Here is a 55,644-nt window from a genome sequence, read left to right on the forward strand (position 1 = left end):
TGGAAGCCCCCATCGAGGAGCTGCTGGGCCAGCTTACCCACCCCGGCCAAGACGTGGTGATTTACTGCGCCTGCCCCAAGGAGCTGTCGGCCGCTATCCTTGCCGAAAAGCTTAAGGCCCATGGAGTCGAACATTGCTGGGCGCTGCAAGGCGGTTTGGAGGCCTGGCAGGCCCACAGCGCCATCGAGGAGCCTGAGCCGCAGCTGCAAAGCTAACGCCTTGGGAAATGCCCCAAGGTCAGGCAGGATAGAGCAACACCACTGACCTTGGGGATACGGATGTTCCAGCTGCAAGCCGCCTTTTTTCGCACCCTGATGTTCGGCCAAAAACTGGCCGGCTACCTTATCCCCACCACACCGCCATTGCTGTTTTGCGGCCCCGGCAGCAGCCAGCAGCTCGCCACCACCCTCGCCCAGCAAGGGGTGAAAAAACTGCTGCTGGTAACAGACCAAGCCCTTTTCAGGCTGGGGCTGGCAGAAAAGATACTGGCAACCCTCGCAGAGCTTGGGGTAGAGACGGCGGTATTTTACGAGCTGACCCCAGACCCCACCGACCAGCAGATCCAAGCCGGCATCGAGGCGGCCAGGCACCATGGCGCCGAGGCGGTGCTGGGGTTTGGCGGCGGCTCGGCCATTGATACCGCCAAGCTGATTGCCGCCCTGGCGCCCCGCAACCTGCCCCTTGATAAAGCGCCGGGGCTGCTTCGCCTTCGCCGCCGTGGCCTGGCCCTTTATGCCGTGCCCACCACCGCCGGCACCGGCTCGGAGGTGACCTTTGCCGCCGTTATCACCCACAGCCAAAGCCACCAGAAAAAGCCGGTGATAGACCCTTGCCTGCTGCCGAGCGCCGTGGCCCTGGACCCAACCTTGATGACCGGCCTACCGCCGGCCGTGACCGCCGCTACCGGCATTGATGCCCTGACCCACGCCATCGAGGCGCTGCTGTCCAATAACGCCAACCGCGAGACCGACCGCCTGGCCCGGGCCGCCATGGGCCTGATTTTCACCCAGCTCCCGGCGGCCTATCGCGATGGCAACAACCTTGAGGCCAGAAGCGCCATGGCCATCGCCGCCTGCTACGCCGGCCTTGCCTTTACCAAGGCGGGAGTGGGCTATGTGCATGCCATTGCCCACCAGTTGGGGGCCTACTATCACCTGCCCCATGGCCTTGCCAACGCCAAGGTGCTGCCCAAGGTACTGGCCCTTTATAGCGAGCGTATTCCCGGGCGCTTGGCCGCCCTTGCCCGCCAACTGGCGCTGCCCGGCGACAACGACCAAGCCCTGGCCGACGCCTTTTGCCAGCAGGTAACGGCGCTTATAACCGGCCTTGGCATCCACCTTGGGGTAGCGGAACTTCAAGCCCGCGACATCGAGGCCATCAGCCGCCAGGCCCAGCACGAGGCTCACTGGCTGTACGCGGTGCCGCTCTATTTAAAAGATGATGAGCTAAAAGCCCTGGTAGCCAGCCTTGCCACCAAGCCTTAGCGGCGGGCAATAAAATCCGCCATGCGGGCCAGGGCCAGCTCAATGCGCTCAAGACCGGTGGTGTACGAAAAGCGAATAAAGCGGCTGGCCTGATGACGGCCAAAATCAAGGCCAGGGGTGGCGGCAATATGCAGCTCTTCGAGAAGCTGCCAGCAAAAGCTGAAGCTGTCGTCGGTAAGATGAGAAGCGTCGGCGTACACATAAAAGGCGCCTTCCGGCAGCAGCGGCACATCAAAGCCAAGCTCCCGAAGCCCCGCCACCAGGCGGTCCCGGCGCGCCGCAAAGGCTTGCCGCCGCTCCTCGAAGATAGCCAGGCTCTCTGGCTCAAAGGCCGCCAGCGCCGCGTGCTGAGACAAGGTAGCTGGCGAGATGTAGAGATTCTGGGCCATCCGCTCCAGCTCAGGCACCGCCGCCTCGGGCGCCACCAGCCAGCCAAGGCGCCAACCTGTCATGCCAAAGTATTTAGAAAAGCTGTTGATGACAAAGGCGCTGTCGTCCACTTCCAGCACCGATGGAGCATCAAAGCCGTAGGTCAGGCCGTGATAGAGCTCGTCCACCACCAGATGGCCCCCCAGCTCTTTCACCGCGCCGCTCAGGGCCAGCAGCTCGTCTTTATGGAGCACCGAGCCGGTGGGGTTGGCAGGGGATGCCACCAGCACCCCGGCGGTATTGGCTTGCCAGTGGCGGCGCACCAGTTCGCTATTGAGCTGGTAGCGCTCGCCAGCACCGGTTGGCACCAATTGGGAATGGGCTTCGATAAAGCGCAGGAACTGGCGGTTACAGGGATAACCCGGATCGGCCATCATAAAGCCCTGGCCAGGCTCGGCCAGCAGGGCGAAGGTCATCATCAAGGCCGCCGAGGCGCCGCTGGTCACCACCACCCGCTCAGGAGCGATATCCAGCCCATAACGCTCTTGATAAAACCTGGCGATGCGCGCCCGAAGCTCAGGAATGCCGGCCGCCGGGGTATATTGGGTAAAGCCCGCGTCAAGGGCGGCGTGGGCGGCGCGGCGCACCGGCAAGGCCACCGGGAAATCCGGCTCCCCCGCTTCCATGTGCACCACGTCATGGCCTTCGCTATCCAGGGCCTTGGCCCTTTTCAGCAGATCCATCACCTTGAAGGATTCAATCTCCCTCGCCCTTGCCGACCAACTTGTCATACCCACCTCTGCTTATTGGCAAAGGCAGTAGTAACACCGCCGCCGGTACAAAAAAAGCCCCGCTGCTGCGGGGCTTTTCTCAGGAGGCCTTGGCCTTGTCCTGCTCGCTGGTCTTTTCCGCTTTTTTCTTGGCGGTTTTTTTGGTGGCGGCTTTTTTCTTGTGATGGGCCTTTTTCACCTTTTTGACCTTGGGCTTGGTGTGGTTGGTTTTGTTCTCGGTTTTGCTGGCCGCCTTGTCGCTGGCCGCTTTTTGCATCTGGGCAGCTTCGGTTTTCACCGGAGCGTCGGCAGGGGCAGCCATAACAGCGGCGGTGTTGAAGGCAAAGGCTGCGGCAATGGCCAGGGGAAGCAGTTTTTTCATGAGTGACCTCGTTATCAACCAGGAGCCGTTTTGCTCCAACGCCGCCATTGTAAGTGTGACCGTTACGGCAACTCTGTAGCGCCCTGGTGACGCTTTGTTACCGAATGTACAGGCAGTAACAAGGTAAAACTGGCGCCGGGGCCGGGGCCTTCGAGGCGCACGTCACCGCCATGCAAATGGGCAATGCTGCGCACTATGGCAAGGCCAAGGCCGATACCGCCGGTGCGCCGGTTGCGGCTTTCATCGAGGCGCACAAAGGGCTCGAAGATACGCGCTGCCGCCTCGGCAGCCACGCCGGGGCCGTCGTCAGTGACTTTCAGCGCTGCCTGGCCGTCTTCCTCCCTAAGCGCAATCTGCACCTGCTGGCGGCAGTGGCGAAGGGCGTTGCCCACCAGGTTATCCATGGCCCTTTCCAAAAGGCGCCCGTCTCCTTGCCAATAAAGGGGCGCAGGCGGGCCGGTGAGTTCCAGGGTGCGCCCGGCGCCCTGGGCCTGCCAGTCGGCCAGGTGCTCGGCGGCCCACTGGCCCAGCTCAAGGGTGCCGATATTAAGGGCCGGTTCGGGCTCGTTAAGGCGGCTGTAGACCAGCATTTCGTCAATCAGGTACTCAAAGGCATTGAGATCCCGCTCCAACTCGGCCAGGGCCTTAGGGGCCAAGGGCGGCTCCTGCATGGCCAAGCGGTAGCGCAGCCGCACCAGCGGCGTGCGCAGCTCATGGGCGATGGCGTCGGTAAGTTGCTTGCGCCCGGCTATCAGGCTTTGCAGCTGGCTGGCCATCTGGTCGAAGGTGGCCCCCAGGGTGGCCAGGCTGCTTTTGCTGGGCAGCGCCGCCCGGGCATCCAGTTCGCCTCGGCCAAGGCGCTTGGCGGCAGCTTCTAATCGCTGCAAGCCGCGCCAGTGTGGGCGCATCCACAAGAGGATGGGAAAGGCCAGGGACAGGCCCAGCAAAATCAGCAGCCCCAGCACCAACCAGTGCAATTCATGCTGAAAATGCAGATAGGGTACCGGGCCGATAATGAGCACTTGGTCGGTGCCGGGAATGCGTTGGCGAAAGGTGGCGTCGTCCTCGACGATAAGGATGTTGCCCTGGCTCAGAAAGTTTAAATCCGCCGGGGCCAGGGGCTGCTCGCTAAGGGCGCCGATGCGCAGCGTAAGATGCAGGCGGCGGCCAAAATCCTCAACCTGCCCCGGCCACTGGCTGGCGGGCACATCGGCCATCTGCTGGGTAAAGCGGTCCAAAAAGTCCTGCACCAGCCCTTCGAGATAGCGGTTGCTGGCCCGCTCGGCGGTGAACTGATACACCCCGCCAATCAGCAGCGCCGCCGCCAAAAAGCAGGCAAACACCAACAGGTAGAACTGGGTAAAGAGGCGGCGCACCGGTCAGCTCCACTCGTCCGGCACCAGGAGGTAGCCCTTTTGGCGCACGGTTTTGATACGGGTGGGGGCTTCGGCGCTGTCGCCAAGCTTTTGGCGAAGCCTGGAGATGGCCACGTCCATGGAACGGTCAAGGCCGTCGTAGTCGCGGCCCTTAACCTGCTGAAACAAGGCCTCGCGGCTCAAGATCTGCCCGGCATGGCTGGCCAGTTGCCATAACAAGTCAAAATCGGTGGTGGTCAGTACCACCGTCTGGCCGCCAAGGCGCACGGTGCGGGTGGCCTGGTCGATAAACAGCGTGCCAAGCTGCAGGCGGCTGCCCTGGCTGATGATGGGCGCTGGCGCGGCTTTAACCTGGCGCAGCTGCACCCGCAATCTTGCCAGCAGCACATTGGGCGGCGCCGTCTTTAGGATGTAGTCGTTGGCGCCCAGTTCCAAGGCCAGCACCTGGTTCATGTCGCTGTCCAGGGAGGTGAGCATGACAATGGGGCCGGCAAAGCGGCCGCGAAGCGCCCGGCACAGCGACAGGCCGTCAAGCCCCGGCAGCATGATGTCCAGCAGCACCAGATCTGGCTGCTCCGCTGCCACCCGCGCCAGGGCCATATCGCCCCTCGGCTCGACCAGCACGTCCATGTCATGTTTACCCAGCCAGCCACCAATAAGCTGGCCGATATCCGGGTCGTCTTCTACAAGCACAATGCGGTGCATAACACCTCCGCCACCTTCAGGCCACCGAGCTTACTCCTGCGCCAAAAATTGAAAATCCCCCTGGCGCGGATTTTTGCTTTTTGTCAGCAAAAACAAAGGTGCCTTAGGCGATGTCAGCGCTGTAACGCCGTTATTGAAACGCGCTGCCAGCGGCAGCCACAAAGGCCATTTCCAGAAGGTAGTGAGGGTCGGCCAGTTCGGCTTTGACGCAGGCGCGGCTCGGCGCGGTACCGGGCTCAAACCAGGCGTCCCAGGCGGCGTTCATGGCCGGGGCCAGGGAAAAATCGGTGAGATAGATGGTGACCGACAGCAGCCGGGTTTTGTCGCTGCCAATCTTGGCAAGGCTGGCTTCAGCCTGGGCAAACAGGGCGGCCATTTGGCTGTCGATGTCAGCTTGGGCGCACTCGGGCACCTCCACAAAATGGGCAATGCCGTTAAAGACGGTAATGTCGGACCAACGTTGGCCGGGGTTGATGCGGTGGATGGTCATCAGATAAACACTTTGGCAATAAAATCAAAGTGCCAAGGTAGCAGCAAAGATGGCGGGTGTCTTTTGTCACCCGCCAATCGAGGCCGGTTACTGCCTCGACTGAAGCAGGGCTTCCACTTCTTTTGATTCTTCAGGGCCGCCGCGCTGTACGATTTGCGAGACTTGCGGATCGGTGCAAAGGCTAACATCACGCGTCCACGCCGTGTAGGTCATGCGGTTTATCAGCAGGGTGAGTGGCGGGCAAGGCGAGTATCCCTTGGCCTTGGCGGTGGCCTCCCAGCGGTGAGAAAGCCAAATCTGGCCCAGCAGAGTCAGCATCAGCGCTGCCACCACCACCACCGCGGCCACCTTTTGCACCAATACCCCTTTGGTTTTACGTACTTCTTCGCCAAAGGGCACCAGGGCCAAGGCCACCAGCAAATAAAGGCCGACGGCAAAAATACCCAAGGCAGCACCGGGCAGAAAACCGTAGCTGCTGCTGTGCACAATCAGCTGCCTGCCGCTGGCAAAGGCCTCCTGATTACTGGCTTGTGCGTCCAAATAGAGCCAGCCCGCCCCGGCAGCCATTGCCCAGAACACCAGACCGGCACAGAAGATCAGAAAGAAAACCGAAGCTTTGTTTGTCATCAGTAAATCGAAAATCCGCCAAGGCGCCGCAACAAACCACTGATTTGATCGTTGATCCAGTGGCGGGCGGAGCGTCGCAACAAGTTGCCTGTTTCGTGCACCAAGTAATAGACCCCATCGAGCATGCCTCTTTTGGCCTGCGCGATGTTGTTATCGATGCTGTTTTGAATGCGCCGCTGCGCCGTATCCAGGGCGTTAATCAGCGATTGGGTGATCTGGAATTTCTCATCAACGGCGTTAAGGGCCACGCCCACCAGCACCCCCACCAGAATACCGGCCGCCAATGGCAACACCGCGATGGTGGCCCCGGTCAACGCCACGCTGGCCGCCACTGTCGCGGCCGAAGCCAGGTAACCGGCGGTACTGGCAATGGCGGCTTTGGTTATATCTGTGGACAAGGTTCCCAGCCAGTTTGACCAGTGGTAATCGTCCTTGAAGATCCAGTCGATGGTATTGAGGGTGACCGAGAACACCAGGGTGATCAGTACCCCTGATTTAACGCCGTTTTTCACCCCGGCCACCACACCGCTCTCGGTAATGCCCAGCTGCATCAATTTGGCGTTATCAGACAAATAACGGGTACCGGTGATTAACCGACGCAGCCCCGAGTAGCCTTTGAACACGATATAGCGTTTACCGTTGGCGACCTTGAATTGGTATTTACCCAAGATGCTGCCACCGCGTTTCATGTCGGTGGCTAGGGCCGCCAGCACTTTGCCATCGGCGACGCTGGAGCCGTAGTTAACGCCAAAAGCCAGTATGGCATCGGCCAATTTGAGAGAAGTCAGGGCGTTGAAGTCGCTTTCAATCTGCTGCCGGTTTTTGCCTTTGGCTTGCCCAATGGCCATCCAAAGTTGCAGTAACTCGGCGTCGTTCAGCGCGTAAACATCCACGTTATTGCTATCAAAGGCCTGTTTTATGGCCTGGCGGTTTTGCTGCGCGTTTTGCAGCGTTGCGGTAGCGGGCATCCTTGCAACCTCCCTGTTGAACTGGCGTGAGAGTACCTGAGCAAGCCTTTGCAATTAAAGGCATCTTTAAAATACGCCATTGAAAATTTGCGTTTTACTACAACAGAAAACACCAAAAATTAATGCTGTAGGGCTTAAGCTGCTCCTGGCGCGCGAGGCTGGGGAAGTCTTTGAGTTTTACCTTGCCGCCCTGGAATTTGGGCTTGACGCCATTGATGCGCACTTTAGCGTCGGTGAGCTTGTCGGCGGTAAGTTCAAAGCGTTTTTTCTGCATGCCAAAGCCCCGGCACTCTACCGCCTTGGCGGTGGCCGCCATATTGATCAGCAGCAAGGTGCATTTGCCGCCTTTGCGGGCACTGTGGCAGTAGGCCAGCACGCTCTCGTCGCTGCTTTGCACCTCAAACACTTCCCGGCCCATCAGCTTTTGCCACAGCCAACTCACCCAAAAATCGGGGTTGGGTTTAAGGGTTTGGCGGTTGATAAGGCCGTAGTCGCCCCCCACCAGGCTTTGGCGCACCATCACCGCCTGCCCTGCCCTGGCGCCTCGGCCCAGTTGGTCGGCCCACCAGAACGACGATGCAAAACGGTCAGACAGCCGCGCCTCGCCGCCGCACTGGGCCGAGCCGGTTTCTCCTGTCCAAAGGACGGCGTTTGGCTGATGCAGGTTGCGCCAGCCCTTGAGCTGCCCCAGGTATTTATCAAAATCCTTCAACGCCTGGGGCGACATCACGTTGCTTAAGGTGGCCGAACGGGTGCGCACCGGCGAGCGGCGGCTTTGGAAGGGGTAATAGTGCCAGTCAACGATATCCAGGGGCTCCTTGAGCACCGACAGGAAGGTTGGGGTGATGTTGGTGATGGGTTTGATGGCCTCGCCAATGCGCGGCCAAAAGGCGCTGCCCGGCCCCGCCACTTTGCTGTGAGGGCTCAAGTGACGAACGGTGCGAATAAAGGTGTCGTAGTCGGCGGCCAGCTTCGAGGCCATGGGCTGGGAGCCCAGGCCATAAAAGGCCCAGTAGGCATTGAGCTCGTTGCCAAGCTCGCACACCGCAATGGGCTGGCCGCGCTCGCTGCTGTAGGCCAGTAGCTTGCTGACTTCATCGGCCTGCCAGCGGCCATGAAGGCGGCGCTTGAAAAGCCCGTATTTAAAGGTAAAGGCCAGCGCCAGATCGTTACGGGCGCAAAAGCGGTGCAGGTCGTCCCACATGCCCTGGGTGAGCACCAGGGCGCCGCTCTCGCCTTGGGGGGCGGCAAAGTAATGGATGTTGTCCGCTTCCGAGCCCCCCACCCGCAGGTAGGCCGGGGCCAGGGCGCGGGTGAATTTATCGAGCTTGCCCTTTTTCAGGCTAAGGGGCGTGGTTTTCTCGGTGCCCAGGCCCTTTTGGCTGCCGGCGCTGCCGTCCCACCACTGGCCACCGGCCAGCACCGAAATATCAATGGAGAACGACAAGTAGCGCTCGTCTACCCGGGCTATGGGCTTGGCTTTGTTGAGGCTTATCACCACCTTGGCGCGGCTACCTTGCGGGTGGCGGCGAAACCGCCCTTTGAGCAACAGGAACATAAGGCCTCTTTATAACCAGGGCCCACCCAGTGTGGCGCCGCTCTGTGACAGCGATATTGCGCAGCCTGCTGAGCCGTTTTTAGGCTCTGAAAAAAAGCCCCAGCACTGAAAGAAAATAACGGGGTGGGCGGTCTTTTGCGCCACGCCATAACAAGGAGCATTTTGATGAAATTCACTCTGCCGGGCCTGTTGATGCTGGCCTTGTCTGCCGGTGCCCTGGCCAACCCGCTGAGCGTGCATGTCCTTAATACCCAAACCGGGTTACCGTCTGCGGGTGTCAACATCGTATTGGAAAAGCAAACCGACCAAGGCTGGCAAGTACTGAGCCGCGCTACCACCAACCAACAGGGGCGAGTACCGGCCCTTTACCCAAAGGGCCAGACCATGGCCCCCGGCACCTACAAGGTGATTTTTGAAACCGGCGACTGGTTTAAGGCTCACCATCAACCGAGTTTCTTCCCGCAGATCCCGGTTATCTTCGCCGTAGATGGCTCACTCGAGCACTACCATATTCCACTGCTACTGAGCGCCTACGGCTACAGTACCTACCGGGGTAATTAAGCCCCAAAATGCGGCCCTTACTGCCAAAGCACTCGGGGCCGCATTTATCGCCAAGTTGTTAATGGCCTTTTCTTGCCGCTCGCTGGGGTAGCGCGGCGATAAGCAGCAACACCGCCGCCGCTAGGCAGGCACTGGCGCTAAAACGGCTCAGCTCCAGGCCGCCCTGAGCCAGGGGTTTATCAAGAAAATCCCCCACCACGGCGCCAAGGGGCCGGGTCAGCACAAAGGCCAGCCAAAAGAGCCCGGTGCGAGACAGCGCCGTGCCGTAATAAAGCGTGGCCAAGAGCAGTAAAGCGCCGCCAAATATCGCCGCCCCGCCCATATACCCCAGGCCTTGGGTGTCGGCTGTCCAATCCCCCAATGCGGTGCCGAGGGTTTGGGAAAAGGTGATGGTCAGCCAGTAAAAACCCTCGGCCCCCGGGCTTTGTACTGAACCCACATCAATGCGCCCCAAGAGGCGCTGCCAGCAAAAGAGGGTCAGCAGCAGCAAGCTCAGCAGCAGCGCCGAGCCGCCGCTGTAACCTATGCCCAAAGAGCGGGTGGCAAAATCGGCAAGGGTGGTGCCAAGGGTGGTAGAGGCAATGATGGTGGCCCAATACAAAAAGGGCCGAAACCCCGCCGCCTTGATTTGCAGCGCCACCAGCGCCACAAAAACGGTGATAAAAATGCCGGTGCTGGCCAAATACCCCAGCCCCAGCGACATAGACACCGCATCGCCCCCGGTTTCGCCAAGGGTGGTCACCAGCACTTTAATCAGCCAAAAGCCCAAGGTGATGGCCGGTACCTTGGCCAGGGTTTCTTTACCGGAAACAGTCATAGTGGCTCCTCCTTAGTGGTTACAAGGTTGTAACCAAAGAAGCTGAAGGGGGGATTACGTTATTCGCCAAGGCTAGGGCTTGCCGTAAGATATGAAAAATCAAAGCAATAACAGCAGCGATGATTCGGATGAAGCCAAGATACAGCGGGTTCGCATTAGCCCTCTTCTGCCTTGGTGTGTTTGGCCAGGCAGAGGCGACAACGGAGTCTTATAAACCGCTGTCATTCTATGAGTTGCCCCGTTTCCTGGACTCGCCAGCCAAGGCAGAAAAGATCAGGCTCTATGGCTGGCTGGGCACCTACGGCAATAAAGGCGAAAGAAGGGTTTATCTGTTCCCCAGCAAGGAGAGCATGAGATACTACCAAGTCTTGGACACCCTCTGCATTGAAGTATCCGAAAGCCAATTTCAAGACCTTAAAGCCGAATACAACGGCGAATTTGTCTCGGTGACTGGCGCCGTCGCCAAACCGCAGTCAGAAGCGCAATGCAGCGGCATTGCAGTAATGGCTAAGGCAGATTACTTCTGGCAGCCGCCATCAAGAAAGTGATGCCACATATCAGCGCAGTTTTGGCAGCAATGACGTACGGGCTTAACGCGATACGATCAACGGCTGATAACTCATGCTGACACTGCTGCTTTCTTTGGTGAAAACACAGCTGCCGTGGTCAGCAGTTGGCCAGCAACCGCCGTTCATCCATGCGTGTTGCACTTATTGTCCGAGTTCCCGGTTCACCAAAACCACATTGAGCAATATCACGCTCAAAAAAAGCTACCCACACCAAAAATGAGCACCATGTTGCTCAAAATATCGCAACGGCATTTAAGCAGTTGATTTTGTTAATAACAAAAAGTGGGTGTCCCACAGAGCACTCCTGCACCCGCTGGCGCGATCTCCCCGGAGATGGGAATACCCTGCGAGCGCATGCCTATTTGTTTGCAGGGGGGCGCCCCTGCATGCGCCCTACTTTTGAGGTCAAAAGTAGGCAAAAACCTCGCCCATGTTTCGCTTCATCTTCACCTCTGGTCGTTCCCGGTGCACCGGTTCATACGCGCTCCCGGCACATATTCACCTGCCTCTACATCCCTCTCTCGGCTGCCCCTTCACTCCCGGCGGCTCAGCGCTTCACTTAACGGGCGAAAGAGCATCCACTAGCCAGCGTGTTTGTTCTCGAGCAAACAGCAGATCCGCTCATAAGCGGTCTAAGCACCTGATATCCTTGCAAACTATAAGTGGGTATCCCATGGAGCTTCTGTGTTCATTGACATCAAAGTCAAAAAGGGTAAGTTAGCCACATGATATAAGACATGCTTCATCTAAAGATTTATCAGGATTAATTTTCCAGCATTACATTAAGGGAATAAGATGATAGAAGAATTAATAAAAGTATCTAAACAGCTATCGCTAGCGGACGTTAATGAAGCCACGACACGCCTCAAAGTTATAGATAAGATTTTATTTGATATTCTCGAATGGACTCACGAAGATGTAACTGTAGAAGAACGGGTATCTGAAGACAAAAATACAACATTCGCAGATTATGTAATTAGAACTGCTAACGCAGCCCTAATTATAGAAGCAAAAAAAATAGGTTTGCCATTTAGAACGATAGAAAAGGGAAGGCGATTAAAACTTAGTAAAAGTAATCTTGAGGGAGCTTTTGGTGATGCAATAATTCAAGCAAGAGATTATTGCAGGAAGTTAAGCATACAATTTGCTGTCGTTACAAATGGTGAGCAGTGGATTATTTTCCCAGCAAATAGAATAGATCAAGTTGCATTCCATCAGTCTTCAGCCATTGTATTTAATAGCCTACAATCAGCTCTAGTGGATGATTATGCTGATTTCCATGGTCTTTTATCAAGAAAATCTGTCATCAACTCAAGTCTAGAAAATAGACTACTAGGTTATACAGAGGATCAAGTAGAAGAAAGAAGACTTAAAAACTTTTTCAAGACGGCTGGATACCAAACAACAGATAACCCGATGTATCCATTAATAGATGAAGCGATTACAACAGCTTTTTCGGATACTATAACAGAAATGGATGCGAGTTTATTTGAAAAATGCTACGTAAATAGTTCGGATAGGATGAAGTTTGACAGAAAAATAAACATGCATATATCAAAAAGCCAGAGCATGTTTAATAAATCTCCAATCAGACCATTAAACAGAAGTTCTAATAGCTCCTTTAAAGAAATACTTTCCAACGCACACAAAAAAGCAAAGCCTCTAGCTATCGTGATCCTTGGAAGTGTAGGTTCAGGGAAAACGACATTCCAGCATTACACGAGAAATGTATCTTCGGCTGCCATTTTTGAAAAAGAAATAAACGGCTATTATCCTCAATGGTTTCAGATTGATTTCCTTGGTTACACGGAAGATCAAACTCCAATAGATTACGTGTATGAAACCTTGATGAACTATATAATTCAAGACGAAGTACTATCTGATTACGAAAAATGCATTAAGCATGCTTATGAGAGCGAGATAAAAGCTATAAAAAAGGGGCCCTCTTTTCTTTTAAGTAAAAATCAAGATGAGATAGATAAGAAAATATCTGAAAAGCTCCAACGTGACTATGATGATAAAAAGCCTTATATCAATAAAATACTTTCATTTCTGTCAAGTAAAACTCCACTATATCTTGCAGTTGATAATGTTGATCAACTTGATGAATCAATACAGTCAAAAGTATTCAAAGAAACACTAGCCTTTTCTCAAAAAGTTAAATTAAACCTTATAATATCACTTCGAAACTCAACATATGTTGAGCACAGAAACTCTCCAACATTTAATGCGTTCGATTTTGATCCCATACTCATTGAGCCTCCAAAAGTAGAGTCTGTCTTGTCAAAACGATTTTTCTTAGCTAGGGGTATAATTGGTGGTTCATCTGGTGATTTTATTTCTGAGAATGGTTTCACCGTCCATGTCAAAAACCTATCGACTATAATCGAATTAGTCCAAAGCTCCGTTTTAGGAACAGAGGTGGGTAAGCTTTTAGAAATCCTTGCCGGGGGAGATATCCGCAATGCATTAAGGATGACGAGGCACTTTCTTGAACATGGATATAGTAGCCCTGGAAAAGCAATAAATACCTATAACTCTAAAGGTTACTATACACTTCCTCGACATGAAGCCCTTCGAGCTATCCTTGTCGGAAATAACGCTGTCTACTCTGAAGAATCATCCCTTATTGGCAATCCTTTTGATTCCAGACTGGGCAGAACCAATCTCCAAATGACTAGGTTATTTATTCTTAGTGCTCTAGTACAGTATAGTACAGACTCATCTTTTCAATATCTAGATGGCATTGAAATAAGGAAAAACATGAGAGACATTGGAATCTCCGATGAATACACTCTGAAATCCTTAGATGATCTATGCAAGTTACGATTTATACATACAGCTACACATGAAAAAGCAAATTTCAGCTCGAACTTTTATCCAAGTAGATTAGGTGGTCATATAGTAAGAGATTTAATCTCCAACTTCACATTTGTTGAAAATACAATGATGGATACATTCATATCGGATGAAAAAACCTGGATAAAACTATCTGAGCTAGGAAAAGATATAGGTAACGCCTCTGGTAATGTAGTAAAAAGACTAGAATACAGAATTAATAAGGTCGGCATATTTTTCGACTATATGAACGACCTTTACAATCAGATACTCATGGAAGGAAAAAAAAGGAATTTACCTAAAGAGTGGAAGACAAATCCATTTGATGATGCCAAGAGGCAACTTCATGGAAACATGAAGAAAGCTATGGAATCAGCGGTTAGAAACTATGGGACTTAAAGCTAAAAATCATTCCTTGTTAGAGTACTCAACAGCGACGCTGACTTAAGGCATTGTTTTTCAATCAAGGAACGAAGGTACAAACCCGTCGATTGTTCTGGAGCTTTCGGGGTTAGGCCACGGAGCCCGTTAAGTGAAGCGCTGAGCTGACGGGAGTGGAAGGACAGCCGAGACAGGATGGCAGGGGGCCGCCCAGGTGCAGGTGAGTACGTGCCGGGAGCGCGTATGAACCGGTGGCCTGGGAACGACCAGAAGCGAAGATCAAGCGGAACATGGGCGGTGCCTTTGGGCACTTTGTGCGAAAACAAAGTGCCTCGCCTGCCGGTGCGACAAATCTGTCAGGAGCAGATTTGAACATCGGAGCCTGCGACGATGGCCCGTAAGGGCGAGGGCCTGGACGGCCCGAGTATTACCGGCGATAAAGGAATCATCCATTTGAAAGCGGCCTCGAAAAGAACAGCTGCCCTCCCCCACTCCCCCAATAAAAAACCCCGCTTTCGCGGGGTTTTTTATTGCTCAAAAGCCAAGCCGCAGGCTTAACCAATCGCCTTCCTAGCATTCTGGAACATCCGCATCCAAGGACCATTCTCGCCCCACTCCTCGGGGTGCCAGGAATGGGCGATGGTGCGGTGTACCCGCTCGGGGTGCGGCATCATGATGGTGACGCGGCCGTCTGTGGTGGTGAGCGCGGCAATACCTTCCGGCGAACCGTTGGGGTTCAGGGGGTACTGGGCGGTGACCTGGCCATGGTTGTCCACGTAGCGGGCAGCTACCTTGCCGGAACCATTGAGGGCAGCGAAGTGAGCGTCATCTACGAACTCGGCGCGGCCTTCACCGTGGGATACGGCGATGGGCAGGCGGGCCCCTTCCATGTCGGTAAACAGCAGTGACGGGGTCTTCTCCAGCAGCAAGGTGGCCACCCGGGCTTCGAAGCGCTCGGAGCGGTTGGTCACAAAGCGGGACCAGTGCTCGGCACCGGGGATGATGTCTTTGAGGTTGGACATCATCTGGCAGCCGTTACAGACCCCAAGGGCCAGAGTGTCGCCACGGGCAAAGAAGGCCTCAAAGGCGGCGCGGGCACGCTCGTTAAAGAGGATAGACTTGGCCCAGCCTTCGCCGGCGCCCAGCACGTCGCCGTAGCTAAAGCCGCCACAAGCCGCCAGGCCCTGCATCTTGGTGAGATCTTCACGGCCAGACAGGATGTCGGACATGTGCACGTCGATGGCGCGAAAACCCGCGCGGGTAAAGGCGGCGGCCATTTCCTGCTGGGAGTTGACCCCCTGCTCACGCAAGATGGCGATGGTGGGGCGCACGCCTTTGATGATGTAAGGGGCGGCCACATCTTCTTTGATGTCGAAGGTGAGCACCGGGCTGATGCCAGGGTCGCTGTCGTCGGTCTTGAGCGCAAACTCTTCGTCGGCGCAGACCGGGTTGTCGCGGCGCTTTTGCATCTGGTGGGTGGTTTCGGCCCAGATACCGCGAAGCACGCCGCGCTTGGCCGCCAGCACTTCGCTGCCGTCTTTGCTAAAGCGCACCGTGTCGTCGCCATTGAGGGTACCGATGTCGTGTACCAGGTGCTTGATACCGTGGCCGGCCAGCACCTTGTTGATAGCGTCGAGGTCTTCTTCGCGCACCTGGATAACGGCGCCCAGCTCTTCGTTATACAGGGCGCTCATGGCGTCGCCGCCCAGGGCGCTGATATCGGCGTCGATACCCACGTGGCCGGCAAAGGCCATCTCAGCCAGGGTCACGAACAGGCCGCCGTCGGAGCGGTCGTGGTAGGCCAGCAGCTTGCCGTCCAGCAGCAGCTCTTGCACGGCGTGGAAGAAGCCTTTAAAGGCGGCTACGTCGTCCAAATCTGGGGTCTCAACCCCGAGCTGACGGGTCACCTGGGCCAGGCAGCTGCCGCCCAGGCGCTGTTTGCCGGCGCCAAGGTCAATCAGCAGCAGGCGGGTAGCGCCTTTGTCGGTTTTGAGCTGCGGGGTGGCGGTTTTGCGCACGTCTTCAACACGGCCAAAGGCGGTGATGATAAGGCTAAGGGGCGCGGTAACGGCTTTGTCGTCCCACTGGGTCTTCATGGACATGGAGTCCTTGCCCACCGGGATGGTGATGCCAAGGGCCGGGGCCAGCTCTTCGCCCACCGCTTTCACCGCTTCATAAAGGCCGGCGTCTTCGCCGGGGTGGCCGGCAGCGGCCATCCAGTTGGCAGAGAGCTTGATGCGTTTCAAATCACCAATGGCGCTAGCAGCGATGTTGGTGATGGATTCAGCCACCGCCAAGCGGGCAGAGGCGGCGTGGTTGAGCAGCGCCACCGGGGTGCGCTCGCCCATGGCCATGGCTTCGCCGTAGTAGGTGTCAAAGCTGGCGGCGGTAACGGCCACGTCTGCCACCGGAATTTGCCAGGGGCCAACCATCTGGTCGCGGGCGGTAAGGCCGCCCACGGAGCGGTCGCCGATGGTAATAAGGAAGGTCTTCTCGGCGATGGTGGGCAGGCGCAGCAGGCGCTCGGCCGCCTCTTGCACGCTGATGTCGAACTTGAGTTCGTTACCTTCGGCGCTGCGGCTTTGTACATCGCGGTGCATCTTGGGCGGCTTGCCCAAAAGCACGGAGAGCGGCAGGTCGATGGGGTTGTCGCCAAAGTGCTTGTCGCTGAGCTTAAGGGTTTTCTCTTCGGTGGCTTCGCCCACCACAGAGTAAGGGGCGCGCTCGCGCTCACAAATGGCGTCAAACAGGGCCAGTTTGTCGGCCGGCACCGCCAGCACGTAGCGCTCTTGGGATTCGTTACACCAAATCTCCAGCGGGCTCATGCCCGGCTCGTCGTTGGGCACATTGCGCAGCTCAAAGCTGCCGCCACGCTCGCCGTCGTTGACCAGCTCGGGGAAGGCGTTAGAGAGGCCACCAGCGCCCACGTCGTGGATAAAGCAGATGGGGTTGGCGTTGCCGAGCTGCCAGCAGCGGTCAATCACCTCTTGGCAGCGGCGCTCGATTTCGGCGTTATCGCGCTGCACTGAGGCAAAGTCTAAGTCTTCGTCAGACTGGCCGGAGGCCATGGAGGATGCCGCGCCGCCACCCAGGCCGATGTTCATGGCCGGGCCGCCCAGCACGATAAGCTTGGCGCCAACCGGGATCTCGCCCTTTTGCACGTGCTCTTCGCGGATGTTGCCAAGGCCACCGGCGATCATGATGGGTTTGTGGTAGCCGCGCACTTCCCGGCCGTTGAAGGAGTTCACTTCTTCTTCATAGGTACGGAAGTAACCCAAGAGCGCCGGGCGGCCAAATTCGTTATTAAAGGCGGCGCCGCCCAGGGGGCCGTCAGTCATGATCTCAAGAGCGGTGACAATGCGTGACGGCTTGCCAAAATCCTGCTCCCAGGGCTGCTCCGCGCCTGGAATACGCAGGTTGGACACGGTAAAGCCAGACAGACCCGCCTTGGGCCGCGCGCCAACGCCGGTGGCGCCTTCGTCACGAATTTCCCCGCCGGAGCCGGTGGCGGCGCCCGGGAAGGGGGAAATGGCGGTGGGGTGGTTGTGGGTTTCCACCTTCATCAGGATGTGGATAGGCTCCACATGGTATGAAAACTCGCGGCTGTCGCTGTCGGGGAAGAAGCGGCCGGCGGTGGAGCCGGTCATGACCGCGGCGTTGTCCTTGTAGGCGGAGAGCACGTAGTCCGGGGTTTGTTCGAAGGTGTTTTTAATCATCTTGAACAAGGACTTGGGCTGCGTCTGGCCGTCGATGGTCCAATCGGCATTGAAAATCTTGTGGCGACAGTGCTCGGAGTTGGCCTGGGCGAACATATAGAGTTCGATGTCGTTGGGGTTACGGCCCAGGGCTTTGAAGTTCTCGACCAGGTAGTCGATTTCGTCGTCGGCAAGGGCCAGGCCCATGCGCTGGTTGGCCGATTCCAGGGCGGCTTTGCCTTCACCCAGAATATCGACGCTGGCATAACGGCCAGGCTCGGCCTTTTTAAAGAGCAGCTCAGCGTCGGCTTCGCTTTCAAGCACCGCTTCTACCATGCGGTCGTGCACCAGGGCTTTGAAGAGCTTGGCGTCAGCCTCTGACAGGGCCACGTCCAACTGGTAACGAATACCGCGCTCCAGGCGTTTGACCTTACCCAAGTCGCAGTTATGGGCGATGTCGGTGGCTTTGGAAGACCAGGGCGAGATGGTACCCAGGCGGGGCACCACGATAAATTCCTGCCCTGCCAGTTCGGCAGCGGCCAAGCGGGGGCCGTAGGTCAGCAGTTTTTCCAGGCGGACCTGTTCATCGCTGGTCAGCGCCTCGGACAGTTCGGCAAAGTGCACGAAGCTGGTGGAAATCTGGGTTACCGGAAGCTGTGCGGCCTGGCATGAAGCCAGCAGTTTTTCCAGTCGAAACTCGGACAGGGCGGGAGCGCCTCGCAGGACTTGAATCGGCATTGGTCACCTGGGCAGACTGAGGGAGTTCTCGGGCGCCGCATTATAGAGGAAAAACGTTTGCTTTCCCATCCAGACGAACGGTTAGATTTCGCGGTTTTGCCGGTTTCTGATATAAACGCCACCAGATGAGCAAAATCACCCCAAAGTGGCGAGGGTTTTGGCCTGCGTTGGTGCTGCTACTGGCAGCCTGCCAGGACGGCGGCAACCCGCCTGCCCCCGAGCACAGCAGCCAGCTGGAAAGCATCCTCGAACGGGGAGAGCTACGCGTTGGCACGCGCTACTCGGACACCACCTATTTTGAGGCGGCCGACGGCCCGGCAGGCCTGGACTACGAACTGGCCGCCATGTTTGCCGACTACCTCGGCGTCAAACTCAAGATTGAGCCCAGCTATTCTCTGAGCGACCTGTTCCCCAAGCTCGAAAAGGGCCAATACGATCTGCTGGCAGCCGGCCTTAGCGTCACCCCCGAGCGGCGCGCGCATTTTCGCTTCGCCCCTGCCTACCAGGCGGTAAGCCAAAAACTGGTATACAAACGCGGCCACCGCCGCCCCCGTGATTTTGACGATCTGGCCGACGGTTCTTTGATGGTAATGGCCTACTCGGCCCACGCCGAGCGCCTGGCCCAGGTGGCCAAGACCCACCCGGACCTCAAGTGGACCGAGACTTCGGACATGGACGCCGACGAACTGTTGCAGCAGGTGCTGGCCGGGCACCTCGATTACACCGTGGCCGACTCCAACAACCTCGCCCTTAACCGGCGCTTCTACCCGGATTTGATGGTGGGTTTTACCGTCTCTGACGAGCAGCCCGTGGCCTGGGCCTTCCAAAAGAACAACGACGACAGCCTCTACGCCGCCCTGATTGAGTTCTTTGGCGAGATGAGCCAGACCGGCGTTATCGCCCGCCTGGAAGAAAAGTACTACGGCCACGTGCGCACCTTCGACTACGTGGACACCCGCTCCTTTATGCGCGCCGTTGACCGCAAACTGCCGCGCTACCAGGCCAATTTTGAAAAATACGCCGGGGATTTTGACTGGCGCTTGCTGGCCGCCATGAGCTACCAGGAATCGCACTGGAACCCCTCGGCTACCTCGGTTACCGGGGTGCGGGGCCTGATGATGCTGACCCTGGACACCGCCGACTTGCTGGGCATCAACAACCGCCTGGACCCGGCCCAGTCTATCCGTGGCGGCGCCAACTATTTGCATCAGCTGTTTGACCGCATGCCAGAGTCCATTCCGCCGGACGAGCGGGTGTGGTTTGCCCTGGCCGCTTATAACGTCGGCGAAGGCCACGTGCTGGACGCCCGGCGCATCACCGAGAAACGGGGCGGCGACCCCAACTCCTGGGTGGATGTAAAAGAGAACCTGCCACTGCTGCGTAAAAAAGCCTGGTACAGCCAGACCCGCCACGGTTATGCCCGCGGCGACGAGCCGGTTAAATACGTGGATAACATCCGCCGCTACTACGAAACCCTGGTGTGGCTGCAAGGCCAGCAGGTGGCCAATACCGACAACGACGAGGCCAAAGCGGACGACGCCGACGACGACAGCGACCAAGACCCGAATGACAGCGTTAACGAAAACGTCACGCCCAAGGATTGAAAAAGGCGCGTAAAGGCCGTATCTATGATGTCACAGACGAGACCGCCACAGGCGGCACTGACAACGGCTTTGTACCCAAGGAGGAGCCTATGCTGAAACGCCGTTCATCCCTGACCAAAAAACGGACCCTACGCGGCCACGACTGGCGCCGCCATTTGAAGATGAAACGCCTGCACAAGCGCAACCTGCACCGCAACCGCATTCACTCCCTGCTGCAATTGCAGCGCTCGGCAGACGCTGCCGCCTGAGCCGCTTTCTCGGCCTTCTTCTGCGCCCGGCGCATCTTGAAAAACCCGCTTAACTGCTCTGCACACTCCGCTTCCAGCACCCCGGCCGTCACTTCCAACTGGTGATTGAGGGCCTGGTGGCGGCAGATGTCCATCACCGAGCCGGCAGCGCCGGTTTTTAAGTCGCTGGCCCCAAACACCAAACGCTTGATGCGGGCATGAACCATGGCCCCGGCGCACATGGCGCAAGGTTCGAGGGTGACATAAAGGGTGCAGTCCAGTAGCCGGTAGTTGGCAAGCGCCGGGCCGGCCTGGCGAATGGCCTGCAGCTCGGCATGGGCACTGGGATCGCTCAAGGATATGGAGAGGTTATAGCCCTGCCCCAGCACCTGGCCGTCTTTGACCAGTACCGCCCCCACCGGCACTTCCCCGGCGGCGGCGGCTTTGTCGGCCAGGGCCATCGCCTGGCGCATCCAGTGGATGTCGTCTTCTAGCAAGTTCTCGTTCATGGGCCGCGATTATACTGCCGAGCCCGGCAGGGCGGCCACCAATTGACGACAACAGGTGGCTGCTCCATGCTGATATCGCGGATAACCAATTGAAGGGACTGAAAATGCTTCATATCGAAGATGCGAATAAATATGTCGACCAGGGCATCGAGCTGGTGATGCAGTATGCGCCCAAGCTGCTGCTGGCCATTATCGTCCTGCTGGTGGGCCTGTGGCTGATCAACAGCTTTGCCAAGGTGGTGGATAAGGGCATGGAGGCGCGCAAGGTCGAGCCTACCCTGCGCCACTTCTTGAAAAGCCTGGTCAGCATTATCTTCAAGATACTGCTGATGATCTCGGTGGCCTCCTTGATCGGTATCGCCACCACCTCCTTTGTGGCGGTGATTGGTGCGGCGGGCCTGGCCATTGGCCTGGCGCTGCAGGGGAGCCTTGCCAACTTTGCCGGTGGGGTGCTTATCCTGTTCTTCCGCCCCTTCAAGGTGGGCGATTTTATCCAGACCAACAGTTACTCAGGTACCGTCAAGGAGATCCAGATCTTCAATACCATCATGACCACCCCCGACAACAAACGGGTGATCATCCCCAACGGTAAAGTCTCCAACGACAGCTTGATTAACTTCAGCAGCGAACCTACCCGCCGGGTGGATTTCGTGTTTGGGGTGAGCTACGGCGCCAATATCGACCTGGTTAAAGAAACCCTCAAAGGCATCCTCGACGCCGACGAGCGCATCCATAAAGAGCCGGCGCCGATGGTCGTGCTCTCGGAGCTGGCCGACAGCTCGGTGAACTTCACGGTGCGGGCCTGGGTGGACGCCGGTAACTACTGGCCGGTGTTCTTCGAGACCATGGAAACGGTTAAAAAGACCTTCGACACCAAAGGTATCGAGATCCCTTTCCCGCAGCGGGACGTACACATCCACCAGGCCAAGTAAGGCCATCAAAAACCCCGGCCTGGCGCCGGGGTTTTTCTTTGCCCAAGCTGGCGCCGAGAACGATTAACATTTTCCGCGCCAAAGTTTTGACGTTATTGATTTAGCTAAAAAAATTTTAGAGGTCATACCAGTTTATTTATCAGCATTTACTGATTAAAAAAACAACAATCAAAACAAACTACTAGCGAACAAAAAACCAGCACCTGTCTGTTAACATTCCTCACCACTATGGACAATCTCTTACACAGTCCATGCACAATGTATTGCACAAAAAATATCCACTTCGTAAAATCCGCCCCGTCGATTCCCTTGTGTTTAACCACCTCGTCGTAGACGTCTGGAGGCGGAGATGTTCCTTGCGCGTTCACTGCCCTGTGCAGTGCTGGCTTCTTGCACCCTGCTGTCCGGTTATGCCCAGGCTTCTGCCCCGGCGCCGCGGCAAATCACCCTGACCCAACCGAGCGGCGCCACCATTGAAGTGCAGCTCAAAGGCAATGCCTTTCACAACTGGTATGAAAACGCCCAAGGCCAAGCCATCGTCAAAAATGGCGACAGCTGGGTCTATGCCCGTGAGCTGCTCGGCGCTTTGCAGCCCTCGGATGTTGCCGCCACCGAGAAGGCCCCGGCCTTTGCGGTAAGCCACTACCGCCCGGTAGCGACCCACTTGGTGCAAGAGCAAAGCAGCGAAGCGGCCTTCAGCGCCGCTGCAACGACTCAAAGCGCCTTGGCGCAAGCGGCCAGCCTTACCGGCAAACACCCGGTGCTGACCATCGTTGTCTCCTTTAACGATGTGCAAAGCCAATTTGATGTTACCGATACCCTGTGGGGCAGCGGTAAGAGCCTTGCCAATTACTACCTCGAGCAAAGCCAGCAACAGCTGACCTTGGTGCCGGCAACCGAGAGCGAAGGGGCTAACGACGGCGTGGTCCACGTCAGCCTTAACCGCAACCACCCGGCCTGCGGCAACGATTGTGATTACGGCATCGACGGCACCTTGGCCGCCGCCCTGGCCGCCGCCGACCCTTATGTGGATTTTGCTTCCTTCGACAGCAACGGTGACGGCACCTTAAGCCCCAGCGAGTTGGCGGTGCAGTTTGTCTATGCCGGCGAAGAAGCCAGCTATGGCGCCAGCGGCCCGGCCATCTGGGCTCACCGCTGGGTGATGCCTACCCAAAGCCTGGACGGCGTTAACCTGCGCGATTATTTGGCGGTAGGTGAAGTACAAGGTGACCACGGCGCCACCATGGGCATTTTCGCCCATGAACTGGGCCACTTGCTGCTGGGCCTGCCGGACTTGTATGTAGACGGCGCCCCTTCCGGCATTGGCCGTTGGGGCCTGATGGGTACCGGCAACTGGAACAAAGCCAGCACCGACACCTACCTTGGCCAGACGCCGGCCGATTTAACCGCCTGGTCCAAAACCACCGCCGGCCTGAGTGATGCCGAAGTGCAAAACGCCGACGGCAATATCCAACTGGCCGATAACCAGGTGCAAACCCTCTATATCGACCCTTATCTTCGCGGCCAGCAACTGGGTGAAGTGCTGTATCTGGAATACCGGGGCGGCGGTTATGACGCCGGCCTGCCCGGCACTGGCCTTTTGATAGAGCAAGCCGACCCCAGGGTCAGCGACAACACCGACGTCAGCCGCCCGGTACTGGCCATAGTGCAGGCCGATGGCCGCGGCGACCTTGACGCCGGCAGCAACCAAGGCGACAGCGGCGATCTGTTCCCCGGCTACGCCAAGGTGCGCCAATACCGCCCCGTTACCCGTGACGGCCAGCAAAGCCCGGTGCAGATAAGCGCCATCAGCGACCCGGCTCTGCCCATGTCCTACAGCCTTGCCATCAGCCAGGATGACCGCAGCGCCCTGTTGCAGCACCATTACCGCCAAAGCCCGGTAGCCGTGGCCGGCAACCTTTATTGGGGATTTGATAAAACCTCCAGCACCCTCGATGGCGTGGACTTCTACCTGCCTGCCAGCGGCACCGTCAGCCTGGCGCTCTATAGCTGGACCGGCGGCAACAAACCTGGCAGCCTTATCAGCGAACTGGGTAGCTTTGATGGCAACGCCGGCTGGCACCGCTGGATGCTCGAAAGCAGCCAAACCCTGACCGGCCCGGCCATGCTGGTGGTCACCTCCAACGCCGGCTTTGCTACCGAAACCGGCAGCAGCGCCAGCAACCAGTACCGCCCCAACGGCCAGAGCCTCACCAGCGCGGCCCTGGTCACCCTGCTGCTGAGCCAAAGCACCAGCCAGGGCGAACCACAGACCTTCAGCACCAGCGAAGACCAACCGCTGACCATTTCGCTGTCGGCCCTGGGTCTTGCCGGCCAGACCTTGTCGCTGTCCAGTAACAGTAGCGGCACCCTGACCCAAAACGGCGATACCCTGGTCTACACCCCGGCTGCCAACTTCAACGGCGAGGCGACCTTTAACCTGTCGGTAGTGGGTATCACCAGCACCGCCAGCCACAGCCTAGTGATAGACGTGGCGGCGGTAAACGACGCCCCGACCCTGACCTTGAGCGGCAGCACCAGCTTGAGCGGCGCCGCCACCCTCAGCCTGACCGCCATTGGTAAGGACGTGGACGGCGATACCCTGCGCTACAGCTGGCAGCAAACCAGCGGCACTAGCCTGAGCTTTGATGGCAGCAGTGCCACCTTGAGCGCGGCGCTGCCAGCCAGCAGCACCACTCAGCGCTACGTCTTTGCGGTAACGGTAACCGACCCCAGCGGCGCCAGCGCCAGCCAGAGCGTCACCGTGACCCAAAGCCCGGTAACCAGTACCGTTACCCCCTCGACCAGTGACACCGGTGGTGGTGGCGGTGGTGGTGGCAGCCTGAGCTGGCTGAGCCTGGCAGCACTGCTGCTGCTTCGCCGCCAACGCAGCTAAGTCAGCGCACCAATAAAAAAGGCAGCTTTACGCTGCCTTTTTTTGTTGCCTGGGGTTCAGGCCAGGGTGTCGACCACCCCACCGTCTACCCGCAATGCAGCGCCTGTGGTGGCGGACGCCTGCTTGGAGCAGGCATAGACAATCATGTTGGCCACTTCTTCCACCCTGGCCGGGCGGCCAATGATGGACGAGGGCCGAGCCGCTTTAACAAAATCGCGGCCAACCTCATCCAGCGTTTTGCCGGTTTTGGCCACGTCTTCTGCCAGCATTTCGGCCACCCCTTCGCTTAAGGTCGGCCCCGGCAGCACCGCGTTGACAGTAACGCCGGTTTCGCGCATCAGCTTGGCAAGGCCACGGGAGATGCTCAGCAGCGCGGTTTTGGTCATGCCGTAGTGGATCATGTCCTCGGGGATATTAAGGGCCGACTCGGAGCTGAGAAAGATAACCCTACCCCAGCCTTTGTCGGCCATGGCCGGCAGGTAGGCGCGGGAGAGGCGCACCGCCGACATGATGTTGACATCAAAATAGCGCTGCCAGGTGGCGTCGTCGGTTTCAAAGAAATCCTGGGGGCCAAAGATACCGGCGTTGTTGACCAGGATGTCGCAAAAGGGAAAGGCCTTAACCAAGGTATCGCAGCCTTCGGCGCTTTGCAGATCCGCCACCACCCCGGTTATCTCGGCGTTTGGCACCAAGTCTCTGAGGGCGCCAACCGCTTTATCGACCTTGGCCTGGCTGCGCCCGTTCAGCACCACCTTGGCACCGGCCTCGGCCAGCCCTTTGGCAGTGGCAAAACCAATACCCAGGGTGGAACCGGTAATAATGGCAACTTTGTCTCTTAGCTCGATGTTCATCATTAATCCTCATCGCTACGAAAATTCAGCGGCTGGCCATATCCAGCAGGGCTAGCTCGTGGCCCCCAGCTTTAGCTCGGCGGCTTTGGTAAAACGCAGTATCTGCTCACCCCAAAACGGCCAACTGGCCTTTCTTGCTTCCTCTTGTAGGGAAAGCTCGGCAAGGAAACCACCGAAGTCTTAACCGTCGTAGAGGTTCTGTTCAGGGTATTGCAGGAGCACCTCTGGCATCAAAATCAAGCAGGTAGCTGCGTTATCAATAGCACTGAACAAGGCCTTGCTGAGGCATTAGAAGCAGTAAAACTCTTTTTCTCGTCTGAGTTTTGGCTGCATCGGCAAGGGTAGCGGCGATAGCCAAAGAGGGCTTTGCCCCACCCTGTATTGGGTTCAGGCAAAGCCCTTTAACTTAACCAAACGCAGTACATAGAAGATAATCTGCCGCTTTAACCGGCCGCCAGGCGGGCACTGCGGCGTACCTTCAAACCGTAATGGCAGGCGCACAGCACCAGCAGCACCATGGCGCCAATTTCCAGCTCCAGCGCCAGGCTAAGGGCCGCCGGGTAGCTGCCAGCACTGAGGCGCCAGGCAAAAACGCCGCCAAAGAGCGCAGGCCCCAGGCCAAGGGCCGATTGCTGCATGGTAGAGAGCATGGCGCTGCCGGCGCCGGCGTCGCTGTGGGGCACGTCGGCAAGGCTGATGCGGTAAAAGCAGCCGACGATCAACGCCTGCCCTGCCCCCACCAGCGCCGTGGCCGGTACCAGGCTCCACACCGAAATCGCCGGCCATTGGCTTTGAAAGGTGGCAATAAGGAGCGCCAGCCCCGGAATTTGAATGCCGTGGCCCAGCACCAGGGTGCGCACCGGCCCCAGGCGACGGTTGACCCTTGCGCTGTTGAGTGCCACCAAAAAGAACACCAGCCCAAGGGCAATAAAAGACTCCCCAGAGAGCGCCGGGCTCATGCCAAGGCCGGCTTGCAAGGTAAGCGCCAGCACAAACATAAAGCCGCCCCAGCTCCCGAAGAACAACAGCGCCAGCAGCAGGCCAAAGCGCATCGACACCAGGGCAAAAAGGCGAGGCGGCAACAGAGGAAAGGGCTGGCGCTTTTCTACCTGCCACAATGCCCAGCCAAGTAACACGGCAACCAGCGGCAATACCTTGGCCCACAGCGGCCAACCCAGCACCGGCCCCAGCGACATGGCCAGCAGCAGGCAACTGAGAATAAGGGCCAGCAGCCCGGCACCTTTAAGGTCGAGCCCTGGGGCGTGGTCGCTGCGGGTTTGTGGCACCCAGCGCGGCGCGGCCCACAAGATGGCCAGACAAATGGGCAGGTTAATCAAAAACACGCTGCGCCAGCCAAGGCCGGCGATGTTCCAGCTCACCAGCAGGCCGCCCAGCACCTGGCCGATGATAAAAGCCACGCCCCCCACCGAGCCGTAGGCACCAATGACCTTGGAGTGGGTCTCGCCCTTTAAGCTGACATGCAAGGTGGCGAGGATCTGCGGCACCGCCAGCGCCGCCCCCATGCCTTGCAGCACCCTTGCCGCCAGCAACATGGGCACGTTAACGGCCAGGCCGCACAACAAGGACGCCAGGCCAAAAAGCGCCGCCCCCCAGATAAAAAGGCGCCGGCGCCCCAGCCTGTCACCCAGGCGCCCGCCAAGGGCGAGGCTAACGGCAAAGGCGATGCCGTATACCGCCACCACCAGCTCCAGCTCGGTATGGCTGGCACCGAGATCGCGACTGATGGCGCTCAAGGCGACGTTGATGATGGAAAAATCCACCAAAGGCAGCAGTTGCCCGGCCAGCAGCACCAGGATGCCGGGCCAGGCCAGAACGGGTTGAGTGAGAGTTTTGGCCATATTTTCACCTTGTCAGCAGCAGCAATGAGTGGCAGTCTGCCGGGGACATTAACCTGGTACCAGTGCTTGGTTATCCTGGTATAAAAACCACCTTGTTGAGGCAACCATGGCCACCGACACCGAACTTGCCCTGCCCCGCGCCAAAGACCTGGCCGCCTTCCTGCGCTCTCGCCGGGAAAGCCTTGATCCCAAACGCCTGGGCCTGCCCCAGGTGGGCAGGCGCCGCACGCCGGGGCTGCGCCGTGAAGAGGTGGCGCAGCTGGCCGAGGTCAGCGCCACCTGGTACACCTGGCTGGAGCAGGGCCGCAATGTCAAAGCCTCCAGCAAGGCGCTGGAGGCCATCACCACCGCTTTGCAATGCACGGCGGCCGAAAAACGCCATGTGTTTCGCCTGGCAGGGCAACCCGAACCCAGCTCACCCAAGGCCCCTTGCGAAAAACTCTGCACCGCCAACCAACTGATGCTCGACAAGCTCGACCCGCTGCCGGCCATGGTGCAGAACGCCCGCTTTGACATCCTCGGCTTTAACCAGGCTTATTGCGATCTCACCCGGGTGAACCTTGGCGAGGTGCCGGTGGAGGAGCGCAACTGTATCTACCTTGCCCTGACCAACCGCACCTGGCGCCAGAGCATTGTTGACGAACAAGACGTGTTGCCTCGGCTGGTGGCGTTCTTCCGTGCCAACATGGCCAGCCATTTTGACGACCCCCTTTGGCAGCAGCAGTTGGCCAAATTTATGGCCGCCTCCGACGAATTTGGCGCGCTGTGGCAGCGCCAGGATGTGGAATGCGTCAGCAATCTGCAAAAGCGCTACTTTCACCCCCAGGCAGGGGAGATTGTCCTGCAACAGAGCAACTGGTGGTCAGCCCCTCGGGACGGCGAAAGGCTGCTGGTGTATGTGCCAGTGGACGACGCCAGCCGCGAGGCCCTGGCGGCCATTACCCCAAGGGGATAAAAAACGGCGCCTTGGGCGCCGTTTTTCGATATTTTTGGGTTAGTCGCCCCACACCTCACGGGCAATATCCACCACCAATTCGAGCTTGGCGCGCTGCTCGTCAAAGGCGATATCGTTGCCATGCACTGTGCTGGCAAAGCCGCACTGGGGGCTTAGCGCCAGCTGCTCTAAAGGCGCGTATGTTGCGGCTTCATCGATGCGGCGCTTGATGTCGTCTTTACTTTCCATCTGGCCGAACTTGGAGCTAATGAGCCCCAGCACCACGGTTTTGTCCTTGCCAAGGAAACGCAGCGGCCGAAAATCGCCGGAGCGGTGGTCGTCGTATTCCAGGAAGTAGGCGTCGATGTGCATTTGGCTCAGCAGCGCTTCGGCCACCGGCTCGTAGTTACCCTCGGCGGCGTAGGTGCTTTTGAAGTTGCCCCGGCACAGGTGCATGCCAAGGGTCATGCCTTGGGGTTTGCGGGCCACGACTTTGTTGATGAAATCGGCGTAGCGGCCGGGCAGCTCGTTCGGATCGTCGCCGCGCTGGCGCGCCGCTTCGCGCATTTTCTCGTCGCAAAGGTAGGCCAGGTTGGTGTCGTCCATCTGTACGTAGCGGCAACCGGCGTCATAGAGCGATTGCAGCTCCTCACCGTAGGCCTTGGCCACGTCGTCATAAAAATCCGGGTCAAGCTCGGGATAGGCGGTGGCGTCGATGCCGCCGCGGCCGCCGCGAAAATGCAGCATGGTGGGGCTGGGGATGGTGACCTTGGGAGCCAAGCCGGGCTCGCCGGTGAGGCTGTTCAGATATTGAAAATCCGCCAGTTGGATGTCTTTAACGTGGCGCACCTTCTCGATGACCTTAATCAGCGGCGGGGTCAGCTCTTCGCTGCCGTCGGCGCGCTTGTGGGTGCGGGGCTCGTCGGTAAAGACGCCGCCCAGTTGGCGCAGGAAATCCACATGAAAATAGGTGCGGCGAAACTCGCCGTCGGTAATGGCCTTAAGGCCCACGTCTTTTTGCAGCTGCACCACATCGCTGATGGCTTTGTCTTCCACTTCCCGCAGTTGCTGGGCGTTGATCTCACCCTTGAGATAGCGGTCGCGGGCTTCAATAAGGTAGGGCGGGCGCAGAAAACTGCCGACATGGTCGGCGCGAGAAGGCAGGTTAAAAACAGACATGGGCATTCCTTTTTTAAGGCAGCGGGCGCGAAAAAAGCGCGCCAAAACGGGGCGTTAGTGAAGGCATTCTACATTTAGACGGCTAAACATCCAAACGTCCAATCCCGTAACACTGCTTTTCACCGCACGATGGATGCCAAAGACATTGCCCCGCCCCTTGTCTATAATGGCGCCGTTTTTTAGCCGCCCGGACCGAGACCATGACCGATCGCCTGACCCTTATCCGCCCTGACGACTGGCACCTTCACCTGCGTGACGGTGACGTGCTGGCCCATACCGTTCCTGCCACCGCTCGTCAGATGGGTCGCGCCATCATCATGCCCAACCTCAAGCCACCGGTAATGGATGCCGCCCAGGCCCTGGCGTATCGCGACCGCATCCTGGCCCAGCGCCCGGCGGGCTCGAATTTCGAGCCGTTGATGGTGCTGTATCTCACCGACAACACCACCCCGGCCATCATTCGTGAAGCCAAAGCCAGCGGCAAAGTGGTGGCGGTAAAGCTCTACCCCGCTGGCGCCACCACCAACTCCGACTCTGGGGTGACCGATCTGGGTAAGCTGGACGACGTCTGCGCGGCCCTTGCCGAGAACGACATGCCGCTGTTGGTACACGGCGAAGTGACCCATAACCACGTGGACATTTTCGACCGCGAAAAGGCCTTTTTGGACGACATCCTGGCGCCGCTGGTGGCCCGCCACCCGACCCTCAAAGTGGTGGTGGAACACATCACCACCAAAGATGCCGCCGAGTTCGTGCAAAGCCAGGGCCCCAATGTGGGCGCCACCATCACAGTGCAGCACCTGGCCTATAACCGTAACCACATGCTGGTGGGCGGCATTCGCCCGCATCTTTTCTGCCTGCCCATTTTGAAGCGCAACATCCACCAGCAGGCCCTGCAAGACGCGGTGGTAAGCGGCAACAACAAGTTCTTCCTGGGTACCGACTCGGCTCCTCACGCCAAGGGCGCCAAGGAAAACGCCTGCGGCTGCGCCGGTTGCTACACCGCTTACGCCGCCATCGAGCTTTATGCCGAGATTTTCGAAGACTTAGGGGTGCTGGACAAACTGGAAGCCTTTGCCAGCTTCAACGGCGCCGATTTCTACGGTCTGCCCCGTAACACCGACACCGTCACCCTGGTTAAAGAACAATGGGTGGCCCCCACCGAGCTGCCCTTTGCCGGCGACGTGATAGTGCCGCTTCGCGCCGGCGAGAGCCTGCGCTGGAAGTACCTGGGCTAAGGTCGGGATTAATAAAAAACGCGGGCTTTGGCCCGCGTTTTTTATTTCAGCAACAGCGCCGTCAGCGCCTTGGCGCTGGTGCGAAGCTGCTCCGGGTCGTCATAGAGCCGCTCCATCACCACTATGCCCCGGGTGTGGGTAAGCAGCAGCAAGGCGGCGTCGGCCACCGGCAGGGCCAGCTCCTGTGGCGATTGCATAAGGCGCTCTGTGATGCAGGCCTTGAGGTTGTCCATCTGGGCGCGCAGAGCCTCGTGGATAGCCGGGGTGGCGCTCTCGCTGGTGGCGGTCTTGGTGGTCAGGCAGCCGCGCCGGTCAGTACGAATAAGGTTGATGCTGAAATCGAACAAAGCCTCTAGCGCGTCTTTTAGCTGCGGCTGGGCCAGGGCTTTTTTGATGCCCTGCATGTATTTGGCGAGATAGCAGCGATACGCGGCGATAAAGAGCGCTTCTTTACCCCCATAGGCGTTATAAAGCGAGCCGCGCTGCACGCCGGTGGCCGTCGCCAGCTCCTGCATGGAGGTACCCACAAAGCCCTTTTGCCAGAACAGGGTCAAGGCATCGGCCAGGACCTGCTCTTCATCAAATTGCCGAACGCCCGCCATGGCCGCTCCTTATCGAAAATCCGCATGATGCTTATCGTTGGCGCTTATGATCGCCATCATTGACAGCCATGTCAATCATGACAACAATGTCAAAAATGACACCACTGTCAAAGATAACTACGAGGCTTCTTCATGACTCCCCACAACAGCGCCAGGCAACCCGAGCATATTCCCTGGGCCGCCATTCTGGCCGGTTTTTGCGCCAGCCTGATCGGCATTGGCTTGGCCCGTTTTGCCTACACGCCGCTGATCCCGCCGCTGATCGCCGCCGGTTGGTTCAGCGCCGACAAGGTAATTTACCTGGGCGCCGCCAACCTGGCCGGTTACCTGATTGGCGCCCTCTTGGCCCGGCCTTTGGGGCGGCGCCTTGGCAATGTGCCGGTGCTAAAGACGATGATGCTGCTGACCGCCATCGCCTTTTTCGCGTGCGGCTTTCCGCTGTCGGTGGGCTGGTTTTTCGGCTGGCGGCTGCTGTCGGGGATCACCGGTGGGGTGATCATGGTGCTGGTGGCTGCCACCTTGCTGCCCCATATCCCAGCCAGCCGCCGGGGCCTTGCCAGTGGCGCCATATTCCTCGGCCTTGGCATTGGTATCGCCGGCTCCGGCACCCTGGTGCCTTTGTTGCTGGGCTGGGGCTTACAAGCGACCTGGCTTGGTCTTGGCGCCATTGGCCTTGTGCTGACCGCCCTTAGCTGGCGCGGTTGGCCGCGCCATCATCATGCCCAGGCAGCCGTTGCCAGCAGTGGCGCCGAACACCCCGGTTTTGCCCTTAAGGTGTTTTATGTGCAATACGGGCTGATGGCCGCCGCCCTAGTGCCCGCCATGGTGTTTATGGTGGATTACGTAGCGAGGGGGCTTGGCCGGGGCGCCCATGTCGGCGCCCTGTTCTGGGTGCTGTACGGCCTTGGCGCCATTGTAGGGCCCGTTCTTTATGGCCAGCTTGGCGACAAACTGGGGGCGTCAAAGGCGCTGCGGTTGGTGGTAGTGGCACAGGCTTTGGTACTGGCGGCCTTGTTGGCCAGCAATAGCCTTGTCAGTACGGCCGTCGCCACGGTAATGATTGGCACCTTCCCGCCCGGCATTGTGCCCCTGGCCCTTCACAAGGTGCATCAGTTGCTGCCCGGAGATCACCAGGCACAGGCCGCTACCTGGAGCCGGGCAACCGTGGTCTTTGCCAGCTTCCAGGCCCTGGCTGGCTACGGCTACTCCTACCTCTTTACCCGTTCTGGTGGCAGTTACCACCTGCTGTTTGCCCTGGCGGTGGTGGCACTGGCGCTGATCTTACTGGGCGATGGACTTTTGGTGTTAAAAACCGGCCGCAAGACAACAACGGCCGAGCAGGCATGAAAAACGCGGGCTTTGGCCCGCGTTTTTATTGGTTTGGCTGGTCCAGCCGCTGCCAGAGGTAGCGCTTTCCCAAAGAAAGCGCCAGGGTCCATGCCAGCGAGCCAAGGCCACCCAACTGCCGAGGCTTACCGCCCCTTGGGCCGCGCCAGACAAAGCCCAGGGCAAAAGCGCCCAGTTGCGCCTCGGGGCTGGCGAGCTTTTTCATAACCTGCGCTTTGGCCAGTTGCCGCTGGGCCGAAAGCTGCTTGGTGCGAAGCGCCAATTGCTGCTCTTGCAGGGCCAACTGCTTGTTAAGGCGGGCTTTTTCATTCAGTGCCAACATGGGCTTTCTCCTTAGCAAGCCCCAGGGCTTTGAGGCTGCGGTCGAAGCGCAATTGCCGGGCTTGATGGCAAAGGCCGCGCCACAGCAACCAGCCGGAGGCCACGCAGGCAAAGGCGCTCAGCAGCAGCACCCAGGGCAACGGCATGCCCAGTTGCCAGATGGCCAGAGCAAAGGCGGCCAGCAGCAGCAACCAGGCGCTGGCCGCCAGCAGCGCCAGGGCTATGGCCAGGGCCAACATCCGCACTGCGCTGGCAATCACCAACTGGCCTTCGGTCTGGGCCAGGTTCAGCCAGTCGCCAAGCCAGTGCCAGTGTTCGCTGGCCAGGGCTTTTAAGCGTTCAATATCACCCGGCTCATCGGTACCGGGCGTTGGCTCGCTCATTTGCGGCGAACCAAAGACGCCACCAGGGCGCCGGCCAAAAAGGCGATGCCGAGGGTTTTAACGGGGTGCTCGCGGGTATATTCGCACACCGCGTCGGTCAGCTCTTTGGAGCGCGCCTTGGCGGTGTCGGCGATGTGCTCGGCCTGGGCACGCATCTCGTCGGCCATGTGATGCAGCTTTTCTTCGCCGCTGCCGGCGGCGCCGGCGGCTTTATCGATGGCGGCATGGGCCTTGGCGGCTGCCTGCTCGACGGCACTATGGGCGCTGTCCTGCGGATCGGTGCTTTGGGGGGCTTTAGCCATGACAAACTCCTTTGCATTACGAGGGGCAAGCCTTAGTTATAGTCCAGCACCCTCCTGGCACTCAACAACAAGCTTTTGTTTTTAAAGATTAATAAGGTTGAGTTAATGCACCTGCCTGGCTGGCCTGTGCTTTTTGGCAGTTGTGGCACAAGGCGCGGGCAGGCAGTCTGCTCCCAAACAATGTCAGGGTGTCTGCCCACCCCACAACACGGTGCAACCAAACGATGCCGGTGGCCTGCAAGGGCCTGACTTCCCTCCAAAGGAGAGCATCATGTACAGGTTTTTTACCCCCAAGGGCTGGCTGACACTGGCCTGGACCCTGCTGGCGCTGGCAAGCCCGGCGGCGTTGGCCGACAACTGCAACCAGATGCCGGTATCGGGCCAGCTCTATAGCGTTATCAACCGTGGCTCCGGCCTGGCGCTGGACGTTAACACCTCAGATACCAGCGGCGCCCCCAACGTCATTACCTACGAGTATTGGGGCGGCACCAACCAACAGTTTTATTTCAATGACTTGGGCAACGGTTACTGGAGTATCCAGTCAGCCTATAACGGCCAGGTCTTGGATGTGCTCAATTCCTCCAGCTCGGACGGCGCCAACATCATCGTCTTCGACAACTGGAGCGGCAACAACCAGCAATGGCAGCTCAAAGCCTCCAGCAGCGGCGGCTTTAATATTGTCTCCAAGCTGACCGGCAAGTCGGTGACGGTGGCCGGGGCCACCAATGCGTCCAACGTTTACCAAAACAGTGACGCCGGTATCAGCTCTCAGCGCTGGTATATCAACCCGGTGAGCGGCAGCTGTGGCGGGAGCGGCAGTGGCAGCGCCAGCTCCCCGGTGGGCTTTGCCGCCATTTCCGGCAGCGACGGCCTGGCCACCACCACCGGCGGCGGCAACGCCAGCGCCATTACCGTAACCAGTTGCAGCGCCCTGGCCTCGGCCCTTGGCTCAAGCTCGGCGGCGGTCATTCAAATCCCAGACAACACCACCATCAACTGCCACTCGGCCAACCGCACTGTGGCGGCCTGCCCTCTGGATTGCGCGCAGTGGAACGACCCGGATAAAACCTGGTACCGGGTGCCGGTGGGCAGCCAAAGTTGCAGCGAGCTGGGTAGCCCCAATAACAACACCGTAAACGTGGTGCGCAACGAAACCACCCTCACCGTGCGCTCCAACAAGACCCTGGTGGGCCTTGGCAGCGGCGCCCGGGTGATTGGCGGCAGCTTTAACCTGGGCGGCGCCCGCAATGTCATCATCCGCAACCTCACCATCGAAGACATCAACCCGGCGCTGGTAGAAGCGGGCGACGGCATCAGCCTTGATGGCAGCAGCCATATCTGGATTGACCATGTGGCCTTCAACAAGATCAGCGACGGCTTTGTCGATATGGTCAACAGCCGCAACGTCACCCTGAGCTGGAACCGCTTCTACGGCTACAACCCCCAGGTGTGCGCCAACCAGCACTGGTACACCAACCTGGTGGACGACTCTCAAGTGACCTTCCACCACAACTTTTGGGACCGCGCCGCTGGCCGCAACCCCAAAATTGACGGCGCCTCCAGCCAGGTGCACCTCTTTAACAACTACTGGAAGAACATTACCTACTTTGCTGTCGGCGCCGACCACGGCGCCCAGGTTTTACTGCAAAACAACTACTTCGAAAACAGTGCCAAGCCGCACTGGAACCAGGGCTCGGGCTACTTCAGCGCGGCGGGCAACACCTACACCGGGGTATCTGCCACCGACCAATACCGCGACAGCGGCGCCACGGTGTTTACCCCGCCCTACCTCTACAGCCCAGAGCCTGCCTCGGGCCTGGGTAGCGAGGTAGACGGCGGCACCGGGCCGCAATAAAAAAAGGCGCCTTGCGGCGCCTTTTTCAATGCAAACACCAACTGAGTAGCGGCGCTGCCAACACGTTCAGCAGCCCCACCAACACCATCACCAAACCGGCAAAGGAGCCCTCCTCCCGGCCAAGCTCCTGGGCCTTGGCGGTGCCCACCCCGTGGGCGCCCATGCCCATGGCAGCGCCCTTGGCAAGGGACGAGCGCACCCTAAGGCGCAGCAGCAATACCTCGCCGAGAATGCCGCCGGTAACCCCGGTTATCACCACAAATACCGCGGTAAGGTCAGGGATACCGCCAATGTCGCCGGACATGGTCATGGCAAAGGGAGTACTGATGGAACGGGGCAACAGGCTAAGGCGCAGCTGGCCATCAAGGCCCAGGGCGCTGGCCAGGGCATAGCTTGAGGCAATGGCGGTCAGGCTACCGGCCAGCGCCCCTACCGCCAGCACCGGCCAGTGTTTGCGGATAACGGCCCGCTGCTCATAAATCGGCACCGCAAAGGCCACCGTGGTAGGGCCCAGCAGCGCCAGCAGCCAACCGGTGCCGCGAATGTAATCTTGGTAGCTTTCGTGCAGCAGCAAGACTGGCAACAGCAGCAGCACCGGAGTCAGCAGTACCGGCGTTAGCCAGCCGTGGCGCCAGCGGCCATGAATGCGTTTGGCCAGCAGGTAAAAGCAGATGGTAACGGCAGACCAGAACAGGCTCTGCACTATGGGGTTACTGAGCATCGTGGCCTCGAAGGCGCAGGCAAAGGTCCATCACCAGGGCGGTAACGCCTACCACCGCCAGGGTGCTGCCGAGGATAACCACCACCACCTTGAGACCCAGCACCCCCAGCAGTTCGTGATGATCGGTAATGGCCAGCACCGCCGGTACAAAGAACAGCAGCATCTGAGCCAGGTACCAGTCGGCGCCACGGCGCATGGAGGCCAGACTCATCAGCCGGCTACCCAGCAGCAGCAATACCAGCACCATGCCGGCAATGCCGCCGGTCACCGGCAGCCCGGTCAGGCTCACCAGGGCCTGGCCCAACAGGTAAAACCCGAAAATAAGCCCTACCTGCAACAGGCGGCTTTGATGAAAACCGTAACGAAAACGGCGGCGCAGGTATTGAGCGGTCATGGCGTTTCTCCTTGACAGCAAGCTTACTGCGGGCCAAAACATGTTAAAAATGAATTGATAGAATCCACCGGATTCCAAATTGGAATAGTCATGGAATTCAAAAACCTGCGAGCGTTCCTGGAAGTGGTGCGCCAAGGCGGTTTTTCTCAGGCCGCCAAAAAGCTCTATGCCACCCAGCCCACCATCAGCAAAGCGGTAAAACAACTGGAAGACGAAGTGGGCATGGTGCTGCTGGATAGAAGCGGCCCCAAAAGCCGCCTGACCAGCGCCGGTGAAGTGGTGTACCAGCGAGCGCTGAGAATGCTGGCCGAGCGCGAAGACTTACAAGCCGAGCTTGACGAGCTGCGCGGCCTTAAACGCGGCAGCCTGCAACTGGGGCTGCCCCCCATCGGCAGCAGCACCTTGTATGCGCCGGTGTTTGCCCGCTACAAAAAGCGCTACCCGGGGGTGGATGTGCGGCTGGTGGAGCAAGGCAGCGACCGGCTGCAAGAGATGCTGCAAAACGGCGACATCGAGCTTGGCGCCATCTTGCTACCGGCCCCGGAGCCCTTTGAAACCCAGATGGTATGCAGTGAGCCGCTGGTGGCGATGCTGCCGGTTGATCACCCGAGGGCCGACCAGGACTCGGTGTCGCTGGACGAGCTTAAAGACACGCCCTTTATCCTGTTTGAGGCGAGCTTTTCGTTAAACCGCATCTTGATGAGCGCTGCCAGGCGGCGCGGTTTTGCGCCGCTGGTCACCGCCCGCAGCAGCCAAATCGACTTTATTACCGAGTTGGTGGCCGCCGGCATGGGAGTGAGCTTTTTGCCCCGGCGCATGGCCGAGCAGCGCCCTCACCCACGGGTGGCAAGGGTGCTGCTGGACGAGCCGCAAACCCAGTGGGACATGGCGATGATCTGGCGCCGCGACGCCTTTTTATCGCCAGCCGCCCGGGCTTGGCTGGCCATCGTCAAAGAAATTCACCCGCTCAGCTAAGGCCCGCCCGGCGCGCGGCAACGGTGGCCAGGGCCGCCCAGTCCAGCTCGCCATCGCCATGGGCCATGGCGTCGAGGAAGTTGTCCTTCATGGTGCTGGCAAAGGGCATGGGCACCTTACCGGCCTCACCGGCTTCCAGCGCCAGGCGCACATCTTTAAGGCCCAGGCTGAGCTTAAAGCCCGCAGGCTGGTACTGCTCATGGGCAATGAGGTTGCCGTAGGTTTTGTAGGCAGGGGCCGCAAAGACGGTATTGGTGAGCATATCCAAAAATGCCTGGCCGCTGCCGCCGTGGCCGCGCACCAGCGCTGAGGCTTCGCCCATGGTTTCAATGGCGCTGGCCAAGCAAAAGTTGGCGGCCAGTTTCACCACGTTGGCCTGGGCAGGCGACTCACCAAAGACCCAGGTTTTGGCCCCCAGCACCGCAAACAACGGCTCGGCCTTTTCCAAAAGCGCCGCCTTGCCCGCCGCCAGGATATTGAGCTTGCCCGCTTCGGCCACGTCCACCCGGCCCAATACCGGCGCACCGATGTAGCCAAGGCCCTGCTGCTGATGCTGGGCATCAAGGCTTTGTGCCAATTTGAGCGACACCGTGGCCATGTTGATGTGCAAAGCGCCGGTTTTTAGGCTGGCAATGGCGCCGTCGTCCACCAGCACCTGCTGCACTGTGGCGTCGTCGGCCAGCATCGAGACAAGCACCTCGACATCGCCAAAGTCGGCCGGGCTCTGGGCGCTTTTGGCGCCTAGCGCTACCAGGGCCTCTACCGGCGCCTGGGAACGGTTCCACACCTTGACGCTAAAACCGGCTTTTACCAGGTTACTGGCCATGGCCTTACCCATGGTGCCAAGACCGATAAATCCAATGTTCATCATTCCTCCTGTTTTTGTGGCCACAGCATGCGCGCCGTGGGGTATAGCCACAAGGTAACAGTCTGTTCTGAACCTTGCCCTTGCAGCTTGGCGTTCACATCAGCGGCTGAGTTCGATATAACAAAAAGGATGACAACAATATTTCAACCCCTTGCGGAGCCGAGCCGTTATGCCCCTTGTTAGACGCACCCTCCTGGCGAGCCCTTTGCTGGCCCTTAGCCTGACCCTGCCCTTAACCAGCTTTGCCGCCTCCTTGCCGCCGGTAGAAGCCAAAAACGGCATGGTGGTGTCGTCCCAGCGCTTTGCCTCCGAGGCCGGTATCGAGATCCTCAAAATGGGCGGCAACGCGGTAGACGCAGCGGTGGCCGTGGGTTACGCCCAGGCGGTGGTAAACCCCTGCTGCGGCAATATCGGTGGCGGCGGCTTTATGACCTTGCACCTTAAAGACGGCACCGACACCTTTATCGACTTTCGCGAGATGGCGCCGGCGGCGGCCAGCGCCACCATGTATCAGGACAAAAACGGTAACCTTATCCCCCACGCCAGCACCCTGGGCTGGGGCTCGGCCGGGGTGCCCGGTACAGTGCGGGGCATGGAAATGGCCCTCACCAAATACGGCTCCGGCAAGCTGACCCGTGCCCAGATCATGGCGCCGGCCATTCGCCTGGCCCGTGACGGTTTTATCCTCACCCGCGGCGACACCGACGTTATCGACACCAGCCTTGGCAAGATGCGCGGCGATAAACAGGCCAAGGGCATCTTCCTGCGCCCCGACGGCAGCCCGCTGCAACCGGGCGACCGGCTGGTGCAAAAGGCCCTGGCTGACACCCTGGAAGCCATTGCCCAAAAGGGCCCTGACGCCTTTTATAAAGGCAAGATCCCCGAGGCCATCGAAAAGGCCGCCAAGGCCGGCGGCGGCTACCTGACCGCCAAAGACTTTGCCAACTACCAGGCCAAAGAGCGTACCCCGGTGCGCTGCAGCTACCGCGGTTACGACTTTATCTCGGCGCCACCGCCCAGCTCCGGCGGCACCACCATGTGTGAAATTCTCAACATCCTCGAAGGCTACGACCTCAAAGCCATGGGCTATGGCTCGGCAGACGCCGTGCATTACACGGTAGAAGCCATGCGCCACGCCTATGTGGACCGCAACAGCCTGCTGGGGGACCCGGATTTTGTGAGCATTCCCATGGATAAGCTCCTGAGCAAAGACTACGCCGCCCAGATCCGCGCCAAAATCGACCCGGTTAAAGCCACTCCCTCCTCCGAACTGGCCGCCGGGGTGCCGCCCCATGAAAAGCCCCAGACCACCCATTACTCGGTGATAGACAAGGCCGGTAACGCCGTGTCCACCACCTACACCATCAATGGCCGCTTTGGCGGCGGGGTGATGGCGCCGGGCGCCGGGTTCTGGATGAACGACGAGATGGACGATTTCACCTCCAAGGTGGGCGCCACCAACATGTTCGGCCTGGTGCAGGGCAAGGCCAATGCCATCGCCCCCGGCAAGCGGCCGCTGTCCTCCATGGCCCCCAGCATCATCACCAAAGACGGCAAAACCTTTATGGTGGTGGGCTCCCCCGGCGGCTCGCGGATCATCACCATCACCCTCAATACGGTGATGAACGTGATTGATTACGGCATGAATATCCAAGAAGCGGTGAACGCGCCGCGCATTCACCAGCAATGGCTGCCCGATGCGGTGTTCTACGAAACCCGAGGCCTGTCGCCCGACACCCTGAAAATCCTTGAAGACCGCGGTTACAAGATGATTGCCCAGCCCCCCTGGGGCGCCGCCGAGGCCATTATGGTGGGCCTGCCTGGGGTGAAAAACGCCAAGGACTCAAGCGTTAGCGACGCCGCCGTTTCCGGCAAGGTGCGCGAAGGCTTCTACTACGGCGCCAACGATGCCCGCCGCCCCCAGGGCGCGGCCGTCGGCTACTAAGCCTTCTAGTAAAAAGGCCCGCCGGATGGCGGGCTTTTTTGTGCCTTCAAGGATGAATGTTGGCGTTTACCCGCATTTTACTGCTCGTTCGCCGACAGCGTGTTAAGGTGCCAGCCCTTTTTTGACAGCTAAGGAATGGCCATGCAGATGTCAGGCCCAGGATGCCTTTTTAAAGTCTTTACCCTTATCGGAATCGCGCTGCTGCTGGGGGCCGGTGCCGCCCTCTACAGCACGGTGCAATTTCTCGATAGCGCAGCCACGGCCCAAGGCCAGGTGGTGGAGCTTGAAGCCCACCGCGACAGCGACGGCACTACCTATTTCCCGCAAGTGGTGTTTCGCAGCCTAGACGGCCAAAGCCACCGCTTTACCTCCAGCTCCGGCGCCAACCCGCCCTCCTACCACACCGGCGAGCAGGTTGAGGTGTTATACAGGCCAGAGAACCCAGGCAAAGCTCGTATCAACGGCTTTTTCTCGCTGTGGGGCGCCAGCCTTATCCTTGCCATCATGGGCCTGTGCTTTAGCGCCATCGGCCTTGGCCGCACGCTTTATACGCTGATTAAAAAGCGCCGCCAGGCATGGCTTAAAGCCAGCGGCCAGCCGGTTGAGGCCACTATCACCTCGGTAGAAAGAGCCGCCTTTAGCTACAACGACGTGCAGCCCTTTGTAATAAGCGCCCAGTGGCAAGACCCGGCCAGCAAACAGGTGTTCGTGTTTCAAAGCGAATACATCTGGTTTGACCCCCTCGAATATCTGGACCGCGACAGCGTGACCGTGCGTATCGCCCCCGGCAACCCGCGCCAATACTGGATGGACATTAGCTTCCTGCCAGAGCTGGCTAACTGAGGCGCGGCAATTACGGTAAACTGGCCGGGCTTTTGATTGAAGGACCTGCCATGACTCAACCCCTAAAACTGGTGGTCGGCTCCACCAACCCGGTCAAGGTTGCCGCCGCCAAAGCCGCCCTGGCGCCATTTTTCCCCGGCCAGGCCATTGATTGCGTGGGCCTTAGCGCTCCGTCCGGGGTGCCGGACCAGCCCATGACAGAGGCCGACACCCGCCTTGGCGCCATCAACCGGGTGGCCTGGTGCCAGCAGCAAACCGAGGCCGATTACTACTTGGCTATGGAAGGGGGCGTGGATGAGTTTGAAGATGGCCCCGCCACCTTTGCGGTGGTGGTGATCGCCGACAACCGCCGTCGCTCGGTGGGACGCAGCGCCAACCTGCCATTGCCGCCGGTGCTCTTTGAGGGCCTCAAGCAAGGCGAAGAACTGGGCCCCCTTATCGACAAGCTGTTTGGCACTACCAACATCAAGCAAAAAGGCGGCGCCATTGGGCTGTTGACCCGCGACTTGGCCACGCGCCAAAGCACCTACGAGCTGGCCCTGACCTTAGCCATGGCGCCCTTTTTAAACCCCGAACTCTTTGACCGTTAATTCCCTTCACAACAGGACGTGCTCATGCGTGCATTGATGGTTTTAGGCCTTGGCCTGCTGCTGGCAGGCTGTGGCCAGGAAAACGCCGCAACCGATAACGCCGCTCCCCAAGCGGCCCAGATGCAACCGGCGCCCGGCAGCCCCGAGGCCGCCGAAGCCTTGGTGCAAACCTACTACCAGGCCATTGCCAGCCAAGATTTAAAACTGGCCTTTGGCTTTTGGGAGCACCCGCGCCAGAGCTTTATCAACTTCCAGCAAGACAACGCCAATATCAGCGCCATTGAGGTGAGCTTTACCGGCGAGCCGCAAACCGAAGGCGCCGCCGGCAGCATTTACATCACCCTGCCGGTGAGCCTTGCCATCCACTATAAAGACGGCAGCAACGGCAAGGCCAAAGGCAATGTGGTGCTCAAAAGGGTTAACAAGGTGCCCGGCGCCACCGAGCAGCAGCTGCACTGGCAACTCTACGACACCGCCCTCAGCCGCCCGGCGGTTGACCGCTAACCATAAAAAACCGGGCGATGCCCGGTTTTTTTAGCGCTCTCATTTAGATTTGGTACTGCGCAATCGCGGCCGCGATTTTCTCTCTTAACCCGAAAATATCGCTGACCTTTTCCACATCGGTCTTTTCTTCACCGTCAGGGGTGAACACCGTGACAAACTTTTTGGTTTTTAAAAAATGAAGCCGGCAGATTGGTTTGCGGTTGTTGTCGTCCATCAATATCGCGCAATAGGTTTTAGAGTCGCGCATAGCAACCCGCTCCACGTCAACCTGCTCCGCCGCAATAGCCTGGATAATGCGATATGCGGAGATCTCTTCCTCGGTGGTAACAATGCCACTGTCATCTTCCATCGACTCGGTCAAAGAGCCTCTGTCTACGATAATAGGCCCCGCTTCACTGCGTAATTCCGCATCGGCATCCAAAGCGTTTTTAAGTCGGGCATTCACTTGCTCACGCACAAAGGCTTCAAAGGCCTTTTTGGTCAAGACCGTAAACTGCTCTTTGATTTGCTGGGTAAATCGGCCGTTTTGCACCCGCGCAGTCAGGATCCTCACTAAGTCTTCTGAGGGCGCTGCATATTCGTTGGCAATTTCCGCCAGCAAGGCGCGGTGGTATTTGAGGTTACTTGCCGTACCAATGATGGTGTCGAGATCAAAGCGCGATTTGGTGAATTTCTTTAACTCTTCAACTTCAGTCTCACCAAAGCTCAGCATATCGAACTCGAAAAACGGCCTGTCATCCATTTTGTTTTCTTTTTCAAGATCGCTGAAAAAGAGGTACTTCAGGCCGTCTGTCAGTACACCGAATCGGGCATCGGTCACCGAGAAATACCGGAATAATTGCCCGGCGTGTTTTGTCGCCAGGTCGGCGCCAACCGCCTTGCACTCAATCAGCATGACAATGTTGCCGTCCTGTACCACGCCATAATCAACCTTCTCGCCCTTTTTAACGCTGTGGTCGGCAATCAGCTCGGGCACCACTTCGGCAGGATTAAATACGTCATAACCCAGGGCTTGAATAAAGGGCAGCACAAAGGCGGTTTTAGTGGCTTCTTCGGTTTGTACCGAATCTTTCTGGCGGCGGATCCTGGCTGCAAGTTCAGTGAGTTTATCGACAAGGTCCATAGCTTAGCGCTCCCTGCAATTGATTGAATGTCAAATAAATAAGCTAGTCGCAGATCGCTAAAGTGCCTAGAAGATGCAAAAGATGGCTGAGGTTTTCTTAACCCGAGCACTGCTATTTGGGCTCAGCTAAACCATAAAAAACCGGGCGATGCCCGGTTTTTTTAACTGCCAAGGTGGGCAATAAACTGCTGGTAATCACTGACCGCCCGGTCGGTGGTCATGGGCTGGGCGTGGTCGATGCCCGGCAGCAAGGTGAGAATTTTTACCTTGGCGGCGCTGGCCTCATAAAGGCGCTGGGTCATTGCAGGCGGGGTGGTGGTGTCGTCTTCCCCTTCCAAAAAGAGAATGGGCTGGTGCAGGGTTTTAAGAATGGCCTTGTTGTCCAGCGCCGCCATTTGCGGGGCGACGGTGACAGTCACAAAGGGTTTGTTCCACCAGCTCACCATGTTATCCACCAGGGTCGGTACGCTTTCGATGGCGCCGTCCAGCACGATGCCGTCCACCTGGCGCTCACTGGCAACATAAGGGGCCAGCAAGGTCCCCATGGACAGGCCGTTTACCAGCACCGGCAGCCCTTGGGGCAGGCGCTGGCGGGCTAAGTCAAACACCGCCAGGGCGTCGCCTTTGAGGTTATCGACGCTCAGCTCACCACCTTGGCTGCTGGCGCCGCTACCGCGATAGTCAAACCAGACCAGGTTTACCGGCACTTTGGCAAAGTGGGCCAAGATCCCTTTGGCTTTGTTAATGGTCATGCCGTTGCCGGCATAGAACACCACATTGGCCTTGGCGCCTTCGACTGTCATCTCGATACCGGCAAGCGTGGCGCCATCAGGGGTGCGAAGGCTAAGCGGCGCGATAACCGCGCCTGCCACTGTATCGGCCGGTACCGCAAGGGCGATGGGGGTTTTGTCCTGGTAGACCATGCTGCGGGGGGTCACCTTGACGGCGCAGCCGCCAAGGGCCAGGGCGCCAAGCAGGGTGGCTGCCAAAAAGCGGTTGAATATCAATGTGCTGTCCTTTCCTTGAACAAAAGAACATCTTTACCACTGCGCCCTATGGCTGCCAAGGTTTGTTTGTTAGATGCCTTTGTACATCACGGTGGTGGCGTCCAGGCGGCTGCCGTCAACGCTGAGCGCAAAGCCAGGAATACACCCGGCCACCTGATAGCCCATGGCAAGATAAAGCGGCTCGGCCTTGTCACCGGTGCGGGTGTCGAGGGTAAGGAGGGTCAGTTGCCACTGGCGGGCCTTTTCTTCCAGTGCCGCCAGCAATTGCCGGGCCAGCCCCTGGCGACGATAGCGGGGGCTGACCATCAGCTTGGCCACTTCTCCCCGGTGCCGTTGGTTGGCGGGGGTTTGGGCGTCCAGTTGCACCGTGGCCGCCACCTCCCCAGCCACCTCAACAACCCACAGCGAAAAGCGCGGCTGGCCAAGTTTGCCGGCCACCTTGTGCTGCCAATACTGGCTGGCGTCTTGCGCGCTAAAAGGGGCGATAAAGCCGATGGAGGCGCCCTCTGCCACGCATTCTTGCAGCAATGTGGCGAGCCCCGGCGCCAGGCGCGCAAAGTGCGAGGCTTGTACCTCAGCGATCATCCCGGTTCTCCTTAAAGCAGTACCAGCAGGTAATGGGCATCGTCCTTGCCAGGCACATGAAAGCTGCTGGCACCAAAGGTCTTGTAACGCAGGCAATCCCCCGCCTGTAGCTGATAGGCGGTGTCGTCGATACAAAGCGCCAGTTGGCCCTGTTGCAGCACCAAGTGGTGCTCAAGGCCGGGTCGGCTGGGCTGCTGGTAATGAATGCGGGCCCCGGCGCGCAAGGTGCAGGCCAGCACTTCGCAGCCCAGATGCGGGTCGGGCGGCGACACGCTTTGGCGGGTAAAACCCAGGGACTCATCCCGCCACACCGCTTGCTGCTCACGCCGCACCAGCGCCTGGGTTTGCCCGGCTTCTACCAGCATCATCAGCTGAGTGAGGGTGAGGTGATAAACGGCGCAAAGCTTGGCCAGTACCGCCGTGGTGGGGCTGACCTCGGCCTTTTCCATCCGCGATAAGGTGGCGCGGCTGATGCCGCTGTGGCCGGCCAGTTGGTCTAAGGTCCAGCCCTGTTGCTGGCGAAGGGCGCGCAGGCGCTCGGCAAGTTGTTGTTCCATGGCCACCTCAAATAATCACATCTGGGAACTTATGATCATATTTGAGAATTCACAAGCAAAAAAAGGCCGGCGACAAGCACCGGCTTCACAGGAAAATCAGCCCAACACGGGCCGGTAGCCTTGGCCACCGTTAAAGAGCCACTGGGCCTTTTTGTGACGGTCGCCAGGGATGGCGATCAGGGACGATGAAACGGTTTCAAAGCCAATGTTGCTGCTGATTTGCATGGCATCGGGGCGAATATCAAAGCGCTCGGCGTTCGGGGGCTGCTCGCCGCTAAAGGCCAGCAGCTCGCGCCAGGCCCGCCAGTCGCCAAGGCTTGGGTCTGGCACCTCGGCAGCTTTAAAGCGCGGCAGGTTCACCGCCATGCGCGGGCTTTGCCGGGTGTCGTTAAGGTCATGGGCGGTGAGCATGGACAGCCCCTCTGGCACCGCTTGCACCAGCATGCAACCCTCGCCTTTGTTAGCTATCCAGAAGGCGTGGCGGGCATCGGCCAGCAGCAAATTAAAAGGCCGGTACTGGCGCGCATCAAGCCCGGAAATGGCCTCGGCCGCGCTTTTGGCGTCACGGTGAGCCAGCGCCAGCAGCGGCAGCTCGCCACGGGACAGTTTGCCCTCTTGTGGGCCCAAGGTACCGGCACGGTTGAGGATAGTGGCCACCAGGCCGCAATCGTTAAGGCCCTGCCAGGTGCCACCGGCGCTGAGATCTTGCCCGGCAACCACCTGGGGCTGCTCAGCCCAATAGCGCCCGGGCTCTCGCCAGGGGCGGCTGTTCATTTCGTCTCTGTTGCCTGCGATAAGCAACGGCCATGCTTGGCCCGGACGTCGGAGTATGACAACGGTACACATGGCGCCATAAGAACCCCTGGCCGAGGTGGAGTCAACCAATCGCGCTGCAAATCACTGTTACCGCAAAGGCGATACCTCAAATGCCCCCAAGATAAAGGGGCATTTTCCTTTATAAATAAAGGGTTGGAGGCTAAACCCTGGGGCATCAAAGCCCCAGGGCGGGCTTTTGAGACAGTGCGTCACATTCAGGCAAGATCAGCCGTAGCGGCGGGCCGGGCGGTTGAACATCAAGGGATCGCCCAAGTCGATGCCGTAGTTCATCACCGATTTGCCCAAAGACACCTGCCCCGGTTGCCAGCGGGCCAGAGCCAGGTCGATATCCCCCGGGTAGCTCTCTAGCGCATCGGCAAGGGCCAGGGCGTTGGCGGCAGCCTTACCACTGCCGTAGCCGGTATGAGGCCGGGGAATGGCGGCGGCGTCGCCCAGCAGTACCACTCGGTCCGAGACCATGGAGTCAACCGCGAGGTCGCGAATAGCCTGGGCAAAAGGCTCGGGGGTGGCCTTTATTACATCCACAAAGGCTTGCGGCAACATGGCTTCGGCCTCAGCGTGAATATGGGGCAACCATTTGGGGGCGAGCTTACCTTCGGGGATAAAATAGCCACGCTGGCGGCCGTCCACGTCGGTCATGATATCGGCCAGCAGCGCGTCGTCAGCCAGCCGGTACCAAACCCAGTTATAAAGGCGGTGCCCTTCACGTAAATCGTTTTTAAGCCCCGGCACCAGGTAACCCAGGGCGTGGGAGCCGGTGTTGTTGGCAAAGGCAAAGTCGCCATGGAGCATCTTTTTGGCAAGGGGCGACATGGCGGTTTCGGGGATAAGGCCCCGCCAGACAAAATACCCGGCGTAGTGCACCTCGGCCTCGGGCCACAACAGCTGGCGCACCATGGAGTTGCCGCCGTCGGCGCCGATCAGTAAATCAGCGCTGTCGCTGCTGCCGTCGTCAAAAAAGGCGGTCACCCCATCTGGCTGCTGCTCGATGCGGCTCAGGCTTTTGCCCTGATGGTAGCGCTCGGCCCCCAGCCACTGGCGCAAGGTGCTGTAGACCAGGGCCCAGGAGGTTTGGGTTTGGGGCGCGTAATACTTGCTGGCCAGTTGGCCGTCGGGACTGATCACCAGGCGGTTCTCGGAGCGCACCCCCAGTTGGTCACGGTCAATGCCGGTGCCCAGGCGCTGGAACACTTCCACCACTTCAGGCTGCAGAACCAAGCCGCCGCCCCGGCTGTCGAGCTGGTGGGCGGAGCGCTCGTATACATCCACTTCCCAGCCAAGCTGGCGCAGCAGGTTGGCGCTAAAGAGCCCACCCAGGGAGCCGCCCACAACGATAGCGCGGGGGCTTTTTACAACGGGGCTGTTCATGGTTTGCTCCTGACCTTGAGGTTGGTTCACACTGTATGACCACTCCAAAGCGGGATCATCGCCCTGGCCTGCGCTGCTGCATTGCACTTTTCGCAACGCCCACTAACCTGTGCTTCCCCAAGCGCCTATGCCCGGCCCGGCTATTGCGCCAGGCGCAACGCAGCTGCCGGGAAACACAGCATTCACAAGGGGGCAAGCCCGGCGCACCATGGCGCCATCAACGATTGGAGGTTTGCCATGAAAGTAACAGTGAAAGTGACCTCGGACTTTATCTGCCCCTGGTGCCTTATCGGCGAGCGCCGTCTGGCCAAAGCCATTGAAAGCCTGCCGGCCGGCAGCGAGGTAGACATTGTCTGGCAGCCGTTTGAGCTGAACCCGACCATGCCCGAAGCCGGCCTTGATAGGCGCAGCTACCGCGCCAACAAGTTCGGCAGCTGGCAATACAGCCAGATGCTCGACCAAGGCACCGTTAAAGCCGCCGAACATGACGATGTCGCGTTCGATTACGACGCCATCGACAAAACCCCCAACACCTTCAAGGCCCACCGGCTGATGTGGCTGGCAGACCAGCAAGGCCTGGCCCAGCCCCTGGCCGACGCCCTCTTTGCTGGCTACTTTGAGCAAGGTTTGGATATTGGCGACAGCGCGGTGCTGGCAGAACTTGGCGAAAAAGTGGGCCTGGACCGCGCCGAGGTGCTGGTATTTTTAGCCAGCAACCAGGGTAAAGGGGAAGTCAGGGCCGCTGAGGATGCACTGACCGATGCCGGCGTCAGCGGCGTGCCACTCTTTGAGATTGGCGAGCAGCGCATCAGCGGCGCCCAGTCTCAGGCGACCCTGACCGCCGCCTTGCAGGCGGCCATGGCCAGCTGCCAAGACGGCTTTTGTACCCAAGGCTGAACCCTCTGTGGCCGGTGCGCCGGCCACAGACCACTTGTTATCTGAAAATTCAGGTTTTATCCGCAGCGGGTAGTGGCGTTATAACGGCCCTGCATTATGATCCGTGGCAGTGGCTTATTACCGGCAGTACCCCATGCGCTCAACCCTTGTCCCCCTGCTTTTGTGTTCGTTATTGCTCTGTGCCTGCGGAGGCGGCGGCGGAGAAAGCACCGCCAGCACCCCACAAACCCCAACGACCCCCACGCCAGATCCGCAAACCCCGGCGCCGGTCACCGGCGACTGGTATCAGCCCCAGGTGGGGGACGACTGGCAAATCCAGCTAACCGGCACCGTTAACACCAGCTATGACGTAGCCTTGTACGACATCGACCTGTTTGATTCCTCCACCGCCCTTATCCAGCAGCTGCATCAGCAAGGGGCGCGGGTCATTTGCTATTTCTCTGCCGGTACCTTTGAAGACTGGCGCGAAGACGCCTCCCAGTTCGCCACCGACGATTACGGCTACGAGGTAGACGGCTGGCCCGGGGAATACTGGCTGGACATTACCTCCAGCACGGTACAGGCGGTGATGCAGGCGCGGCTTGAGCTGGCTCAAACCAAGGGCTGCGACGGGGTAGACCCAGACAACGTAGACGGCTACCAGCACAGCACCGGCTTTAACCTCGGTTACAACGACCAGCTGCAATACAACCGCTGGCTGGCCAACAGCGCCCACGAACTGGGGCTGAGCGTGGGCCTGAAAAATGACCTCAACCAGGTAACAGACTTGGTGGATTACATGGACTTCGCCATCAACGAGCAGTGTTTCAACTATGGCGAATGCGACTACCTCACCCCCTTCGTTAACGCCAACAAACCGGTGTTCAACATCGAGTACAACAGCCAGTATGTAAGTGATGCCAGCGCCAGGAGCGAGCTGTGCCAACAGGCGGCCAGCGCCGGCCTTAGCACCCTGGTGCTACCTAAAAAGCTCAACGGCAATTTCCGCTACAGCTGCCAAGACTGACCAAGCCGCCCACCGGGCGGCTTTTTTGTACCGACACATCCCCTTACAGTTTGCAAAATAATTGGAACATGCCAGAGCCGCCTGGCTGTTGTCCCATCCCTGAGGTCGCCCTCTTTTTCTCTTTGGCTTTCCCCGAAAGAAGGATGGATTGATGAGCAAGCACTTACCCCTGGCCATGGCACTGGCCCTTCTCGCCCCCCTTGGCCACGCCCAAAGTGCCCCGGCGCCGCAAGTCACCCGCGCCACCCTCGCCAACGGCCTGAAAGTGGTGATAGTGGAAGACAAACTGGCGCCGGTGGTGACCACCCAGGTCAATTATCTGGCTGGCGGCAATGAAGTGCCGGCGGGCTTTCCCGGCACCGCCCACGCCGTTGAGCACATGATGTTTCGCGGCAGCCCCGGCCTCAATAAAGACCAAATCTCGGCCCTGGCGGCCAATATGGGCGGCCACTTCAACGCCGAAACCCGCGAAGACTCCACCCGTTATTACTTCACCGTGCCCAAAGGGGACTTAGATGTGGCGCTTCGTATCCACGCCATCCGCATGGCCGGGGTGGACATGAAGGCCTCGGAGTGGAAAAACGAGCGCGGCGCCATCGAGCAGGAAGTGTCGCGCGACCTCTCAAGCCCGGTGTTTAAAGCCCTGACCGGCATCCGCCAATCGCTCTTTGCCGCCACCCCCTACCAGCACACGCCCCTTGGCACCCGCGAAAGCTTTGACAAAACCACCGCTGGCGACCTCAAGCACTTTCACGACACTTGGTATGTGCCCAATAATGCGGTGCTGGTGATTGCCGGGGATGTGGACCCTACCCAGACCCTGGCCGAGGTGAAAAAGCGGTTTGGCCCCATTCCCAGCCACGCCTTGCCAGCTAAACCCGGCTTTGCCTTTGCGCCGGTCAAGGCCCGCCATATTGCCTTGGATACCGACACCCCCTACGGCTACCAAATTCGCGCCTTTCGCCTGCCGGGCCTTCAAGACAAAGACTACGCCACCGCCCTGGTGCTAAGTGATGCCCTGGGCTCCCAGCGCGCCGCCCTTTATGGCATGGGCATGGACGGCACCGCCCTTGCCGGCGGCTTTAGCGCCGATTTTCTGCCCCACGGCGGCATCGGCTATGCCATTGGCATCTTCCCCAAAGGCGGCAATAGCCAGAACATCGACGCCCACATGGGCGATATCCTGGCAAAAGCGGCCAGCAAAGGTATCGACCCGGCCCTGGTAAGCTCCGCCAAACAAAGCGCCATCGCCAGCCTTGAATTTGCCAAAAACTCGGTAGACGGCCTTGCCAACAGCTGGTCTGACGCCCTGGTGCAGCAAGGGCTGCAATCACCCCAAGACATCGCCCGCGCCATCGCGGCGGTAACCCCGGCCGAGGTTAATGCCCTGGCCAAGCGCACCTTCAAGGCAGACCAAACCGTTACCGCCACCCTGACCCCGCAAAGCTCCGGCAAACCGGTGGCCAGCAAAGGCTTTGGCGGCGCCGAGAGCTTCAACAGCGCCCCAGACAGCGCCGTTACCCTCCCCAAATGGGCACAAGAACGCTTTGCCAACTTGCACATTCCCAAGTCCAACCTGCACCCGGTGGACTTCACCCTGGCCAACGGTTTGCGCGTAATAGTCCAGCCCGAAACCGTAAGCGACACCGTAGTGGTAAGCGGCGCCATCCGCACCAATGAAGACTTGCAAGCCAAGAGCGGCCAGGAAGGGGTGGCCGATGTGCTGGACAGCCTCTTTAACTTCGGCACCCAGCGCCTTGGCCGCCTGCAATACCAGCAAGCCCTGGACGCCATCTCCGCCCGCGCCTCGGCCGGCAGCCGCTTTGGGCTGGCGCTGCCCGCCGCGCACTTTGCCGAGGGCATGAAGCTATTGGCCGAAAACGAGCTCAGCCCTGCCCTGCCCGAACAGGCCTTTGCCATAGTGCAGCGCCAAGAGGCAGGCAGCGTTGCCGGCGCCTTGCAGTCGCCCGATTACCTCAGCAGCCAGCAGCTGGGCGAGGCCCTTTATCCCAAGCACGACTCGAGCCTTCGCCACGCCACGCCCAAATCGGTGATGGGGCTGCACTACAGCGATGTGAAGGATTACTACGCCAGCACCTTCCGCCCCGACATGACCACCCTGGTGATCGTGGGTAACGTCACCCCCGAACAAGCCAAGGCGGTAGTAAGTAAGTACTTCGGTGCCTGGCAGGCCAAGGGCGCCAAGCCTAAGGTGGACTACCCGGCGGTGCCGCTCAACAAGGCCAGCCAGTTCACCACCCCCGACAGCGCCGCCGTGCAAGACAGCGTGCAACTGGTGCAAAACGTGCCAGTCACCGAAGACAACCCGGCCCGCTTTGCCCTGAACCTGGGTAACGAAGTGCTGGGCGGCGGCTTTTACGCCTCACGCTTTGTCAAAGACTTGCGGGAGAAAAACGGCCTGGTGTACACCGTGGCCTCGGGCTTTGATTTGGATAAAAACCGGGGCAGCTACAACGTGCAATACGGCAGCGATCCAGACAAAGCCCTAGAGGCTCGCGCCCTGGTGATAAAAGACCTTAAAGCCATGCAACGCGCGCCGGTCAGCGAAGGGGAGCTCAGGCAAGCCAAGGGCATCTTGCTGCGCCAAATTCCCCTGGGCGAAGCCAGCTTTGGCAGCATCGCCGGCCAGCTGTTGAGCCTCTCAATGCAGGGTAAACCCCTTGACGCCACCGAAGCCGCCGCCAAGGCCTACTACCGGCTAAGCGCCAAAGACGTGCAAGCAGCCTACGCCAAGTACCTGCACCCGGACGACTTCGTCACCGCCATCAAAGGCCCGGCCCCCAAGGCCTGAGCCTTGGCCACAAAAAAGCCGCCTCAAGGGCGGCTTTGTTTATTCCAGTAACGATTAGCTGCCGCTTTTAACCGGCGGTTTTTCTACAAACTGGTCGGTACCGTCTTTGCCGAAACGGGTGTTGTATTTACCCACCGGCAGGGTGCGTATCACGGTGCCGTTAACCATACGAGCCACCGGCACATAATCGGTCATGGCGGTAGACAAGGCGGTTGCGATGATGGCGCCCAGCAGGCCGCCGGCATTGCTGCCACCGGAGGTGTCATAAACAACCACGTTGTTGTAATTCCACAGCTCTTCGCCTGTAGTTGCAGAGACCAGCTTAAAGGCCGCCCCTACCGTCACGTTACCGCCGGTAACGTAATAGTTGGTATCCCACTGGTTGATGGTCACGAAAAGCACGGCATCCGCGCCCATCAGTTGGTGGAATTTAGTGGCATCGACATTTTCCAGTTGGGCACCGTCGGTGACCCCTTCCCCTTGCAGTACCATGTTGGTTAGAGGCAAAGGCATCACATAATAGCCGGCTTCGGCCAGCGGCTGAGCAATGGTGGTTGAATACAATTCAGGCGCATCAGCCGCGGTGGAACGGTTGATGGCTGGCACCACCAACACAGACAGCGGATGTTCCTTATACAGATTTGGGAAAGCCTGCTGCTTGGTATTGTATTTAGGCGCATCAACGCAGCCGCCCAAAAAAGTGGCCCCAACCAGCATCGACAAAATGGCGTATTTCTTCATCATGACAACCGTCCTTATTTAACGTCTTTAACCATGCGGTCAATCAGTGGTGAAGATTCGGGGAAGAGTTTCTTCTCCATGGCGAAATACTGCAGCGCTTTTTCTTTGTCGTGATCTTGCGCCTCCATCAAACCCAGTTCGGCATAGATACCTGGCGGTACTTTTTTATGTTGCTTATCGGCGTGGTCAATAATGTCCAGCAGAGCTTTCACATGAGCAGTGCGATTTGCAGGGGTAGGATCTTTTTTGAAGTTATAAGCCGTTTCAGAGTAGTCACCCCAATAATAGATATTGTTATTGGCGGCACAGGCAGACAACAACATCGCCACGGCAAGCAGAGCGGCACGATTTAATTTCATCAGGGAACCCTTACTTCAAACGTATTGCCATTGGTTACATAGATCTTACGCTTCACCAGTACCTGGCCATTTTTTTGGACTTCGACTTGGTGGCTGCCAACATCCATTTGGAATTTAATGACCTTCTCATCACCCTGGGTGTAGTGATTACTTTCGTCCAGGTTGATTTGAGGCTGGTCGTCAATGGTCAGCATGGCGCCTTGGGTATTGCCGGTCAGCAACAGATAGGCTTTGTCATCCACCTGGGTGGTGGTTGAAAAATGTGTGCTACAGGCGCTGAGCAATAAGGCCAGGCCCATCATCAGGATTTTTTTCATGGCTTAGGCCTTTCCTTTCTCTTCAACCACCAACTGTGCGGTCTGCTTGCTATCAATGCTACCTGAGGCCAGTTCGCACAATGACAGCTCGTTGCTGCCGCTGCCGACAAAGGCAGTGACGCGCAGGGTAGCCACTTTTTTACCAGGCAGATTGATCATCATGCCGGTTTGCGGGTTCTTAACCTGCTTACCAGGCGCGACCACATCAAACACATCACCCACTTTCACCCCTTGGGATTTACCGCCGGTCATCAACCAGTAACCTTCTTGCTGGCCAACCAGATAGGCACGCCAGGGGGCATCTAGCAGGTTTTCGCTGATATTGCTCACCAGTTTGGAAATCGCAGCCGACAAGGCTTTATCGTCGATAGAGGTGTCGTAACCCGAACGCTCGCCAACGTTGAAAACGTGATTGGCTTCAACAGTGGCTTCGCCGCTGGCCTCTTCGGAATACACGATCTGCCCGGTATGGGTATTGATCAGGCGAACGTTAACGGTGGCATTGGCCTTTTGGATTTTATTGCGGCTAAAGATCCCCACCTCACTGGTGGTGGAACGGCCGAATTCTGAAACAGAGCCAACAATCAAAAAGCCGGCACCGACCTTTTCCATGGTGCTGCCGTCAAACTTGTTTTCCGAGAGTACTTTGTCCAGATCGCTGCGCTCAAGCATCACGAACTTCTGGGTTTCAGTCAGACGCGCCGCCAGAATATCCGAGGCTTGTTTACCCAGGCGATCGTTGTTCTTGTCCAGCAGAAATGACGTGCCGCGTTTGGTTTCGTCGCTAAAACGGGCGATGGCAACAACCCTTTTAAGGCCGAGTTGCTCGGGAGCCGCGAGGGTTGGGCTGACTTTGGGAGTGGCTTTGGGGAGTGTATTCACCGTTTCGCGGGTAGCTGAAGTACAACCGGCAAGCAAGGCGATCACACTCAGGGGAATGATCAATTTTTTCATGGCGTTCTCATTCTGCGGCAGTTGGGCCCAACCGCAGTGCGTCACCACGATGTCAGCCTCCCTGCCAACCTACATTGTCATTATATTCAGAAGTCATTCTGAATTTGCCTACTATAAACAAACTCGCTGCTTTTTCCTTCTCTTTTTTGTAACGGCAAAGCACCAAAACCAATGTTCAAAAAACAGACACAAGTCTCAGTAAATGCTTTCTTCGAGGGTTATTCAGCCGCTACAAAAAAGCCGCCTCAAGGGCGGCTTTGTTTATTCCAGCGCCGGCGCGGCGGCTTTGGCGTGGCGGTGGCTTAGGGCCACCAGGGCCAGACCCACAAGGGCGCAAAGGCCGCCAGCGATGGGCACCATAGCGTAGCCGAGGCCCAGCTTGATAACGGCGCCCCCAAGGGCAGCGCCTAAGGCATTACCCAGGTTAAAGGCACCGATATTGACCGATGAAGCCAGCCCCGGCGCCTTGGCGGCTACCTGCATCACCTGGATTTGCACCGGCGGCGCAATCCCAAAAGAGGCGGCCCCCCACAGCACAAAGAACACCATGGCGCTGACCTTGCCGGTTACCAAAACCGGGGTGAGCAGCATCAGCGCGACCAGAGCAATAAAGAAGATTGCCGCAGCGCCGGTTAAAGACCAGTCCGCCAGGCGGCCGCTGACGATATTGCCAAGGGTAAAGCCGACGCCAATCAGCACCAGCACCACTGCTACAAAGCCGTCGCCAGCGCCGGTGAGAGTGGCCAGCACCGGGGCGATGTAGGTGTAGAGGGTGAACATGGCCCCTGCTCCCATTACGGTGGTGGCAAGGGCGGTGAGCACGGCCGGGCGGGTCAGCACCTTAAGCTCGGCTTTAATATCGGGCTTTTGCCCG

Annotated in this window: 53 protein-coding genes (2 of these 53 cut by a window edge); 21 read left to right on the forward strand and 32 right to left on the reverse strand. The window is 58.7% G+C overall.

What is annotated here, in order from left to right:
- Together EDC28_RS06355 and EDC28_RS06360 are read left to right on the forward strand one after the other, a co-directional pair.
- Positions 1-215, forward strand: partial view of a VTT domain-containing protein gene (locus EDC28_RS06355; protein ID WP_050657331.1) — the 3' portion only. It extends 736 nt beyond the left edge of the window; only the last 215 of its 951 coding nucleotides appear in the window; its start codon lies beyond the left edge, outside the window; its stop codon occupies positions 213-215.
- A 63-nt stretch (positions 216-278) separates the two neighbouring features.
- Entirely contained in the window at positions 279-1,484 is a 1,206-nt protein-coding gene (locus tag EDC28_RS06360) for an iron-containing alcohol dehydrogenase (RefSeq protein ID WP_123421035.1), read from the forward strand.
- On the opposite strand, the gene EDC28_RS06365 is transcribed toward EDC28_RS06360, so the two are convergent.
- The 8 genes from EDC28_RS06365 to EDC28_RS06400 all read right to left on the reverse strand — a co-directional run bounded on the left by EDC28_RS06365 (position 1,481) and on the right by EDC28_RS06400 (position 8,729).
- Positions 1,481-2,644, reverse strand: a complete 1,164-nt coding sequence (locus tag EDC28_RS06365; protein ID WP_123421036.1) for a pyridoxal phosphate-dependent aminotransferase — start codon at positions 2,642-2,644, stop codon at positions 1,481-1,483. The genes EDC28_RS06360 and EDC28_RS06365 overlap by 4 nt on opposite strands.
- A gap of 79 nt (positions 2,645-2,723) precedes the next feature.
- Positions 2,724-3,005, reverse strand: a complete 282-nt coding sequence (locus EDC28_RS06370; RefSeq protein WP_050657328.1) for a hypothetical protein — start codon at positions 3,003-3,005, stop codon at positions 2,724-2,726.
- A 62-nt stretch (positions 3,006-3,067) separates the two neighbouring features.
- Positions 3,068-4,381: a two-component system sensor histidine kinase RstB gene (gene rstB / locus EDC28_RS06375; RefSeq protein WP_123421037.1), complete on the reverse strand. Its 1,314-nt coding sequence runs from the start codon at positions 4,379-4,381 to the stop codon at positions 3,068-3,070.
- A 3-nt stretch (positions 4,382-4,384) separates the two neighbouring features.
- Positions 4,385-5,086, reverse strand: a complete 702-nt coding sequence (gene rstA, locus EDC28_RS06380) for a two-component system response regulator RstA (RefSeq protein ID WP_050657326.1) — start codon at positions 5,084-5,086, stop codon at positions 4,385-4,387.
- Positions 5,087-5,216: 130 nt separating this feature from the next.
- On the reverse strand, positions 5,217-5,576 hold the full coding sequence (locus EDC28_RS06385) for a RidA family protein (protein WP_123421038.1): 360 nt from the start codon (positions 5,574-5,576) through the stop codon (positions 5,217-5,219).
- An 87-nt stretch (positions 5,577-5,663) separates the two neighbouring features.
- Positions 5,664-6,203: a hypothetical protein gene (locus EDC28_RS06390; protein WP_123421039.1), complete on the reverse strand. Its 540-nt coding sequence runs from the start codon at positions 6,201-6,203 to the stop codon at positions 5,664-5,666.
- Entirely contained in the window at positions 6,203-7,171 is a 969-nt protein-coding gene (locus EDC28_RS06395; protein WP_123421040.1) for a hypothetical protein, read from the reverse strand. Before EDC28_RS06395 ends, EDC28_RS06390 begins: the two co-directional genes overlap by 1 nt.
- 97 nt (positions 7,172-7,268) lie before the next feature.
- Entirely contained in the window at positions 7,269-8,729 is a 1,461-nt protein-coding gene (locus EDC28_RS06400; RefSeq protein ID WP_123421041.1) for a glycosyl hydrolase family 79 N-terminal domain-containing protein, read from the reverse strand.
- Between the two features lie 165 nt (positions 8,730-8,894).
- On the opposite strand from EDC28_RS06400, the gene uraH reads away from it, so the two are divergent.
- Positions 8,895-9,290 carry a hydroxyisourate hydrolase gene (gene uraH / locus EDC28_RS06405; RefSeq protein ID WP_123421042.1) on the forward strand — a complete coding sequence of 132 codons (396 nt, stop codon included), beginning with the start codon at positions 8,895-8,897 and terminating at the stop codon, positions 9,288-9,290.
- Positions 9,291-9,348: 58 nt separating this feature from the next.
- On the opposite strand, the gene EDC28_RS06410 is transcribed toward uraH, so the two are convergent.
- Positions 9,349-10,107, reverse strand: coding sequence for a COG4705 family protein (locus tag EDC28_RS06410; RefSeq protein ID WP_123421043.1), 759 nt, complete (start codon positions 10,105-10,107; stop codon positions 9,349-9,351).
- 128 nt (positions 10,108-10,235) lie between these two features.
- On the opposite strand from EDC28_RS06410, the gene EDC28_RS06415 reads away from it, so the two are divergent.
- Positions 10,236-10,655, forward strand: a complete 420-nt coding sequence (locus EDC28_RS06415) for a hypothetical protein (RefSeq protein WP_148049811.1) — start codon at positions 10,236-10,238, stop codon at positions 10,653-10,655.
- Positions 10,656-11,471: 816 nt separating this feature from the next.
- Complete coding sequence (locus tag EDC28_RS06420; RefSeq protein WP_123421045.1) at positions 11,472-13,913, forward strand: hypothetical protein; 2,442 nt, start codon at positions 11,472-11,474, stop codon at positions 13,911-13,913.
- A gap of 536 nt (positions 13,914-14,449) precedes the next feature.
- On the opposite strand, the gene purL is transcribed toward EDC28_RS06420, so the two are convergent.
- Positions 14,450-18,328, reverse strand: coding sequence for a phosphoribosylformylglycinamidine synthase (gene purL / locus EDC28_RS06425; protein ID WP_336391507.1), 3,879 nt, complete (start codon positions 18,326-18,328; stop codon positions 14,450-14,452).
- 125 nt (positions 18,329-18,453) lie between these two features.
- On the opposite strand from purL, the gene mltF reads away from it, so the two are divergent.
- Together mltF and EDC28_RS20105 are read left to right on the forward strand one after the other, a co-directional pair.
- Positions 18,454-19,932, forward strand: a complete 1,479-nt coding sequence (gene mltF / locus EDC28_RS06430) for a membrane-bound lytic murein transglycosylase MltF (protein ID WP_123421046.1) — start codon at positions 18,454-18,456, stop codon at positions 19,930-19,932.
- Positions 19,933-20,021: 89 nt separating this feature from the next.
- Complete coding sequence (locus tag EDC28_RS20105; protein ID WP_157052851.1) at positions 20,022-20,180, forward strand: hypothetical protein; 159 nt, start codon at positions 20,022-20,024, stop codon at positions 20,178-20,180.
- Here EDC28_RS20105 and tadA read toward each other — a convergent pair.
- Positions 20,135-20,668, reverse strand: coding sequence for a tRNA adenosine(34) deaminase TadA (tadA, locus tag EDC28_RS06440; protein ID WP_050657312.1), 534 nt, complete (start codon positions 20,666-20,668; stop codon positions 20,135-20,137). The genes EDC28_RS20105 and tadA overlap by 46 nt on opposite strands.
- 104 nt (positions 20,669-20,772) lie before the next feature.
- Between tadA and EDC28_RS06445 the strand changes: the two genes are divergently transcribed.
- Together EDC28_RS06445 and EDC28_RS06450 are read left to right on the forward strand one after the other, a co-directional pair.
- The gene (locus tag EDC28_RS06445; RefSeq protein ID WP_123421047.1) at positions 20,773-21,600 is read left to right on the forward strand and encodes a mechanosensitive ion channel family protein; all 828 of its coding nucleotides are present in this window, start codon (positions 20,773-20,775) and stop codon (positions 21,598-21,600) included.
- A 349-nt stretch (positions 21,601-21,949) separates the two neighbouring features.
- The gene (locus EDC28_RS06450; protein ID WP_123421048.1) at positions 21,950-24,496 is read left to right on the forward strand and encodes a M6 family metalloprotease domain-containing protein; all 2,547 of its coding nucleotides are present in this window, start codon (positions 21,950-21,952) and stop codon (positions 24,494-24,496) included.
- A gap of 56 nt (positions 24,497-24,552) precedes the next feature.
- Here the strand turns inward: EDC28_RS06450 and EDC28_RS06455 are convergent, their stop codons facing one another.
- Both EDC28_RS06455 and EDC28_RS06460 read right to left on the reverse strand, forming a co-directional pair.
- Positions 24,553-25,347, reverse strand: coding sequence for an SDR family NAD(P)-dependent oxidoreductase (locus EDC28_RS06455; RefSeq protein WP_050657309.1), 795 nt, complete (start codon positions 25,345-25,347; stop codon positions 24,553-24,555).
- A gap of 443 nt (positions 25,348-25,790) precedes the next feature.
- Positions 25,791-27,206 carry an MFS transporter gene (locus EDC28_RS06460; protein WP_123421049.1) on the reverse strand — a complete coding sequence of 472 codons (1,416 nt, stop codon included), beginning with the start codon at positions 27,204-27,206 and terminating at the stop codon, positions 25,791-25,793.
- A 106-nt stretch (positions 27,207-27,312) separates the two neighbouring features.
- Between EDC28_RS06460 and EDC28_RS06465 the strand changes: the two genes are divergently transcribed.
- Entirely contained in the window at positions 27,313-28,161 is an 849-nt protein-coding gene (locus EDC28_RS06465; RefSeq protein ID WP_050657308.1) for a helix-turn-helix transcriptional regulator, read from the forward strand.
- 39 nt (positions 28,162-28,200) lie between these two features.
- Here the strand turns inward: EDC28_RS06465 and EDC28_RS06470 are convergent, their stop codons facing one another.
- Positions 28,201-29,319: a 5-methyltetrahydropteroyltriglutamate--homocysteine S-methyltransferase gene (locus EDC28_RS06470; RefSeq protein ID WP_123421050.1), complete on the reverse strand. Its 1,119-nt coding sequence runs from the start codon at positions 29,317-29,319 to the stop codon at positions 28,201-28,203.
- A 200-nt stretch (positions 29,320-29,519) separates the two neighbouring features.
- On the opposite strand from EDC28_RS06470, the gene pyrC reads away from it, so the two are divergent.
- Entirely contained in the window at positions 29,520-30,557 is a 1,038-nt protein-coding gene (pyrC, locus tag EDC28_RS06475) for a dihydroorotase (RefSeq protein WP_050657306.1), read from the forward strand.
- 41 nt (positions 30,558-30,598) lie between these two features.
- On the opposite strand, the gene EDC28_RS06480 is transcribed toward pyrC, so the two are convergent.
- Positions 30,599-31,159 carry a TetR/AcrR family transcriptional regulator gene (locus EDC28_RS06480; protein WP_050657305.1) on the reverse strand — a complete coding sequence of 187 codons (561 nt, stop codon included), beginning with the start codon at positions 31,157-31,159 and terminating at the stop codon, positions 30,599-30,601.
- Between the two features lie 132 nt (positions 31,160-31,291).
- On the opposite strand from EDC28_RS06480, the gene EDC28_RS06485 reads away from it, so the two are divergent.
- On the forward strand, positions 31,292-32,506 hold the full coding sequence (locus EDC28_RS06485; protein ID WP_123421051.1) for a YbfB/YjiJ family MFS transporter: 1,215 nt from the start codon (positions 31,292-31,294) through the stop codon (positions 32,504-32,506).
- A gap of 25 nt (positions 32,507-32,531) precedes the next feature.
- Here EDC28_RS06485 and EDC28_RS06490 read toward each other — a convergent pair whose 3' ends face one another.
- Genes EDC28_RS06490 through EDC28_RS06500 form a run of 3 tightly spaced genes read right to left on the reverse strand, consistent with a single transcriptional unit; the run spans position 32,532 to position 33,512 of the window.
- A complete protein-coding gene (locus tag EDC28_RS06490; protein ID WP_123421052.1) occupies positions 32,532-32,828 on the reverse strand; it encodes a hypothetical protein in 297 nt (98 codons plus the stop codon).
- A complete protein-coding gene (locus tag EDC28_RS06495) occupies positions 32,812-33,210 on the reverse strand; it encodes a hypothetical protein (protein WP_050657302.1) in 399 nt (132 codons plus the stop codon). The genes EDC28_RS06490 and EDC28_RS06495 overlap by 17 nt, the downstream gene beginning before the upstream one ends.
- Positions 33,207-33,512, reverse strand: a complete 306-nt coding sequence (locus EDC28_RS06500) for an ElaB/YgaM/YqjD family protein (protein ID WP_050657301.1) — start codon at positions 33,510-33,512, stop codon at positions 33,207-33,209. Before EDC28_RS06500 ends, EDC28_RS06495 begins: the two co-directional genes overlap by 4 nt.
- Positions 33,513-33,783: 271 nt before the next feature.
- Here EDC28_RS06500 and EDC28_RS06505 point away from each other — a divergent pair, with 271 nt between their 5' ends.
- Positions 33,784-35,367 (forward strand): RICIN domain-containing protein, encoded by a 1,584-nt coding sequence (locus tag EDC28_RS06505; protein ID WP_123421053.1) that lies wholly within the window; start codon positions 33,784-33,786, stop codon positions 35,365-35,367.
- 25 nt (positions 35,368-35,392) lie between these two features.
- Here the strand turns inward: EDC28_RS06505 and EDC28_RS06510 are convergent, their stop codons facing one another.
- Together EDC28_RS06510 and EDC28_RS06515 are read right to left on the reverse strand one after the other, a co-directional pair.
- Positions 35,393-36,088, reverse strand: coding sequence for an LrgB family protein (locus EDC28_RS06510; RefSeq protein WP_123421054.1), 696 nt, complete (start codon positions 36,086-36,088; stop codon positions 35,393-35,395).
- Entirely contained in the window at positions 36,078-36,482 is a 405-nt protein-coding gene (locus EDC28_RS06515; RefSeq protein WP_050657298.1) for a CidA/LrgA family protein, read from the reverse strand. Before EDC28_RS06515 ends, EDC28_RS06510 begins: the two co-directional genes overlap by 11 nt.
- A gap of 90 nt (positions 36,483-36,572) precedes the next feature.
- Between EDC28_RS06515 and EDC28_RS06520 the strand changes: the two genes are divergently transcribed.
- Complete coding sequence (locus EDC28_RS06520; RefSeq protein WP_123421055.1) at positions 36,573-37,457, forward strand: LysR family transcriptional regulator; 885 nt, start codon at positions 36,573-36,575, stop codon at positions 37,455-37,457.
- Here EDC28_RS06520 and EDC28_RS06525 read toward each other — a convergent pair.
- Positions 37,450-38,325 (reverse strand): NAD(P)-dependent oxidoreductase, encoded by an 876-nt coding sequence (locus EDC28_RS06525; RefSeq protein WP_050657296.1) that lies wholly within the window; start codon positions 38,323-38,325, stop codon positions 37,450-37,452. The two genes, EDC28_RS06520 and EDC28_RS06525, sit on opposite strands and share 8 nt — an antisense overlap.
- Before the next feature lie 169 nt (positions 38,326-38,494).
- Between EDC28_RS06525 and ggt the strand changes: the two genes are divergently transcribed.
- The 4 genes from ggt (at position 38,495) to EDC28_RS06545 (ending at position 42,207) form a co-directional block, all read left to right on the forward strand.
- On the forward strand, positions 38,495-40,270 hold the full coding sequence (gene ggt / locus EDC28_RS06530; protein WP_123421056.1) for a gamma-glutamyltransferase: 1,776 nt from the start codon (positions 38,495-38,497) through the stop codon (positions 40,268-40,270).
- 141 nt (positions 40,271-40,411) lie between these two features.
- Positions 40,412-41,113: a DUF3592 domain-containing protein gene (locus EDC28_RS06535; protein ID WP_170164048.1), complete on the forward strand. Its 702-nt coding sequence runs from the start codon at positions 40,412-40,414 to the stop codon at positions 41,111-41,113.
- 50 nt (positions 41,114-41,163) lie between these two features.
- A complete protein-coding gene (gene yjjX / locus EDC28_RS06540; protein ID WP_050657293.1) occupies positions 41,164-41,703 on the forward strand; it encodes an inosine/xanthosine triphosphatase in 540 nt (179 codons plus the stop codon).
- Positions 41,704-41,727: 24 nt separating this feature from the next.
- A complete protein-coding gene (locus tag EDC28_RS06545) occupies positions 41,728-42,207 on the forward strand; it encodes a hypothetical protein (protein WP_050657292.1) in 480 nt (159 codons plus the stop codon).
- Positions 42,208-42,250: 43 nt separating this feature from the next.
- Here the strand turns inward: EDC28_RS06545 and EDC28_RS06550 are convergent, their stop codons facing one another.
- From EDC28_RS06550 to EDC28_RS06575, 6 genes are all read right to left on the reverse strand, one after another.
- A complete protein-coding gene (locus EDC28_RS06550; protein ID WP_050657291.1) occupies positions 42,251-43,330 on the reverse strand; it encodes a type I restriction endonuclease in 1,080 nt (359 codons plus the stop codon).
- Between the two features lie 161 nt (positions 43,331-43,491).
- Positions 43,492-44,337, reverse strand: a complete 846-nt coding sequence (locus EDC28_RS06555; RefSeq protein ID WP_123421058.1) for an alpha/beta hydrolase — start codon at positions 44,335-44,337, stop codon at positions 43,492-43,494.
- 69 nt (positions 44,338-44,406) lie between these two features.
- Positions 44,407-44,922: a GNAT family N-acetyltransferase gene (locus EDC28_RS06560; RefSeq protein WP_123421059.1), complete on the reverse strand. Its 516-nt coding sequence runs from the start codon at positions 44,920-44,922 to the stop codon at positions 44,407-44,409.
- 11 nt (positions 44,923-44,933) lie between these two features.
- Positions 44,934-45,479: a helix-turn-helix domain-containing protein gene (locus EDC28_RS06565; RefSeq protein WP_123421060.1), complete on the reverse strand. Its 546-nt coding sequence runs from the start codon at positions 45,477-45,479 to the stop codon at positions 44,934-44,936.
- 96 nt (positions 45,480-45,575) lie between these two features.
- Positions 45,576-46,325: an NRDE family protein gene (locus tag EDC28_RS06570; RefSeq protein ID WP_050657287.1), complete on the reverse strand. Its 750-nt coding sequence runs from the start codon at positions 46,323-46,325 to the stop codon at positions 45,576-45,578.
- Between the two features lie 195 nt (positions 46,326-46,520).
- Positions 46,521-47,684 carry an FAD binding domain-containing protein gene (locus EDC28_RS06575; protein WP_123421061.1) on the reverse strand — a complete coding sequence of 388 codons (1,164 nt, stop codon included), beginning with the start codon at positions 47,682-47,684 and terminating at the stop codon, positions 46,521-46,523.
- Positions 47,685-47,921: 237 nt separating this feature from the next.
- On the opposite strand from EDC28_RS06575, the gene EDC28_RS06580 reads away from it, so the two are divergent.
- From EDC28_RS06580 to EDC28_RS06590, 3 genes are all read left to right on the forward strand, one after another.
- Positions 47,922-48,581, forward strand: a complete 660-nt coding sequence (locus EDC28_RS06580) for a DsbA family oxidoreductase (protein ID WP_123421062.1) — start codon at positions 47,922-47,924, stop codon at positions 48,579-48,581.
- A gap of 133 nt (positions 48,582-48,714) precedes the next feature.
- Positions 48,715-49,587 (forward strand): endo alpha-1,4 polygalactosaminidase, encoded by an 873-nt coding sequence (locus EDC28_RS06585; RefSeq protein ID WP_123421063.1) that lies wholly within the window; start codon positions 48,715-48,717, stop codon positions 49,585-49,587.
- A gap of 151 nt (positions 49,588-49,738) precedes the next feature.
- Positions 49,739-52,399, forward strand: a complete 2,661-nt coding sequence (locus EDC28_RS06590; RefSeq protein WP_123421064.1) for a M16 family metallopeptidase — start codon at positions 49,739-49,741, stop codon at positions 52,397-52,399.
- Positions 52,400-52,453: 54 nt separating this feature from the next.
- Here EDC28_RS06590 and EDC28_RS06595 read toward each other — a convergent pair whose 3' ends face one another.
- From EDC28_RS06595 to EDC28_RS06615, 5 genes are all read right to left on the reverse strand, one after another.
- On the reverse strand, positions 52,454-53,143 hold the full coding sequence (locus EDC28_RS06595; RefSeq protein ID WP_123421065.1) for a GNA1162 family protein: 690 nt from the start codon (positions 53,141-53,143) through the stop codon (positions 52,454-52,456).
- Between the two features lie 11 nt (positions 53,144-53,154).
- Positions 53,155-53,499 (reverse strand): DUF4810 domain-containing protein, encoded by a 345-nt coding sequence (locus EDC28_RS06600; protein ID WP_050657279.1) that lies wholly within the window; start codon positions 53,497-53,499, stop codon positions 53,155-53,157.
- Positions 53,499-53,816 (reverse strand): putative periplasmic lipoprotein, encoded by a 318-nt coding sequence (locus EDC28_RS06605; RefSeq protein WP_050657278.1) that lies wholly within the window; start codon positions 53,814-53,816, stop codon positions 53,499-53,501. The genes EDC28_RS06600 and EDC28_RS06605 overlap by 1 nt, the downstream gene beginning before the upstream one ends.
- 3 nt (positions 53,817-53,819) lie before the next feature.
- Positions 53,820-54,770 carry a CsgG/HfaB family protein gene (locus tag EDC28_RS06610; protein ID WP_050657277.1) on the reverse strand — a complete coding sequence of 317 codons (951 nt, stop codon included), beginning with the start codon at positions 54,768-54,770 and terminating at the stop codon, positions 53,820-53,822.
- Between the two features lie 261 nt (positions 54,771-55,031).
- Positions 55,032-55,644, reverse strand: partial view of an MFS transporter gene (locus tag EDC28_RS06615; protein WP_123421237.1) — the 3' portion only. The gene runs 521 nt beyond the window's last position; the window shows 613 of its 1,134 coding nt (coding positions 522-1,134); its start codon lies off the right edge, out of view — the gene reads right to left on this strand; the stop codon is at positions 55,032-55,034.

This window comes from Gallaecimonas pentaromativorans (assembly GCF_003751625.1).
Taxonomy (GTDB): domain Bacteria; phylum Pseudomonadota; class Gammaproteobacteria; order Enterobacterales; family Gallaecimonadaceae; genus Gallaecimonas; species Gallaecimonas pentaromativorans.

Excerpts from the sequence above, each read along its gene's own strand:
- EDC28_RS06360 (WP_123421035.1), top strand. The coding sequence starts at position 279 with ATGTTCCAGCTGCAAGCCGCCTTTTTTCGCACCCTGATGTTCGGCCAA.
- EDC28_RS06365 (WP_123421036.1), bottom strand. The coding sequence starts at position 2,644 with ATGACAAGTTGGTCGGCAAGGGCGAGGGAGATTGAATCCTTCAAGGTG.
- EDC28_RS06370 (WP_050657328.1), bottom strand. The coding sequence starts at position 3,005 with ATGAAAAAACTGCTTCCCCTGGCCATTGCCGCAGCCTTTGCCTTCAAC.
- rstA (WP_050657326.1), bottom strand. The coding sequence starts at position 5,086 with ATGCACCGCATTGTGCTTGTAGAAGACGACCCGGATATCGGCCAGCTT.
- EDC28_RS06385 (WP_123421038.1), bottom strand. The coding sequence starts at position 5,576 with ATGACCATCCACCGCATCAACCCCGGCCAACGTTGGTCCGACATTACC.
- EDC28_RS06390 (WP_123421039.1), bottom strand. The coding sequence starts at position 6,203 with ATGACAAACAAAGCTTCGGTTTTCTTTCTGATCTTCTGTGCCGGTCTG.
- EDC28_RS06395 (WP_123421040.1), bottom strand. The coding sequence starts at position 7,171 with ATGCCCGCTACCGCAACGCTGCAAAACGCGCAGCAAAACCGCCAGGCC.
- EDC28_RS06400 (WP_123421041.1), bottom strand. The coding sequence starts at position 8,729 with ATGTTCCTGTTGCTCAAAGGGCGGTTTCGCCGCCACCCGCAAGGTAGC.
- uraH (WP_123421042.1), top strand. The coding sequence starts at position 8,895 with ATGAAATTCACTCTGCCGGGCCTGTTGATGCTGGCCTTGTCTGCCGGT.
- EDC28_RS06410 (WP_123421043.1), bottom strand. The coding sequence starts at position 10,107 with ATGACTGTTTCCGGTAAAGAAACCCTGGCCAAGGTACCGGCCATCACC.
- EDC28_RS06415 (WP_148049811.1), top strand. The coding sequence starts at position 10,236 with ATGAAGCCAAGATACAGCGGGTTCGCATTAGCCCTCTTCTGCCTTGGT.
- EDC28_RS06420 (WP_123421045.1), top strand. The coding sequence starts at position 11,472 with ATGATAGAAGAATTAATAAAAGTATCTAAACAGCTATCGCTAGCGGAC.
- purL (WP_336391507.1), bottom strand. The coding sequence starts at position 18,328 with ATGCCGATTCAAGTCCTGCGAGGCGCTCCCGCCCTGTCCGAGTTTCGA.
- mltF (WP_123421046.1), top strand. The coding sequence starts at position 18,454 with ATGAGCAAAATCACCCCAAAGTGGCGAGGGTTTTGGCCTGCGTTGGTG.
- EDC28_RS20105 (WP_157052851.1), top strand. The coding sequence starts at position 20,022 with ATGCTGAAACGCCGTTCATCCCTGACCAAAAAACGGACCCTACGCGGC.
- tadA (WP_050657312.1), bottom strand. The coding sequence starts at position 20,668 with ATGAACGAGAACTTGCTAGAAGACGACATCCACTGGATGCGCCAGGCG.
- EDC28_RS06445 (WP_123421047.1), top strand. The coding sequence starts at position 20,773 with ATGCTTCATATCGAAGATGCGAATAAATATGTCGACCAGGGCATCGAG.
- EDC28_RS06450 (WP_123421048.1), top strand. The coding sequence starts at position 21,950 with ATGTTCCTTGCGCGTTCACTGCCCTGTGCAGTGCTGGCTTCTTGCACC.
- EDC28_RS06455 (WP_050657309.1), bottom strand. The coding sequence starts at position 25,347 with ATGAACATCGAGCTAAGAGACAAAGTTGCCATTATTACCGGTTCCACC.
- EDC28_RS06460 (WP_123421049.1), bottom strand. The coding sequence starts at position 27,206 with ATGGCCAAAACTCTCACTCAACCCGTTCTGGCCTGGCCCGGCATCCTG.
- EDC28_RS06465 (WP_050657308.1), top strand. The coding sequence starts at position 27,313 with ATGGCCACCGACACCGAACTTGCCCTGCCCCGCGCCAAAGACCTGGCC.
- EDC28_RS06470 (WP_123421050.1), bottom strand. The coding sequence starts at position 29,319 with ATGTCTGTTTTTAACCTGCCTTCTCGCGCCGACCATGTCGGCAGTTTT.
- pyrC (WP_050657306.1), top strand. The coding sequence starts at position 29,520 with ATGACCGATCGCCTGACCCTTATCCGCCCTGACGACTGGCACCTTCAC.
- EDC28_RS06480 (WP_050657305.1), bottom strand. The coding sequence starts at position 31,159 with ATGGCGGGCGTTCGGCAATTTGATGAAGAGCAGGTCCTGGCCGATGCC.
- EDC28_RS06485 (WP_123421051.1), top strand. The coding sequence starts at position 31,292 with ATGACTCCCCACAACAGCGCCAGGCAACCCGAGCATATTCCCTGGGCC.
- EDC28_RS06490 (WP_123421052.1), bottom strand. The coding sequence starts at position 32,828 with ATGTTGGCACTGAATGAAAAAGCCCGCCTTAACAAGCAGTTGGCCCTG.
- EDC28_RS06495 (WP_050657302.1), bottom strand. The coding sequence starts at position 33,210 with ATGAGCGAGCCAACGCCCGGTACCGATGAGCCGGGTGATATTGAACGC.
- EDC28_RS06500 (WP_050657301.1), bottom strand. The coding sequence starts at position 33,512 with ATGGCTAAAGCCCCCCAAAGCACCGATCCGCAGGACAGCGCCCATAGT.
- EDC28_RS06505 (WP_123421053.1), top strand. The coding sequence starts at position 33,784 with ATGTACAGGTTTTTTACCCCCAAGGGCTGGCTGACACTGGCCTGGACC.
- EDC28_RS06510 (WP_123421054.1), bottom strand. The coding sequence starts at position 36,088 with ATGCTCAGTAACCCCATAGTGCAGAGCCTGTTCTGGTCTGCCGTTACC.
- EDC28_RS06515 (WP_050657298.1), bottom strand. The coding sequence starts at position 36,482 with ATGACCGCTCAATACCTGCGCCGCCGTTTTCGTTACGGTTTTCATCAA.
- EDC28_RS06520 (WP_123421055.1), top strand. The coding sequence starts at position 36,573 with ATGGAATTCAAAAACCTGCGAGCGTTCCTGGAAGTGGTGCGCCAAGGC.
- EDC28_RS06525 (WP_050657296.1), bottom strand. The coding sequence starts at position 38,325 with ATGAACATTGGATTTATCGGTCTTGGCACCATGGGTAAGGCCATGGCC.
- ggt (WP_123421056.1), top strand. The coding sequence starts at position 38,495 with ATGCCCCTTGTTAGACGCACCCTCCTGGCGAGCCCTTTGCTGGCCCTT.
- EDC28_RS06535 (WP_170164048.1), top strand. The coding sequence starts at position 40,412 with ATGCAGATGTCAGGCCCAGGATGCCTTTTTAAAGTCTTTACCCTTATC.
- yjjX (WP_050657293.1), top strand. The coding sequence starts at position 41,164 with ATGACTCAACCCCTAAAACTGGTGGTCGGCTCCACCAACCCGGTCAAG.
- EDC28_RS06545 (WP_050657292.1), top strand. The coding sequence starts at position 41,728 with ATGCGTGCATTGATGGTTTTAGGCCTTGGCCTGCTGCTGGCAGGCTGT.
- EDC28_RS06550 (WP_050657291.1), bottom strand. The coding sequence starts at position 43,330 with ATGGACCTTGTCGATAAACTCACTGAACTTGCAGCCAGGATCCGCCGC.
- EDC28_RS06560 (WP_123421059.1), bottom strand. The coding sequence starts at position 44,922 with ATGATCGCTGAGGTACAAGCCTCGCACTTTGCGCGCCTGGCGCCGGGG.
- EDC28_RS06565 (WP_123421060.1), bottom strand. The coding sequence starts at position 45,479 with ATGGAACAACAACTTGCCGAGCGCCTGCGCGCCCTTCGCCAGCAACAG.
- EDC28_RS06570 (WP_050657287.1), bottom strand. The coding sequence starts at position 46,325 with ATGTGTACCGTTGTCATACTCCGACGTCCGGGCCAAGCATGGCCGTTG.
- EDC28_RS06575 (WP_123421061.1), bottom strand. The coding sequence starts at position 47,684 with ATGAACAGCCCCGTTGTAAAAAGCCCCCGCGCTATCGTTGTGGGCGGC.
- EDC28_RS06580 (WP_123421062.1), top strand. The coding sequence starts at position 47,922 with ATGAAAGTAACAGTGAAAGTGACCTCGGACTTTATCTGCCCCTGGTGC.
- EDC28_RS06585 (WP_123421063.1), top strand. The coding sequence starts at position 48,715 with ATGCGCTCAACCCTTGTCCCCCTGCTTTTGTGTTCGTTATTGCTCTGT.
- EDC28_RS06590 (WP_123421064.1), top strand. The coding sequence starts at position 49,739 with ATGAGCAAGCACTTACCCCTGGCCATGGCACTGGCCCTTCTCGCCCCC.
- EDC28_RS06595 (WP_123421065.1), bottom strand. The coding sequence starts at position 53,143 with ATGATGAAGAAATACGCCATTTTGTCGATGCTGGTTGGGGCCACTTTT.
- EDC28_RS06600 (WP_050657279.1), bottom strand. The coding sequence starts at position 53,499 with ATGAAATTAAATCGTGCCGCTCTGCTTGCCGTGGCGATGTTGTTGTCT.
- EDC28_RS06605 (WP_050657278.1), bottom strand. The coding sequence starts at position 53,816 with ATGAAAAAAATCCTGATGATGGGCCTGGCCTTATTGCTCAGCGCCTGT.
- EDC28_RS06610 (WP_050657277.1), bottom strand. The coding sequence starts at position 54,770 with ATGAAAAAATTGATCATTCCCCTGAGTGTGATCGCCTTGCTTGCCGGT.